Source organism: Amycolatopsis eburnea, assembly GCF_003937945.1.
GTDB lineage: Bacteria > Actinomycetota > Actinomycetes > Mycobacteriales > Pseudonocardiaceae > Amycolatopsis > Amycolatopsis eburnea.
In genome coordinates, this window is record NZ_RSEC01000036.1 from 616,154 (window position 1) to 670,467 (window position 54,314).

59 protein-coding genes and 2 tRNA genes (2 of these 61 running past the window's edge) are annotated in these 54,314 nt (G+C 70.6%); 21 read left to right on the top strand and 40 right to left on the bottom strand.

The window, feature by feature from the left end; genetic code table 11:
• The 7 genes from EIY87_RS15505 to EIY87_RS15535 form a co-directional block, all read right to left on the bottom strand.
• Positions 1-1,311, bottom strand: the start of a protein-coding gene (locus EIY87_RS15505) for a sensor histidine kinase (RefSeq protein ID WP_125308405.1). Its footprint begins 1,440 nt before the window's first position; only the first 1,311 of its 2,751 coding nucleotides appear in the window; it begins with the start codon at positions 1,309-1,311; the stop codon falls past the left edge of the window.
• 25 nt (positions 1,312-1,336) lie between these two features.
• Positions 1,337-2,125 (bottom strand): ABC transporter ATP-binding protein, encoded by a 789-nt coding sequence (locus EIY87_RS15510; RefSeq protein WP_125308407.1) that lies wholly within the window; start codon positions 2,123-2,125, stop codon positions 1,337-1,339.
• Entirely contained in the window at positions 2,122-3,060 is a 939-nt protein-coding gene (locus EIY87_RS15515; protein ID WP_125308409.1) for an ABC transporter permease, read from the bottom strand. Before EIY87_RS15515 ends, EIY87_RS15510 begins: the two co-directional genes overlap by 4 nt.
• On the bottom strand, positions 3,057-4,025 hold the full coding sequence (locus EIY87_RS15520; RefSeq protein WP_125308412.1) for an ABC transporter substrate-binding protein: 969 nt from the start codon (positions 4,023-4,025) through the stop codon (positions 3,057-3,059). Before EIY87_RS15520 ends, EIY87_RS15515 begins: the two co-directional genes overlap by 4 nt.
• 621 nt (positions 4,026-4,646) lie before the next feature.
• Positions 4,647-6,539, bottom strand: coding sequence for a glycosyltransferase family 39 protein (locus tag EIY87_RS15525; RefSeq protein WP_225439885.1), 1,893 nt, complete (start codon positions 6,537-6,539; stop codon positions 4,647-4,649).
• 101 nt (positions 6,540-6,640) lie between these two features.
• The gene (locus EIY87_RS15530) at positions 6,641-8,146 is read right to left on the bottom strand and encodes a sensor histidine kinase (protein ID WP_125308414.1); all 1,506 of its coding nucleotides are present in this window, start codon (positions 8,144-8,146) and stop codon (positions 6,641-6,643) included.
• Entirely contained in the window at positions 8,124-8,873 is a 750-nt protein-coding gene (locus EIY87_RS15535) for a response regulator transcription factor (protein ID WP_125308417.1), read from the bottom strand. The genes EIY87_RS15530 and EIY87_RS15535 overlap by 23 nt, the downstream gene beginning before the upstream one ends.
• A gap of 168 nt (positions 8,874-9,041) precedes the next feature.
• Here EIY87_RS15535 and EIY87_RS15540 point away from each other — a divergent pair, with 168 nt between their 5' ends.
• The 4 genes from EIY87_RS15540 (at position 9,042) to EIY87_RS15555 (ending at position 11,771) form a co-directional block, all read left to right on the top strand.
• Entirely contained in the window at positions 9,042-9,647 is a 606-nt protein-coding gene (locus EIY87_RS15540) for a hypothetical protein (protein ID WP_125308419.1), read from the top strand.
• Between the two features lie 100 nt (positions 9,648-9,747).
• Positions 9,748-10,902 carry a sensor histidine kinase gene (locus EIY87_RS15545; RefSeq protein WP_125308421.1) on the top strand — a complete coding sequence of 385 codons (1,155 nt, stop codon included), beginning with the start codon at positions 9,748-9,750 and terminating at the stop codon, positions 10,900-10,902.
• The gene (locus EIY87_RS15550) at positions 10,899-11,564 is read left to right on the top strand and encodes a response regulator (protein WP_125308423.1); all 666 of its coding nucleotides are present in this window, start codon (positions 10,899-10,901) and stop codon (positions 11,562-11,564) included. Before EIY87_RS15545 ends, EIY87_RS15550 begins: the two co-directional genes overlap by 4 nt.
• A 9-nt stretch (positions 11,565-11,573) precedes the next feature.
• Positions 11,574-11,771, top strand: coding sequence for a hypothetical protein (locus tag EIY87_RS15555; RefSeq protein WP_125308425.1), 198 nt, complete (start codon positions 11,574-11,576; stop codon positions 11,769-11,771).
• Here the strand turns inward: EIY87_RS15555 and EIY87_RS15560 are convergent.
• Positions 11,761-12,207 (bottom strand): nitroreductase family deazaflavin-dependent oxidoreductase, encoded by a 447-nt coding sequence (locus EIY87_RS15560; protein ID WP_125308427.1) that lies wholly within the window; start codon positions 12,205-12,207, stop codon positions 11,761-11,763. The two genes, EIY87_RS15555 and EIY87_RS15560, sit on opposite strands and share 11 nt — an antisense overlap.
• Positions 12,208-13,244: 1,037 nt before the next feature.
• Here EIY87_RS15560 and EIY87_RS15570 point away from each other — a divergent pair.
• Complete coding sequence (locus EIY87_RS15570) at positions 13,245-13,913, top strand: TetR/AcrR family transcriptional regulator (RefSeq protein WP_125308429.1); 669 nt, start codon at positions 13,245-13,247, stop codon at positions 13,911-13,913.
• Between the two features lie 41 nt (positions 13,914-13,954).
• On the top strand, positions 13,955-15,472 hold the full coding sequence (locus tag EIY87_RS15575) for a 3-hydroxyacyl-CoA dehydrogenase (protein WP_125308431.1): 1,518 nt from the start codon (positions 13,955-13,957) through the stop codon (positions 15,470-15,472).
• 50 nt (positions 15,473-15,522) lie between these two features.
• On the opposite strand, the gene EIY87_RS15580 is transcribed toward EIY87_RS15575, so the two are convergent.
• Together EIY87_RS15580 and EIY87_RS15585 are read right to left on the bottom strand one after the other, a co-directional pair.
• Complete coding sequence (locus tag EIY87_RS15580; protein WP_125308434.1) at positions 15,523-18,357, bottom strand: PQQ-dependent sugar dehydrogenase; 2,835 nt, start codon at positions 18,355-18,357, stop codon at positions 15,523-15,525.
• A 111-nt stretch (positions 18,358-18,468) separates the two neighbouring features.
• Positions 18,469-19,107, bottom strand: coding sequence for a L,D-transpeptidase (locus EIY87_RS15585; protein ID WP_125308437.1), 639 nt, complete (start codon positions 19,105-19,107; stop codon positions 18,469-18,471).
• 207 nt (positions 19,108-19,314) lie between these two features.
• On the opposite strand from EIY87_RS15585, the gene EIY87_RS15590 reads away from it, so the two are divergent.
• Positions 19,315-19,824 (top strand): hypothetical protein, encoded by a 510-nt coding sequence (locus EIY87_RS15590; RefSeq protein WP_125308439.1) that lies wholly within the window; start codon positions 19,315-19,317, stop codon positions 19,822-19,824.
• Here the strand turns inward: EIY87_RS15590 and EIY87_RS15595 are convergent.
• Positions 19,814-20,704 carry a serine/threonine-protein kinase gene (locus tag EIY87_RS15595; RefSeq protein WP_125308441.1) on the bottom strand — a complete coding sequence of 297 codons (891 nt, stop codon included), beginning with the start codon at positions 20,702-20,704 and terminating at the stop codon, positions 19,814-19,816. The genes EIY87_RS15590 and EIY87_RS15595 overlap by 11 nt on opposite strands.
• 8 nt (positions 20,705-20,712) lie before the next feature.
• Positions 20,713-22,407, bottom strand: coding sequence for an HsdM family class I SAM-dependent methyltransferase (locus tag EIY87_RS15600; protein ID WP_125308443.1), 1,695 nt, complete (start codon positions 22,405-22,407; stop codon positions 20,713-20,715).
• A 78-nt stretch (positions 22,408-22,485) separates the two neighbouring features.
• Here EIY87_RS15600 and EIY87_RS15605 point away from each other — a divergent pair, with 78 nt between their 5' ends.
• From EIY87_RS15605 to EIY87_RS15635, 7 genes are all read left to right on the top strand, one after another.
• Entirely contained in the window at positions 22,486-23,229 is a 744-nt protein-coding gene (locus EIY87_RS15605; protein ID WP_191984107.1) for a PP2C family protein-serine/threonine phosphatase, read from the top strand.
• A gap of 44 nt (positions 23,230-23,273) precedes the next feature.
• Positions 23,274-23,358: transfer RNA gene (locus EIY87_RS15610), tRNA-Ser, on the top strand.
• Between the two features lie 103 nt (positions 23,359-23,461).
• Positions 23,462-24,331 carry a class I SAM-dependent methyltransferase gene (locus EIY87_RS15615; RefSeq protein WP_125308447.1) on the top strand — a complete coding sequence of 290 codons (870 nt, stop codon included), beginning with the start codon at positions 23,462-23,464 and terminating at the stop codon, positions 24,329-24,331.
• Between the two features lie 373 nt (positions 24,332-24,704).
• Positions 24,705-24,965, top strand: coding sequence for a hypothetical protein (locus EIY87_RS15620; protein ID WP_003056176.1), 261 nt, complete (start codon positions 24,705-24,707; stop codon positions 24,963-24,965).
• A gap of 4 nt (positions 24,966-24,969) precedes the next feature.
• Positions 24,970-25,215: a hypothetical protein gene (locus tag EIY87_RS15625; protein WP_125308449.1), complete on the top strand. Its 246-nt coding sequence runs from the start codon at positions 24,970-24,972 to the stop codon at positions 25,213-25,215.
• A 34-nt stretch (positions 25,216-25,249) separates the two neighbouring features.
• Entirely contained in the window at positions 25,250-27,979 is a 2,730-nt protein-coding gene (locus EIY87_RS15630) for an FtsK/SpoIIIE domain-containing protein (protein ID WP_125308451.1), read from the top strand.
• Positions 27,976-28,383, top strand: a complete 408-nt coding sequence (locus EIY87_RS15635) for a hypothetical protein (RefSeq protein WP_125308455.1) — start codon at positions 27,976-27,978, stop codon at positions 28,381-28,383. Before EIY87_RS15630 ends, EIY87_RS15635 begins: the two co-directional genes overlap by 4 nt.
• Here the strand turns inward: EIY87_RS15635 and EIY87_RS15640 are convergent.
• The 8 genes from EIY87_RS15640 to EIY87_RS15675 form a co-directional block, all read right to left on the bottom strand.
• Positions 28,380-28,751, bottom strand: coding sequence for a YbaB/EbfC family nucleoid-associated protein (locus tag EIY87_RS15640; protein ID WP_125308459.1), 372 nt, complete (start codon positions 28,749-28,751; stop codon positions 28,380-28,382). The genes EIY87_RS15635 and EIY87_RS15640 overlap by 4 nt on opposite strands.
• Positions 28,748-29,080, bottom strand: a complete 333-nt coding sequence (locus tag EIY87_RS15645) for a hypothetical protein (RefSeq protein WP_225439886.1) — start codon at positions 29,078-29,080, stop codon at positions 28,748-28,750. The genes EIY87_RS15640 and EIY87_RS15645 overlap by 4 nt, the downstream gene beginning before the upstream one ends.
• Positions 29,068-29,406: a hypothetical protein gene (locus tag EIY87_RS15650; RefSeq protein WP_125308462.1), complete on the bottom strand. Its 339-nt coding sequence runs from the start codon at positions 29,404-29,406 to the stop codon at positions 29,068-29,070. The genes EIY87_RS15645 and EIY87_RS15650 overlap by 13 nt, the downstream gene beginning before the upstream one ends.
• Entirely contained in the window at positions 29,394-29,744 is a 351-nt protein-coding gene (locus EIY87_RS15655; protein ID WP_225439887.1) for a hypothetical protein, read from the bottom strand. The genes EIY87_RS15650 and EIY87_RS15655 overlap by 13 nt, the downstream gene beginning before the upstream one ends.
• A complete protein-coding gene (locus EIY87_RS15660; protein WP_225439888.1) occupies positions 29,741-30,319 on the bottom strand; it encodes a hypothetical protein in 579 nt (192 codons plus the stop codon). The genes EIY87_RS15655 and EIY87_RS15660 overlap by 4 nt, the downstream gene beginning before the upstream one ends.
• The gene (locus tag EIY87_RS15665; RefSeq protein ID WP_125308469.1) at positions 30,319-31,530 is read right to left on the bottom strand and encodes a WXG100 family type VII secretion target; all 1,212 of its coding nucleotides are present in this window, start codon (positions 31,528-31,530) and stop codon (positions 30,319-30,321) included. Before EIY87_RS15665 ends, EIY87_RS15660 begins: the two co-directional genes overlap by 1 nt.
• The gene (locus EIY87_RS15670) at positions 31,527-32,156 is read right to left on the bottom strand and encodes a hypothetical protein (protein WP_125308473.1); all 630 of its coding nucleotides are present in this window, start codon (positions 32,154-32,156) and stop codon (positions 31,527-31,529) included. Before EIY87_RS15670 ends, EIY87_RS15665 begins: the two co-directional genes overlap by 4 nt.
• A 129-nt stretch (positions 32,157-32,285) precedes the next feature.
• Positions 32,286-34,751: an endonuclease/exonuclease/phosphatase family protein gene (locus tag EIY87_RS15675; RefSeq protein WP_125308477.1), complete on the bottom strand. Its 2,466-nt coding sequence runs from the start codon at positions 34,749-34,751 to the stop codon at positions 32,286-32,288.
• 126 nt (positions 34,752-34,877) lie between these two features.
• On the opposite strand from EIY87_RS15675, the gene EIY87_RS15680 reads away from it, so the two are divergent.
• Positions 34,878-35,831 (top strand): CapA family protein, encoded by a 954-nt coding sequence (locus EIY87_RS15680; protein WP_125308482.1) that lies wholly within the window; start codon positions 34,878-34,880, stop codon positions 35,829-35,831.
• Positions 35,832-36,122: 291 nt separating this feature from the next.
• Here EIY87_RS15680 and EIY87_RS15685 read toward each other — a convergent pair whose 3' ends face one another.
• The 3 genes from EIY87_RS15685 to EIY87_RS48915 are packed head-to-tail and all read right to left on the bottom strand — an operon-like array spanning position 36,123 to position 37,673.
• A complete protein-coding gene (locus tag EIY87_RS15685; protein WP_166640483.1) occupies positions 36,123-36,569 on the bottom strand; it encodes a limonene-1,2-epoxide hydrolase family protein in 447 nt (148 codons plus the stop codon).
• A 16-nt stretch (positions 36,570-36,585) separates the two neighbouring features.
• On the bottom strand, positions 36,586-37,503 hold the full coding sequence (locus EIY87_RS15690) for a TauD/TfdA dioxygenase family protein (RefSeq protein ID WP_125308485.1): 918 nt from the start codon (positions 37,501-37,503) through the stop codon (positions 36,586-36,588).
• 47 nt (positions 37,504-37,550) lie between these two features.
• Entirely contained in the window at positions 37,551-37,673 is a 123-nt protein-coding gene (locus EIY87_RS48915; RefSeq protein ID WP_263855611.1) for a hypothetical protein, read from the bottom strand.
• A gap of 152 nt (positions 37,674-37,825) precedes the next feature.
• Between EIY87_RS48915 and EIY87_RS15695 the strand changes: the two genes are divergently transcribed.
• On the top strand, positions 37,826-38,137 hold the full coding sequence (locus EIY87_RS15695; RefSeq protein ID WP_225439889.1) for a hypothetical protein: 312 nt from the start codon (positions 37,826-37,828) through the stop codon (positions 38,135-38,137).
• Positions 38,134-38,712: a hypothetical protein gene (locus EIY87_RS15700; protein WP_125308491.1), complete on the top strand. Its 579-nt coding sequence runs from the start codon at positions 38,134-38,136 to the stop codon at positions 38,710-38,712. The genes EIY87_RS15695 and EIY87_RS15700 overlap by 4 nt, the downstream gene beginning before the upstream one ends.
• Before the next feature lie 16 nt (positions 38,713-38,728).
• Here EIY87_RS15700 and EIY87_RS15705 read toward each other — a convergent pair whose 3' ends face one another.
• The 8 genes from EIY87_RS15705 to EIY87_RS15740 all read right to left on the bottom strand — a co-directional run bounded on the left by EIY87_RS15705 (position 38,729) and on the right by EIY87_RS15740 (position 44,770).
• Entirely contained in the window at positions 38,729-39,649 is a 921-nt protein-coding gene (locus EIY87_RS15705; protein ID WP_158641305.1) for a PfkB family carbohydrate kinase, read from the bottom strand.
• Positions 39,646-40,248 (bottom strand): histidine phosphatase family protein, encoded by a 603-nt coding sequence (locus EIY87_RS15710; protein ID WP_125308497.1) that lies wholly within the window; start codon positions 40,246-40,248, stop codon positions 39,646-39,648. The genes EIY87_RS15705 and EIY87_RS15710 overlap by 4 nt, the downstream gene beginning before the upstream one ends.
• Before the next feature lie 19 nt (positions 40,249-40,267).
• Complete coding sequence (locus EIY87_RS15715; RefSeq protein ID WP_125308501.1) at positions 40,268-42,196, bottom strand: carbamoyltransferase C-terminal domain-containing protein; 1,929 nt, start codon at positions 42,194-42,196, stop codon at positions 40,268-40,270.
• Positions 42,197-42,390: 194 nt separating this feature from the next.
• Entirely contained in the window at positions 42,391-42,714 is a 324-nt protein-coding gene (locus EIY87_RS15720) for a CU044_2847 family protein (protein ID WP_125308506.1), read from the bottom strand.
• A gap of 60 nt (positions 42,715-42,774) precedes the next feature.
• Positions 42,775-43,515 carry a tyrosine-protein phosphatase gene (locus EIY87_RS15725; RefSeq protein ID WP_125308509.1) on the bottom strand — a complete coding sequence of 247 codons (741 nt, stop codon included), beginning with the start codon at positions 43,513-43,515 and terminating at the stop codon, positions 42,775-42,777.
• Between the two features lie 142 nt (positions 43,516-43,657).
• A tRNA-Ser gene (locus EIY87_RS15730) sits at positions 43,658-43,744 on the bottom strand.
• Between the two features lie 91 nt (positions 43,745-43,835).
• Positions 43,836-44,264, bottom strand: a complete 429-nt coding sequence (locus tag EIY87_RS15735; protein ID WP_125308512.1) for a nucleoside deaminase — start codon at positions 44,262-44,264, stop codon at positions 43,836-43,838.
• 23 nt (positions 44,265-44,287) lie between these two features.
• Entirely contained in the window at positions 44,288-44,770 is a 483-nt protein-coding gene (locus EIY87_RS15740; RefSeq protein ID WP_203612659.1) for a tRNA adenosine deaminase-associated protein, read from the bottom strand.
• A gap of 77 nt (positions 44,771-44,847) precedes the next feature.
• Here EIY87_RS15740 and EIY87_RS15745 point away from each other — a divergent pair, with 77 nt between their 5' ends.
• Positions 44,848-46,077: a M20 metallopeptidase family protein gene (locus EIY87_RS15745; RefSeq protein ID WP_125308515.1), complete on the top strand. Its 1,230-nt coding sequence runs from the start codon at positions 44,848-44,850 to the stop codon at positions 46,075-46,077.
• On the opposite strand, the gene EIY87_RS15750 is transcribed toward EIY87_RS15745, so the two are convergent.
• Entirely contained in the window at positions 46,074-48,020 is a 1,947-nt protein-coding gene (locus EIY87_RS15750) for a phosphocholine-specific phospholipase C (protein ID WP_125308520.1), read from the bottom strand. The genes EIY87_RS15745 and EIY87_RS15750 overlap by 4 nt on opposite strands.
• Before the next feature lie 65 nt (positions 48,021-48,085).
• On the opposite strand from EIY87_RS15750, the gene EIY87_RS15755 reads away from it, so the two are divergent.
• Positions 48,086-48,466 (top strand): VOC family protein, encoded by a 381-nt coding sequence (locus EIY87_RS15755; RefSeq protein ID WP_125308525.1) that lies wholly within the window; start codon positions 48,086-48,088, stop codon positions 48,464-48,466.
• Between the two features lie 25 nt (positions 48,467-48,491).
• Positions 48,492-48,959, top strand: coding sequence for a heme-degrading domain-containing protein (locus EIY87_RS15760; protein WP_125308528.1), 468 nt, complete (start codon positions 48,492-48,494; stop codon positions 48,957-48,959).
• On the opposite strand, the gene EIY87_RS15765 is transcribed toward EIY87_RS15760, so the two are convergent.
• Genes EIY87_RS15765 through EIY87_RS15785 form a run of 5 tightly spaced genes read right to left on the bottom strand, consistent with a single transcriptional unit; the run spans position 48,960 to position 51,391 of the window.
• Complete coding sequence (locus tag EIY87_RS15765) at positions 48,960-49,559, bottom strand: DUF3558 domain-containing protein (RefSeq protein ID WP_125308531.1); 600 nt, start codon at positions 49,557-49,559, stop codon at positions 48,960-48,962.
• A complete protein-coding gene (locus tag EIY87_RS15770) occupies positions 49,556-50,284 on the bottom strand; it encodes a WXG100 family type VII secretion target (protein WP_125308534.1) in 729 nt (242 codons plus the stop codon). Before EIY87_RS15770 ends, EIY87_RS15765 begins: the two co-directional genes overlap by 4 nt.
• A 2-nt stretch (positions 50,285-50,286) precedes the next feature.
• Positions 50,287-50,652, bottom strand: coding sequence for a hypothetical protein (locus tag EIY87_RS15775; RefSeq protein ID WP_125308537.1), 366 nt, complete (start codon positions 50,650-50,652; stop codon positions 50,287-50,289).
• On the bottom strand, positions 50,649-50,954 hold the full coding sequence (locus EIY87_RS15780) for a hypothetical protein (protein WP_125308540.1): 306 nt from the start codon (positions 50,952-50,954) through the stop codon (positions 50,649-50,651). The genes EIY87_RS15775 and EIY87_RS15780 overlap by 4 nt, the downstream gene beginning before the upstream one ends.
• A complete protein-coding gene (locus EIY87_RS15785; RefSeq protein WP_125308542.1) occupies positions 50,951-51,391 on the bottom strand; it encodes a YbaB/EbfC family nucleoid-associated protein in 441 nt (146 codons plus the stop codon). The genes EIY87_RS15780 and EIY87_RS15785 overlap by 4 nt, the downstream gene beginning before the upstream one ends.
• A gap of 287 nt (positions 51,392-51,678) precedes the next feature.
• On the opposite strand from EIY87_RS15785, the gene thrS reads away from it, so the two are divergent.
• Positions 51,679-52,905 (top strand): threonine--tRNA ligase, encoded by a 1,227-nt coding sequence (gene thrS / locus EIY87_RS15790; RefSeq protein WP_125308545.1) that lies wholly within the window; start codon positions 51,679-51,681, stop codon positions 52,903-52,905.
• Here the strand turns inward: thrS and EIY87_RS48355 are convergent.
• The 3 genes from EIY87_RS48355 to EIY87_RS15800 all read right to left on the bottom strand — a co-directional run.
• The gene (locus EIY87_RS48355; RefSeq protein ID WP_225439890.1) at positions 52,832-53,155 is read right to left on the bottom strand and encodes a hypothetical protein; all 324 of its coding nucleotides are present in this window, start codon (positions 53,153-53,155) and stop codon (positions 52,832-52,834) included. The genes thrS and EIY87_RS48355 overlap by 74 nt on opposite strands.
• Positions 53,156-53,220: 65 nt before the next feature.
• Positions 53,221-53,676, bottom strand: a complete 456-nt coding sequence (locus EIY87_RS48360) for a MerR family transcriptional regulator (RefSeq protein ID WP_225439891.1) — start codon at positions 53,674-53,676, stop codon at positions 53,221-53,223.
• 123 nt (positions 53,677-53,799) lie between these two features.
• On the bottom strand, positions 53,800-54,314 hold the 3' portion of the coding sequence (locus tag EIY87_RS15800) for an ABC transporter permease (protein ID WP_125308549.1). 313 nt of this gene lie beyond the right edge of the window; the window shows 515 of its 828 coding nt (coding positions 314-828); its start codon lies off the right edge, out of view — the gene reads right to left on this strand; its stop codon occupies positions 53,800-53,802.

Genomic DNA, 54,314 nt, shown 5'->3' on the forward strand with positions numbered 1-54,314 from the left:
CAGCTGGCGACCGACGAGGTTCTGCGTGCGCTTGGCGACGTTCGCGAACATCAGGCTGGTGTTGCGCCGGGTGAGCGCCTGCCGCTCGACCAGCTCGGCCGCGGTGGTCTGGACCCGGTTGAACGCGGCCGCCAGCTTGCCCAGCTCGTCGCTCGAGACGACGTCGATGGTGGCCAGCCGCGGGATCTGCTCCTCGGCTTCCTCGGTGTCGGTCACGCGGACGAGCTCGGTGCCCGCCAGGTCGGCGACCGACGTCGCCGCCGTGGTCAGCCGCCGCAGCGGTTGCGCGATCGAGCGGGCGACCGCGACGGCGAGGAACGCGACCAGCAGGAACAGCGCGGCCGCGCCGATACCGACGATCCAGGCCAGCCGGGTGCCGGCGTCGGCGCGGCCGGTCGCCGCCTCGGCGATCTCGCCGGTGACCCGCTCCTGCACCAGTTTCCGCTGCCCCGCCTGGGTTTCCGACGCGCTGAGGACGTCGGCGACGTACTGGGTGGTCCCGGCCGAGTCGCGGGGGTTGTCGATCTGGGCGGCGAGGTCGTTGATCCGGCGGCCCGCTTCGCTCTGCTCGACGTTGACGACCAGCGCGGACTGCTCGCGGTCCTCCTCGTCGTCGGCCTGCTGGACGAACCGGTCGGTGAAGATCGGCGCCTGCTGGGTCGCGTCGTCCAGGATGGACCGGCCGGCCTCGGGCGCCACCGCCGTCACGATCAACGCCATGCCGCGCAACGAGTTCTCCTCGTTCGCGCGCAGCAGCGCCTCCAGCGCGGTCAGCTCCCGGGTGCCCTCGGCGTCGCTGGTCAGCTGCGGGACGAGCCGCAGGGAGTCGATCACCGCGCCGATCACCGCGTGGTAGGTCCGGGCGACGCTGTCGAGCGCGACGCCGCGGCGCTCCGCGTTCTGCCGGAGCTCGTTCAGCGAGCCGACCCGGGTCAGTGCGGCGGCCAGCTCGTCCGGCGCGTCGGACCCCAGCGACGACCGCACGCTCTCGACCGCCGCGTTCACGACCTTCTGCTGCTGCAGCATCTGGTCGGCGGCCAGCGACGGGGTGGCGACGTAGGCACCGGTCAGCAGCCGCTCGCGTTGCAGCTGCCAGACCAGGCCGCCGAGCTGCTGGGTGTGCCGCGCGACCGTCGCCGACTGCGTCGCGGCCACGGCGCTGTTCGCCTGCGTCAGCACGAACGGCACCGACACCAGCAGCACCGCGGCCAGCGGTGGCAGGAGCAGCAGGTTCAGCTTGCCGCGAATGCCGAGCCGGGCGAGGAAACCCCCGCCTGCCGTGCGTTCCGCGGTCGCCCCGCCGTGCTTCATCCCGCCACCTTCCCGTCTTCCGTTCTCACTCGACCGCGGCCACCCGGCTCACGTGGCCCCGGTGCTGCTCCCGGACCAGGTCCTCGATCCGGGCGCGCAGCGCGAGGAACCGCGGTTCGCGCTTCACCGCCAGGTCGCGCTCGGCGGGCAGCTCCACCTCGACGTCGGCGGCGATCCGCCCCGGGTCGGAGGCGAGCACGACCACCCGGCCGCCGAGGAACACCGCTTCCTCGACATCGTGGGTGACCATCAGCACCGTCGTGCCGGTGTCGGCCCACACCTGGCGGATCAGCACCTGCATGTCCTCTTTGGTCTGGACGTCCAAGGCCCCGAAGGGTTCGTCCAGCAGCAGCACGTCCGGTTCGCAGGCCAGGGCGCGCGCGATCGCGACCCGCTGCTTCTGGCCGCCGGAAAGCTGCTTGGGCAACGACTTCCGGACGCCGTCGAGCCCGGTTTCGGCGAGGTACCAGTCGACGCGCTCGGCGCGCTCGGCCGCGTCGAGCGCCAGCAGCTCGAGTCCGAACGCGACGTTCTTCTCGACGGTGCGCCACGGGTAGAGCGCGCCGGACTGGAAGACGAGCCCGCGGTCCGGGCCGGGGCCGGTCACCGGGACGCCGTCGAGCACGATTTCGCCGTCGGTCGGCCGGTCGAGCCCGGCGACCAGCGAAAGCAGCGTCGACTTGCCGGAGCCGCTCGCGCCGACGACGCACACGAACTCGCCGCGCAGCACTTCGAGGTCCACGCCGTCGAGCGCGCGGGTCACCCGGCCGCGGACGGCGTAGTCCTTGGCGACGTTCCGCAGTTCCAGCGTCATGCCGCCCACTTCCCGACCCGTGTGCGCAGCAGGCGCAGCAGGACGTCGATGAGGAGCCCGGCGATGCCGATGACCACCAGCACCGCGAAGATCTTGTCCGTCTGCAGGAACCGCTGCGCGCGGACGATCCGGTAGCCGAGGCCCGCCGAGGAGTTGATCAGCTCGGCGACGACCACGAAGTTCCACGCCGCGGCGGCGTTGACCCGGATCGCGTCGATCATGCCCGGCAGCGAATGCGGCACGACGACCTTGCGCAGCACCTCGCCCCGGCGCGCGCCGAGGGTGGAGGAGACGTCGAGGAGCGCGCGCGGCACGCCGCGGACGACGTCGGCGGTCATCAGCGTGTTGAAGAAGACCGTCCCGATGAAGAGGATGGCGATCTTCGACGGCTCGCCGAGGCCGAGCCAGATGATCAGCAGCGGGATGAACGCGCTCGCCGGCAGGTACCGCAGCAGCCCGATCAGCGGCTCGAAGAACGCCTGCCCGGCGGCGAAGGTGCCCATCAGGATGCCGAGCGGCACCGAGACGACGACGGCGAGGCCGAAGCCTTCGAGGACGCGCTGGGTGGTCGCCCAGAGGTCGTCGAAGAGCTCGCCGCTGCCCGCCATGTCGGCCCCGGCCTTGAGCACGGCGGCCGGGGACGGCAGGAACGTCGAGTCGACGGCGCCGCTGACGCTCAGCACGACCCAGGCGAGGAACGGGATCGCGAACGACAGCGCCGCCAGCGTCCAGCGGGCGCCCGCGGGAATGGGCGTGCGCAGGGAAAACAACGCCGAGGCCCGCTTCGGCGGGGTCCGGCGCGGCAGCGGGGTCCAGGCGGGACGGCCCCGCCTGGACTCCTGCGCTTCGGCGAGCCGCTGCTCGGCTTCCAGTGCCTCGGCGGCCCGCTCGTCCGCGGGGCTCGCCGAGGTGGTGCGCTGGGTCGGACCGGTCACTGCGGCGCGGCCTTCACGAACTGGTCGTCGAACAACCCCTCGAGCGTCGGGCGCTGCTGGGCCAGCCCGGTGTTCACGATGAAGTCGATGATCTTGTTCGCCTGGAAGTCCAGGTGCTGCGCGGTGACGCCCGGGGTGAACGCGTCGAGGTTCTGCTGGCGCGTGAAGATCGTGGTGCCGGCGTCGTAGGTCTTGTAGTCCGCGTCGGAGACGCCGCCGCGCTTGGCCATGATCCCGACGGCCGCGTCCTTGTTGTTCTTGATCCAGGTCAGCGTCTCGAACCAGGTGTTGACCAGCGCCTGCACGTCCTTCGGGTGGTCCTTGACCAGCTTCTGCGACGTGACCAGGTGGTCCGGGATGGCGCCGGGGAACTCCGCCGAGGTCGAGATCGCGCGGCTGCCGGGGCGCTCGAGCGCCTTCGACGTGAACGGCGCGAACGCGGCGACCGCGTCGACCTGGCCGCCGGCGAACGCGGCCGCCGCGGCGTCGGTCGGGAGGTTGACGAGCTGGATGTCCTTTTCGGTCAGTTTCGCCGACTGCAGCGCGAGCAGCAGCAGGTAGTGGTCGACCGCGCCCTGCTCGACGGCGACCTTCTTGCCCTTGAGGTCGGCGACGCTGGTGATGCCGTCGCGCGCGATGATCTTGTCGTTGCCGGTGGAGTTGTCGTTCACCAGCACGATCGACAGCTTGGCGCCGCCGGAGAGCGACGACAGCGTGTCGTTGAGGGTCTGGCTGTTGGCGTCGATGGCACCACTGGAGAGCGCGTTGATGCTGTCGGTGTAGTTGTCGAAGTACTTGAGGTCGACGTTCACGCCGTTCTTGGCGAATAGGCCCTGCTCCTGCGCCACCTGCCAGGGGAACCACCCCGGCCAGGCGCTGAACCCGAGCGTGATCTTGCCGCCGCTGCCCGAGGCGGAGCTGTCGCTGCAGCCGGAAAGCGCGGTGACACCCACGAGGGCGAGCAAGGTGAGGAGCACCGTCAGCGGACGAGGTCGAGGACGGGAAATCACAACGAACTCCAGAGTGCGGGGGAAGTGGAGTGGTGCCGTACCTAAAGGGGGAATTGCGGTGCTCGGAGCTACGGGTCGTGACGAAGAGGGGGCGGATAAGGCTGAGCTGCGCCACCGCGCACGGTCATCGCTGCTCTCTTCCAGCCGCACCTGATCGGGTCAAAGCAAGAGAAGGCGAGACAAGGATTACCCACCACGTTGTGAACTCGGCACTGAGCGTGCCGAGTTAGCCACCCCTTGTCCCTCTCCCGGCGGACACCCTAGCGAGTAGCACAAGATCCCCACAACGCCCCAGTTGTGCATCCGAACGAGTGACCATCGACCGTGTCAACCAGCAACATCAGTGCAGGCGGGGACCGATTCGGCGCCGGCAGCGGCGACCGGAGCGTGCAGTTGCACGGGCTGTAGTCCCTGGGCGTTACCTCGCGGGACCTTGATCACCGAGCGCTACTTCACGCCGTCGAACGATCGCCGGGAGTCGAACAGGTGTGCGGCCGCTCCGATACCGCATCGGTCTCGGATCCGCGAATGTTTCTCCGGTCGTTAACACGAACGCAACACCGGATCGCATTTCGATCAATTGATAGATTTGGTCAGGTCGTAAACGGTCGCACTCCCGACACCCACCGGCGCGAAGTTCTGCTCGACCCAGGTCTGGATCTCCCCGGCGGTCCCGCGGCCGCCCCCGAAGCCGCCGCGCCCGCCCGCGACGTAGTAGTGGACGTCGCCGCTCGCGACGTACTGCTGGAACTGCGCGAGCGTCGGCGCCGGGTCACTGCCGCTGAAGCCGCCGATCGCGAGCACCGGGCGGCCGCTCGCGAGCGCCAGCCCGGCCGACTCCATCGCGCCGCTCTGCGCCGCCGCCCACTTCGTCGTCGTGCCCTTCAGCAGGTCGATCACCGCGGTGTCGGCCTGGCTGCCGCCGAAACCCCGCGCGCCGCCGCCGAAACCGCGTCCGCTCGCGGTCGCCGGGCCGGACGACGGCGTCCCGCCCGAGTGCGCGGTCGCCGCCGTGGCCAGCGTGAACGCCGTCGTCCCGAGCAGCGCGCCGCACAGGCCGAGCACGGCCACGACCGGGCCGAGCCGCCGGAGCCGGTCGGCGCCGAAGAGCAGCGCGAACACGGCGGCCGCGCTCAGCACGAGCAGCGTGTAGCGCACCCAGGGCTGCCAGTCGGGCGTGCGCGCGAGGAGCACGAAACCCCACACCGCGGTCACCGCGAGCATGACCGCGAGCACCGCCCGAGCCGTGAAGTTCGCCCGGCCGCGCCACAGCTCCCGCGCGGAAATCCCCAGCGTGGCGGCGATCCCCGGCGCCAGCGCGACCGTGTAGTACGGGTGGATGATCCCGCTCATGTAGCTGAACACCAGCGCGGTGACGACCAGCCAGCCACCCCACAGCAGCAGCGCCGCCCGCGTCCGGTCGGTGCGCGGTGCGCGGCGCGTGAACCACAGGCCGGCGACCAGCCCGATGACCGCGGCGGGCAGCAGCCACGACGCTTCGCCGCCGAACTCGCCACCGAACAACCGCGTCAACCCGGTCTCGCCGCCGAACCCACCACCGAAGCCGCGGCCACCGGCGGGCAGCTCCACGCCGGCGGGCGGCGTGAACGTCCCGCCACCACCGCCACCGCGGCCTTCGCCGAAGATCCGGCCGAGCCCGTTGTAGCCGAACGCCAGCTCCAGCACGGTGTTGTCGGTCGAGCCGCTGATGTAGGGCCGGTCGGCGGCCGGCCACAGCGCGACGACCGCGATCCACCACCCGGCGGAGACGAGCACCGCACCCGCCGCGGCGCCCAGCTGCCAGACCCGCTTCCCCAACGACGTCGGCGCCGCGACGGCGTAGGCGAGCACGAACGCAGGCAGCACGAGGAACGCCTGCAGCATCTTGTCCAGGAAGCCGAACCCGATCGCCACCCCGGCGAGCAGCAGCCACACCGTGCTCCCGCGTTCGAGCGCGCGCACCACGCAGTACGCGCCGGCGACGAGCAGCAGCACGAGGAAGGCGTCCGGGTTGTCGTAGCGGAACATGAGCGCGGCGACCGGCGTCAGCGCGAGCGCGGCCCCGGCCAGCAACCCGGCGCCCGGCCCGGAAAGCCGCCGCACGGCGAGGTACAGCAGCCCCACCGACGCGACGCCGGCGAGCGCGTTCGGGACCAGCAGGCTCCAGCTGGAGAAGCCGAACAGCCGCCCGGACAACCCCATGATCCACAGGGAGAACGGCGGCTTGTCCACGGTGACGACGTTGCCGGGGTCGAGCGAACCGAAGAACAGCGCCTTCCAGCTCCACGTGCCGGCCTGCGCGGCCATCGCGTAGAAGTCGTTGGCCCAGCCCGTTTTCGCCAGGTCCCACAGGTACAGCAGCCCGGTCCCGAGCAGCAGCGCGGCAACGGACGGCCGGACCCACCGCGCTTCCCGCGCGGTTTCCGGAGCGGGCTGGGCGGCCGCGGGCGCCGGCAGCGTGGTCGTCATGGTCCTCACGTTGTCGGCGCCGCATGTGGTGAACTTGTGCCGAAGCTGTGCGCGCGCTGTGGATCCGCCCCGGCCCAGGTCCGCCACGGTCGTGGCCCGGCTCACGCGGGCGCCGGCGCCACCGGGAACGTGATCTCGAACTCCGTGCGCCCCGGCCGGCTCCGCACCCCGACCCGGCCGCCGTGCGCGCCGGCCACCGCGGCCACGATCGCCAGCCCGAGCCCCGTGCTCCCCGCGGCCCGCGAGCGCGAATTGTCACCGCGGGCGAAGCGCTCGAAGACGTTCGGGAGGATGTCCGGCGGGATGCCGGGGCCGTCGTCGGCCACGAGGAGCCGGACCGCTCCGTCCGAAGTGGACAAAGTGGTCGTCACCGTCGTACCCGCGGGGGTGTGCGTGCGCGCGTTGGCCAGCACGTTGATCACCACCTGGTGCAGCTGGCCCGCGTCGCCGAGCACGCCGATCGGCTCGCCGGGGACGTCCATCAGCCACTTGTGCTCCGGCCCCGCGACGTGCGCGTCCGCGACCGCGTCGGCGACCAGCCGGCAGAGGTCCACCCACTCGTGCACCACCGGGCGGCCGGAATCGAGGCGCGCGAGCAGCAGCAGGTCCTCGACCAGCGTCGTCATCCGGCGCGACTCCGACTCGACGCGGCTCATCGCGAACGCGACGTCCGGCGGCACCTGCTCGCCGCCGCGGCGGGTCAGCTCGGCGTAGCCGCGGATCGCCGCCAGCGGCGTGCGCAGCTCGTGGCTCGCGTCCGCGACGAACTGGCGGACCCGGTTCTCGCTCGCGTGCCGCGCGGTGAGCGCGTTCGCGACGTGCTGCAGCATCCGGTTCAGCGCCGAGCCGACCTTGCCGACCTCGGTGTTCGGATCGGTGTCGCTTTCCGGAACGCGTTCCGACAGCGCGACTTCGCCGCGGTCCAGCGGCAGCTCGGACACGCGCGTCGCGGTCGCGGCCAGCCGGTCGAGCGGCTTCATCGTGCGCCGGATCGTCGCCGCGCCGACCGCGCCCGCCACCAGGATCCCGGCGAGCGCGACGCCGCCGAGGATCAACCCGAGCCGCCACAGCGTTTCGTTGACGTCCTTGAGCGGCAGGCCGATGACCGTCTTCTCGCCGCCGGGCGAAACCGTGGAGACGACCCGGTACTCGCCGAGGCTGCCGCCGAGGTCGACGCTGTGCTGCTTCCCGTCGGACGGCACCTTCAGCAGGGTCAGCACCTGCTCCGCCGGGATGGCCTTCAGCGGCGGCCGGCGCTTCGACGGCGTGCCCGCGCTGAAGTCGAGCACCCCCGCTTGCGCCCGGTTGCCGGTCAGGACGACCGCGAGCGTGCCGTCGCCCTGGCCGAGCACGCGCAACGGGTCCGGCGGCGGCGCTTCGCCGTACGGCCACGGCGGCCGTTCCCCGCCGTGCGCGGCGCGGTCGCTGGCCGCCTTGAGCCGGTCGTCCTGCTGGCGCACCAGGAACTCGCTCAGCGCGAACTCCGTGACCACGCCGACGACCACGCACACGAGCGCGAGGAGCGCGGCGAGCTGGACGATCAGCCGCCGCCGCAGCGACCACGGCCGCCGGAACCGCCCGGGTTCAGCCCGCCGGCTTGAGGACATACCCGGCGCCCCGCATGGTGTGGATCATCGGCTCGCGGTCGGCGTCGATCTTCTTGCGCAGGTAGGAGATGTAGAGCTCGACGATGTTGGCCTGGCCGCCGAAGTCGTAGCTCCAGACGCGGTCCAGGATCTGGGCCTTCGACAGCACGCGCTTCGGGTTGCGCATCAGGTAGCGCAGCAGCTCGAACTCGGTCGCGGTCAGCGGCACCAGGTCGCCGCCGCGGTGCACCTCGCGGCTGTCCTCGTCCAGGGTGAGGTCGCCGACCACCAGCTGCGACCCGCTCGCGCCGGTGACCCCGCCCGCGCGGCGCAGCAACGCGCGCAGCCGCAGGGCGACCTCTTCGAGGCTGAAGGGCTTGGTGACGTAGTCGTCGCCGCCCGCGGTCAGCCCGGCGATGCGGTCCTCGACCGCGTCCTTCGCCGTCAGGAACAGCACCGGCAGGTTCGGCGCCTCGGACCGCATGCGCCGCAGGACTTCGAGACCGCTGAAGTCGGGGAGCATCACGTCCAGGACGACGGCGTCGGGGCGGAAGTCGCGCGCGATCCGGACGGCCTCCGTACCGTCGCCCGCGCTGCGCACCTCCCAGCCCTCCATGCGCAGGGCCATCGACACCAGTTCGGCCAGCGTCGCCTCGTCGTCGACCACGAGCACCCGCACGGGGCTGCCGTCGGCGCGGCGCAGGTCGGCCTTGCCGGGTCCGGGTGAGGTGGCGTTCACAGCGGTCATGGTGCCACCTTCCCGGCCCACCGTCAGTGTTCGCTGTGCGCTCGCTGTGCGTTCCCTGTGAGAGTTCGCCCGGTCGAGGCACAGCACCCGCTGACGCCCCGCACAGCTCAAACACAGCCTCGGCGGCGAACCTGACCGGGACCAGTGTGGGCACCACCGGAGGACACGATGACGACCGAGCCGACGCCGACCACGCCACCCCAGGGCGAGCCGGCCCCAGCCAACTGGGGCGACCCGGCACCAGCCGCGCCGAAGAAGGGCTGGTCCGGCAAGAAGACAGCGATCGCGGCCGGCATCGCGGTGGTCATCGCGGCCGGCGGCGGCGCGGCGATCTGGGCGGGCACCAGCAGCGCCGACAACACCGCACAGGGCCCCGGCGGCTTCGGCGGCCCGGGCGGCAACGGCCAGTTCCGCGGCCAGGGCATGCCGGGCGGCGGCTTCGGCGGCGGCCTGGCGGCGATGCGCGACGCCCTCCACGGCGACTTCGTCGTGGCGGACCCGAACGGCGGCTACACGACCGAGCGCCTGCAGACCGGCGACGTGACCGAGCTGAGCGCCACGTCCGTGACGCTGACCAGCAAGGACGGCTACAAGCAGACGTACACGATCGATTCGTCGACCCAGAAGACGGGCGACGTCAAGCAGGGCGACGCGAACGTGACGGTGGTGGCGAAGGTCGACGGCACGACCGCGACGGCGACGTCACTCGGCCAGGGCTTCGAAGGCCAGCGCGGCCAGCGCCGCGGCGACTACTCGGCCCGCCCCACGAACTGACGGCCCTCCTTCCAGGGAACGTCCCGGTGCCGCGTACCCCTCCCGCCGCATCGGGGCGTTCCCGCCCACGTCGGCCTCGCCGTAGGGCACAGTTGCGGGTGTGCCGGACATCAGGGGGTCGCTGAGGCGCCAGTCGCTGCTGGTGGCGCTCGTCTGCGTGGTCTGCGACGCCGCCCTGTTCGCCCTCCGCGGCCCGCTCGGCGAAGCGGGCTGGCGGGCCTGGGCGGTGCTGCTCGGCGGCATCGCGGTCAACGTCGCGCTCGCCGGCGCCGCCCGCCACTCCGGCTGGGTCGCGCTCGCGCACGCCGTGCTCTTCGCCGCGTCGCCGCTCCTGCTCTGCACCTGCGTCGGCTACGTCGTCGGGAACAACTCGGGCATCCTGATCGCCGGCTACCGGGCGGGTGCCTGGCTGCGGCCGAAACCCGCCGTCCTCGCGCTCCTGGCCCTGCTCCTCGGGGTCACCGCGGGGTGCATCGAAGGCGGCGGGCGGACCGCGTCCGACTGGCGGCTGACCGCCATCAGCGTCAGCGTCAGCGCGCTCCTGCCGTGGCTGGTCGGCCGGTACACGACGGCCCGCCGCGCCTACATCGCTGACCTCGAACGCGCGGCGGACGAACGCCGCCAGCACGAGGAGGAGGCCGTGCGGCGCGCCGTGCTCGAGGAGCGCACGACGATCGCGCGCGACCTCCACGACGTCATCTCCCACCACGTCAGCGCCATCGGCGTGCACGCCGGCGCGGCCCGGCTCGGCCTCCCCGAGGGCGACTCGCCGGTGCGGAAGTCCCTCGGCGCCGTCGAGTCCGCGAGCCGTTCGGCGATGGCCGACCTCCGGCGGCTCCTCGACCTCCTGCACGCGGACACCAACGCCGGCCAGCCCGGCCTGGACAACCTCGACGAGCTGGTCGAGACCGTCCGCTCGGCCGGCCTCCCGACCCGCCTGACCCTGCGCGGCGAGCCGCGTGAGCTTCCGGGCTCCCTCGACGTCGCCCTGTACCGGATCGCGCAGGAGGCGCTGACCAACGCGTTGCGCCACGGCGAGGGTCCGGTCGAGGTGGAGCTGAACCACGGCCGCACGGAAGTCGTGCTCACGGTGACCAACGGCCTCCGCCCCGACCGCCCGCGCCGCAACGAGCACGCGCACCGCGGCCTGGCGGGGATCCGGCAGCGCGTCACCCTGTTCGGCGGCCAGGTCTCCTACGGCGAGAACGGCGAACACTGGCAGCTGCGCACGACCTTCCCGGTGGAGAGCACATGATCCGCGTCCTGCTGGCCGACGACCACGCGATGTTCCGCTCCGGGATGCGCGCGCTGCTCGACACCCAGCCCGACTTCACGTGCGTCGGCGAAGCGTCCGACGGCCGCGAAGCGGTCGCCGAGACCGCGCGGCTGCGCCCGGACGTCGCGGTCCTCGACGTCCGCATGCCCCGCCTCGACGGCCTCGCCGCGACCGAAGCGATCCTCGCCGCGCCGGGCAACGACACGCGCGTCCTGGTGCTCACGACCTACGACGCCGACGAGTACGTCTACCGCGCGCTGCGCGCCGGGGCGAGCGGGTTCCTGCTCAAGAGCCTGGCCCCGGAGGAGCTGGTCGCGGCGATGCGGGTGGCCGCGCGCGGCGACGCGCTGATCGACCCGTCGGTGACGCGGCGCCTGGTCGCGAAGTTCACGTCGGTCCTCGAGCCCGCGGCCGCCGAACCACCCGAGCTGGCCAGGCTGACGTCCCGCGAGCGCGAAGTGCTGCTGTTGCTGGCCAACGCCTGCAGCAACGCCGAGATAGCGCGACGGCTGCACGTCGGCGAGGAGACGGTGAAGACCCACGTGTCGCGCGTGCTGAGCAAGCTCGGCCTGCCCGACCGCGTGCACGCCGTCGTCTACGCCTACCGCCACAAACTCGTGCCGGCCGAGCCGCCCGCCTAAGCTGGGCCGATGAGGCGGTGGATCACGCTCGCGGTCGGGGTCGTGCTCGTACTGGTCGGCGCCGTGTGGGTGCTGCAAGGAGTCGGGGTCATCACCGGCAGCTTCATGACGGGCCAGAAGCTGTGGTTCCTGATCGGGCTCGTCGCGTTCCTGGTCGGCGTGGTCCTGGTCGCGGCCAACCTGACGCGGCGCAAACCTACTTCGTGAAGATCTCGAAGATCGGGTAGCCCGGCGCGATCTCGCGCAGCTTCTCGTCCGAGGCCTTGGCGTCGACGCCGTCGAAGAACACGCCGACCTCGAACTTCCAGCGCTTGAGGTAGGCGCGGAGAATTCCCGGCTTCTCGTCGTCGGCCAGCTCCCGGAACGTGAAGCCCTCGACGCGCTTGCCGACCCGGAGCGTCCCTTCCCCGGCGACGCGCAGGTTCCGCACCCACTGCGTCTCCCCCCGCGGCGCGACGAGGTACCGGACCCCGTCGACGGTCAGCAGGTTGACGGGCACCGACCGCGGCTCCCCGCTCTTCCGCCCGACGACGGTCAGCACCCGGCTGCCCCAGACGCTGAACCCCATCCGGGTCAGCTTGGCAACGACCTCGTTGAAGGCGTTGGTGGACTTCTTCGGCTCGATGTAGCGGGCGGCGGTCATGATGTCCTCCGAGGTTGGGAGAGCAGTGCTCTCGGTTGAGAGCAGTTAACACTGAGCGGCGCTCACTGTCAAGAGCACTGCTCTCTGTTTTGTGCGGCGCTCTCTTCATGGCGCACTGATCACCGCGCTCGCGGTGAGCGCCCACGCGCACCCCACGCCCCGCGCTCGCACCCCTCACCTGCGCTCTCGCCTACACCTTGGCTCCGGCTCCGGCCCCAACGCCGACCCGGACTGCGGGCTGCGGCCACGGCCACGGCTGCGGCCGCAGCTCCGGCTCCGGCCCTGCCCCGCCCTGCCCCGCCCTGCCCCGCCCTGCCCTGCCCTGCCCTGGCCTGCCCTGACCTGACCTGCCCTGACCCTGTCCCTGACCATGGCTCCGGCTCCGGCTCCGGCTCCGGCTCCGGCTCCGGAAGCTTTGACTCCGATCCCGACCCGCCCCCAACCCCGCCCCCCGCTCTGACTCTGGCCCTGACTCCGGCTCCCAGCCCCAGCCCCGAGCACGGACACGGGCACGACTCTGATCTGGCCCTGACCTCGTCGACCACAACCAGCCGAACCTCTCGCGTTCGCCGGAACAAGCGCGTTCGGCTCGGCGCGGAGAGTGCACCCGAGACCGTTGATCACCTCGGAGAGCGGTGCTCTCGATTGGGAGCATCGAGCGCGAGGACACCGCCCACTCCCCGGAGCACTGCTTTCTACTTTGTGCACCACTCTCGCCTTGGTGCACCCTTGGGCCCCTGGCCGCACCTCCGCCGACCGCAAGCATCGTCGCGGCACGCCTTCACCACGACCTCGCCGAACTGAAGCTGCTCGTGCGGCCAGCCAGAAGGGCGACCACCGTGTTCGGCGCGAGCATCCGCGACCTCACCCTGGCGAGTCGCCACGACTCGGCGCGGCAAGCGGCGACACGGCATCCCCCCGAGCAGACCCGAGAGCAGTGCTCTCTATTCGGGACAACGCTCACCAACTAGCCGCTCACCGACCAGAGCAGTGCTCTCTACTTTGTGCGCCGCTCTCACCGTGGCACACTGATCACCATGACCGCGACCCGCACCGCCCGCGAACGCGCCCGTGCCGAACTGACCCAGGAGATCAAGGACGAAGCCCGCCGCCAGCTTGCCGACGTCGGCGCGCACGGGCTGTCGCTGCGTGCGGTCGCCCGTGAGCTGGGCATGGTCTCCTCCGCGCTGTACCGCTACTTCCCGAGCCGCGACCGGCTGCTGACCGACCTGATCGTCGACGCGTACAACGCGATCGGCGAGGCCGCCGAGAACGCCGACCCCGGCGAAGGCGAGCCCCGCGACCGCTGGCTGGCGATCTGGCACGGGACGCGCGACTGGGCCCGCGCCCACCCGCACGAGTACGCGCTGATCTACGGCTCACCGATCCCCGGGTACGAAGCGCCGCAGGACACCGTCGCGCCGGCGTCGCGGGTCGCGCTCGCGCTGGTCAAGGTGCTCACGAACACCACGGTGCGGGCGGCCGACGAGGTTCCGCCCGAGCTGCGTGCCCAGGCCGAGACGCTCACCAAGGCCCTCGGGATCATCGCCGGGCCCGAGACCGTGGCCCGCCTGCTGATGGCGTGGACGCAGCTGTTCGGCGCGATCAGCTTCGACCTCTTCGGCCAGTACGTCGGCAGCGTCGACCCGGCGGACGCGTTCTTCGCCCACTCGGCGAAGCGGATGGCCGAGTTCGTCGGCCTTTAGGCGGTACCGTCACGCCAGAGGCCAACGGAAAGGCGGGCGACGTGACGGGGTGGGCCGGGAAGGTCGGCAGGATCCGGGTGATCGGCACCGGGGTGATGGGACGCGGGATCGTCCAGCTGGCCGCGACCGCGGGCGTGACCGTCGAGCTGGCCGACGTGCGCCGCGAGGCCGTCGACGACGCGATCGCGTACGTCGGCGCGATGGTCGACAAGCTGGCCGCGAAGGGCAAGCTCGACGATCCACAGACGGTGAAGGCCCGGCTGGTCGCCGTGGCCGCGCCCGACGCGCCGGCGGACGGGGTCGATCTCGTCGTCGAGGCCGTGCGGGAAGACCTCGAGACCAAGCGGGCGCTGTTCGCCGGCCTCGAACGTGTCTGTCCACAGGAGACGGTGTTCGCGACCAACACCAGTTCGCTGTCGGTCACCGAGATCGCCGCCGGGCTGGCCGAGCCCGGGCGGGTCGTCGGGCTGCACTTCTTCAACCCCGTGCCGCTGATGCGGCTGGTCGAGGTCGTGCCCGGCGCGCGCACGCACGACTGGCTGCCCGGCCAGGCGCTCGAGCTGGTCCGGAGCTGGGGACATGAGCCGGTGCTGGCGAAGGACGCGCCCGGCTTCCTGGTCAACCACGCCGGTCGCGGGCTGAACACCGAAGCGCTGCAGATCCTGGCCGAGGCGCTGGCCGAGCCCGCCGACGTGGACCGCGTCGCCCGGGACGTGCTCGGGCTGAAGCTGGGTCCGTTCGAACTGCTCGACCTCACCGGGCTCGACGTCTCCCACGCCGTCCTGGAAAGCATCTGGAGCGGCTTCCACGGCGACCCGCGGCTGCGCCCGTCGTGGCTGACCCGCCCGCGGGTCGCCGCCGGGCTGTTCGGGCGGAAGAACGGCGAAGGCTTCTACTCCTACGTCGACGGCAAGCAGCAGGTCACCGAGGAGCCTGCCGCGCCGCCGAAGCCGTCGAGCCCGGTGTTCACCGCGGACGAGCACCTCGCCCGCGCGCTCTCGGCGGCCGGCGTGCAGGTGGTGTCCGACGCCTACCCGGACGCGGTCCTGCTCGTGCCGCTCTACGGGGAGTCCACAGTGGACGCGGCGGCCCGCGCCGGGCTGCCGCTGGACCGGGTCGCCGGCGTCGACCCGCTCGGCGGCTACGAACGCCGGCTGACGATGTCCGTCCACCCCGGACTCGACCCGGCGGCGGGCCGCGCCGCCTGGGGCGCGCTGGCGGCGACCGGCCACCCGGTGACCGTCGTGCGCGACGGGCCCGCCCCGATCGCCCAGCGCCTGCTGGCCTCGATCGTCAACACGGCGTGCTTCATCGCGGGCCAGCACCTCGCGACGCCGGCGGACATCGACACGGCGGTCCGCCTCGGCCTCGGCTACCCGCGCGGGCCGCTGGCCTGGGGCGACCTCGTCGGCGGCGACGTCGTGCTGCGCATCCTGCGCGGCCTCGCCGCGGCCACCGGCGACCCGCGCTACCGGCCGAGCCCGTGGCTCACCGAGCGCGTCGCACTCGGCCTCCCGCTGACGACGACCGGCACGACACCGGCGAACCTCTTGTCCTGAAACGAAAAGCGGGCCGCCCCGAGGGACGGCCCGCTTCTTCACCGATCAGTTCACCAAGGACGGTCGACGGCCCCGCCCGCGAGGGTGAAGGTGATGTAGCCGCCCTGGAAGTCGCTGCGGTACACCCCGTTCACCACGTACTCGTCCGACGTCGGGTAGCGCAGGTACGACCGCTCCCACCCGAGCGCCGCCCAGCGCTTGCGGATCTCGCCCTTCACCGCGTGCGCGCCGGTCGCCACCGTGTAGTAGATCGAGTGGCCGAGGCTGAAGTGGTTGTACCGGCCGATGCCGTCCGGCGTCACGCCTTCGTCGGTCGTCGGGTAGCCGAGCCCGCGCTCGTACCCGTACTCCGCCCACTTCTTCCGGATCTCACCGAAGATCGCGTGCGCGCCGGTCGCGTTCGTGTAGTAGATCGAACCGACGTTGCCACCCTTGATGAAGTGGTTGTAGCGACCCACACCATCCGGTGTACCGGATTCGTCGGTCGTCGGGTAACCGAGACCGCGCTCGTAGTCCAGCGCCGCCCACTTCTTCCGGATCTCACCGTAGAGCGCGTGCGCGCCCGTCGCGGCCGTGTAGTAGATCGAGCCCACGTTCCCGTTGTTGACGAAGTGGTTGTACTGCGCGACACCGTCCGGAGTGGACGCGGTGTCCGACGTCGGCGGGCCGAGGACGCTGTGGCCGCCGAACGCGACGTACTTGTCGAGCACCGGGCCGGTCACGAACTTCGTGCCGCCCACCGCGCTCCAGTACAGCCGCCCGTTCGCGTAGACCCGGTAGTGGACCGGACCATCGGTGACCTCGGGCGCCGTCGGCGCGCCCAGCTTCGCCTGCAGCGCCGGGTCGGCGTTGTAGCGCTGGTCGATCGGCGTGGCGTAGTTCGCCGTCAGGGTCATGTCGGTCGTGCCGACGGTGATGATCCACTTCTGGTCCGTCGGACCGCCCTGCCAGCCGGTGAACGTCGAGACGCCGTCGATGGCCAGCTTGCTCGCCTCGACGTCGAACGTGGCGCCCTCGGCGACCATCGCCGTGCTGACGCCGCCCTCGACCGGGATGCCGAGCGCCGCGGGCTGCGTGCTGACCAGGGTGAGGCGGTGTTCGCGCGGCCACGCCGTGTACGTCTTGGACGTCGTGACGCCCGCGCTGTCGGTCACCGACGCGGTGAACTCCATCCGCGAGTCCGGGTGCTCGGTGAACGGCGCCGCGAAGCTCGCCCCGGTCCCGCCGTCGCCCGGGTGGGAGTGGCAGGTCGCCTCGCTCGGGCAGTGCCGCACCGTGGTGGACCAGGTGATCGGCAGGGCGCCGTCCTCGGCGTCGGTCGCGGTGGCACTGAGCGAAACCTGCTGGTTGACCGCGAACGTCGCGGTGTCACCCGGCGTGGTGAGGGTGATCTCCGGGGTGTGGTTGCCCGGCGCGACCGCGATGCTGGTCGTGTCGGTGGCGCCCAGCGGGTCCCGGACGGTCAGCTTCGCGGTGAACGCCTCGGTGCCCGCCGCGTAGGCGTGCGACACCTTCGGGCCCGCGTCGAGGGCAGTGTTGCCGTCGCCGAAGTCCCAGTCGTACTTCAGCGTGTCGTTGTCGTAGTCGACCGAAGCGGAGCCGTCGAACGAAACGGTGCGGGTGTCCGGGTCGGTCACCGAGGTGGCCTTGGCGACCGGCACGGTGTTGTTGGCCGAGTAGGTCAGCCGGCGCAGGTTGCCGGACAGGATGTCGGCGTAGACGATGTCGCCGTTCGGGGCCGCCGCGAACTTGACGGGGCCGCCGATGTCGGTGAAGACCGGCGGGTTCTCCGGGGCCTGCGTGAGCTGACCCTGCTTGTCGTACTTCATCGTCCAGATCTTGTGCGTCACGTAGTCGCCGAAGAAGTACGAGCCGCGGTACGCCGCCGGGTAGCTCGATCCGTTGTAGACGATCCCGCCGCTGACGCTGTTGCCCTGCATCACGCCGTTGCCGTGCTGGTACTCGAACACCGGCGGCTGGTTCGCCACGCCGGCGCATTCCGCGAGACCGCTGTAGCCCGGCGTCGGGTGGTTGCCCTCCCAGCACGGCCAGCCCTGGTTCGCGCCGCGCTGCACGACGTCGACCTCTTCCCAGGTGCTCCAGCCGACGTCACCGGCGACCGGGAGGCCGAGGTTCGGGTCGATGCTGAAGCGGAACGGGTTGCGGAAGCCGCGCGCGAACACCTTGCTGGCGGTCGAGCCCGGGTTGGCCGCGTCGTAGTACGGGTTGGTCGCCACGCCCTTGCCGTCGGCGGCCAGGTGGAAGATCTTGCCGTAGGGCTGGTTGATGTCCTGGGCGCGCAGCGACGCCGGGTCCATCTTGGTGAAGTCGCCGTTGTCGCCGATGGACAGCCAGAGCGTCCCGTCGGTGGCCGCGACGACCTCGTCGATGCCGTGGACGTTGAAGATGCCCGGCACCTCGAACAGCGACTGCTCGCCGCCCAGGCCGGTCGGCGCGCCCGCCGCGTCCACGGTGACCGTGAACCGCGCCAGGCGCATCACGAAACCGCTGGTCTGGTTGATCGACCGCGTCAGGTAGATGGCGTGCGAGGTGGCGTAGTCCGGCGCGACGGCGAGCCCGACCAGACCCAGGTCCTCATTGGTCCGGACCGGCAGCTTCGTCAGCGACCGGCCCGCCGACCCGTCGGCCGACAGCCAGCGGACGGTGCCGTTCTTGCCGGTGACCAGCATCGAGTTGTCCGGCAGGTACGCGAAGTCGGTGAGTGGTTCTTGCCCCAGCCCGGCGCTGGTGTCCCGCAGCACGAACCCCTGCGGGAGCGCTGTCGCCGCCGTCGCCACCCCCGTGGCCACGACGGGCAGCATCGCCCCGGTCAAAACTGCCGCCACGAAGGCGTGACGGAGTGCGCGAAGTTTTCGCAAGGCCATTTGGCCCCCCTTCCCAAGCGATCACTTATCGCCCGAGCAGGGGGGCCAGTTGCACTCGGCGGAGTGAATTTATCGGACTGTGACCTACTGTCCGTATCTGCCGCTAACGCGTTACGGGACCACCTGCACGACGTCACCGACGTGCAACGTGTTGAAGAACTTCAGGGACGCGGCGGGCGACAGGTGGATGCAGCCGTGCGAGTACACCGAGAGGCTGCCGGTGTGGAAGGCGTCGCCCGGGTAGAAGAACACGGAGTTCGGCATCTCCGCGTTGTCGAACTCCTTCGACAGGTGCATCTTTTCCTTCGACAGCACGTGGAACGTGCCGGTCGGGGTCGGGTAGCCCTTGCGGCCCGGCAGCATCTTCACCGGCCCGTAGACGACCTTGCCGCCCTGCAGCAGCCACGCCTGGTGCGCCGAGATGTCGACGCAGGCGGCGGTGCCCGGCGCCGCGGCCGCCGCCGCGCACGGCACGCCCGGGTTCGCCGCGGGCGCCGGCTTCGGCTTGGGCTTCGGCTTGGTCGTCGTGGTCGGGGCCGCCTTCGACGTGGTGGGCGTCGGCGTCGCGCTCGACGTCGTGGGCGTGGGGGTCGGGGTGGCGCTCGACGTCGTCGGCGCCCCGCCGCCGGCACCGGCCGCGACGGCCCCGCCGCCCGCGTTCGGCCCGCCGGCCGCGGCCCCGCCACCGGAGCAGGCGGCCAGCACGAAGGCGGTGGCCAGCGCGGCCGCTCCCGCCAGAAGCCTCTTCACGATCCGGTACCCCCAGCTGTCTCGATCATCGCGTTTGGACATCGGTAAAGACGACGGTCACCCGGTAGAGGTTCGTCGGCGAAGGTCACGATTTGGGTCAACCCGTGGGTTGACGCCGGAATCCACCCGGGACCGGCCTCCGCGCCGACGAAACCGGGCCGCCGCCGGCCGAAGCTGGGAGCACCCGACGAACCGAGGAGCCCGGCCATGCCGACCGCCGCCCACGTCCTGCTCTACGCCGCCATCGCCCTGCTCGTGCTCTACCGGGTCGTCTACCGGCAGGTCCGCGGCACGCTGCTCGACCGCAAGTCGCTGGTCACGCTGCCGCTCGTCCTCGTCGCGGTCGGCGGCTACTTAACGCTGCAGGCGCTGCCCGGCACGTCCGCCGGCGAGCTCGGCCTGCTCGCCGTCGACCTGGTGGTGCTCGCCGGCCTCGGCGTCCTGCGCAGCACGACCACGACGCTCACCGAGCGCGACGGCACGACGTTCCAGAAGGGCTCGGCGATCACGATCGGGTTGTGGGCGCTGACCGTCGCGGTCCGGCTCGGCCTGGTGGCGCTCGGCACCGCGCTGGGTGTCGCGGGCCCGCTGACCTCGGCGTCGATCGCGCTCACCCTCGGCGTCAGCATCGCGGTGCAGAACGCGACGACCTACCTCCGCGTCCAGCGCCGCGGCCTGCCGCTGGCCGACCGGCGCCCGACCGCGCTCAGCCGCTGACGCGTCCCAGCATCCGCGCGTACATCCGGCCCGGGCTCGGCACCGACGGCGGCACCAGGAACCCGGGCAGCGGCGGCAGCCCGCCGACGAACCCGCCGAGCCGCTCGTACAGCTCGGCCGCGCCGGACGGCCGGGCGTCGGGCTCCTTCGCCAGCACCTCGGCGAGCAGCGCGTTCAGCGGGTTCGGGACGCCCCGGACCGGCGGCGGCAGCTCCTTGACCTGCCGCTCGAACACCGCGTACGCGGTCGGCCCGTCGAAGAGCCGCCGCCCGGTGAGCATCTCGTGCAGCACGCAGCCGAGCGCGTAGAGGTCGCTGCGCGGTTCGGCACCGCCCCGCTGGATCTGCTCGGGTGCCATGTACGACGGCGTGCCCAGCAGCTGCCCGGCCCGCGTGAACTGCGCGGCGTCGGCTTCCCGCAGCACGGCGAGCCCGAAGTCCATCACCTTCACGCCGCCGTCGGGCCCGAGCATCAGGTTGGACGGCTTGAGGTCGCGGTGGCAGACGGCGAGCGCGTGCGCGGCGGTCAGCACCGCGCACGTCTGCGCCGCGATCGCCGCGGCCCACGGCACCGGCAGCGGCCCGTGCTCGGCGAGCAGGTCGGCCACGGTGACGCCGTCGACGAACTGCATGACCTGGAACAACCGGTCGTCGTGGGTGCCGTAGTCGTACAGCGTCGGCACGCCGGGGTGGTCGAGCGTCGCCAGGATCCGCGCCTCGCGGGCGAACCGGGCTTCCAGCTCTTCGTCGCGGCCCGGCAGCCGGAGCAGCTTGATCGCCACGCGCCGGCCCAGCCTGCGGTCGAACCCGCCGTGCACCGCGCCCATCCCGCCGCGGCCGAGCGGCAGCTCGTCGAGCTCGTAGCGGTCGGCGATCAGCATCCGTTCCCCTATCGGCCCGGGCGGAGCCGTCCTTCGACAAGTCCCGCGAAGCCTAGCCGGACCAGCTCACGGCCCGTTTCGGCCGCCTGGCGCAGGACGGTGTCGAACTCGGCGAGGCTCCGGAAGACCCGGCCGTACTCCCGCTGGACGGCGATCGGGACCCGCGGGATCCGCACGCGCCTGCCGTCGATCCGGGTCGACGCGGACGCGGCGGGCAGGTCGGCCGCGCGCAAGCAGCCGGCCAGGAATTCGGCGTCCAGCCGCGCGGCGTCGACGCGGTACACCGTGAGCCCGGCACCCACCGGCCGACGCGGTCCACTGTGGACGTACGCGATCCCGGTCACCGACGCCACGACGTCGCCCGCCTCGGCGAGCGGGTGCTCGGCGTCCGCGCGGGGCGCCGCGTGCCGGACCTCGACGACACCGGCCTTGACCAGCTCGCCGATCGTCGTGAACGCCGGCTCGCCGTCCGCCGCGGCCAACGGCGGCAGGTGCGGGACCAGCTCGGCGAACCGGCTCCGCACGGCTTCGAAGGCCTGCCCGGGATCCTCGTCGCTGGTGCGGCGGCGGGCCGGGGTCAGGTCGACGTCGTCGTCGAGCAGGTCGATGATCCGGACGCCGGATTCGGGGTGCGCGCGGAACTCCCGCCACATCTTGTCCACTGTGGACAGCTCGTCGCCCGCCTCGCCGAGCAGCACCGTGGACGGCGGGCGCTCGCCGGGAACCGGCCGCCGCAGCAGCCAGAGGTCGGGACCGGCCGGCGTCAGCGTGACGACGGCGCGGACCGCGCCCGCGCGCAGGAGGTTGCCGCGGATGCGCTTGCCGCTGCGCCGACCGGCCGCCGCGCCCGGCATCAGGATCGCCACCGCACCACCGGGTTCGACGTGGGCGAGGCAGTGCTGCACCCAGGCGAGCTCGGGCTCGCCTCGCGGCGGCAGGCCGTACTCCCAGCGTTCGTCGCCGACGAGTTCGTCGTGACCCCAGGCGCGTTCGTTGAACGGCGGGTCGCACAGCACGGCTTCCGCGGTCCGGCCGGCGAAGGCGTCCTCGCGCAGCGCGTCGACCGGGTGGACCTCGGCTTCGAGACCGCGCAGCCGCAGCCGCAGCGCCGCGATCGACGCCGTCATCGGGTCGCTGTCCTGCCCCAGCACGGTTTTCGCGCCGCTCGCCAGCGCGAGCGCGCCGAAGCCGCACGCGGGATCGAGGATCGTCGAGACCGGGCCGACGAGCCGCGCCATCAGTTCGGCGATCGGCTCCGGCGTGGCCGACAACCGCCGCGAATGCGCCTCGAAGTACCGGCGGCAGAGCAGTTCGAACGCTTCGACCGGGCCCGCGCGGTGCGTCATCTCACTGAGCAGCGTGAGCAGTTCGGGGTCGTCGAGCTCGCTGTCGAAGGTGTTGAAGATCCCGGCCTGGAAAGCGAAGAAGACGCCCGCGCGGTTGACGCGCTCGGCGAGGTCGAGGTCGTCGCCGAGGGCGCGCAGGCGCTGCCAGGCGCGTTCGCCCTCGCTCAGCTCGAACGGCTTGCCGCGGGCGGCGAACCAGCCGGCGACGGCGGACAGGCCGAACAACGGGCTCGAAGCCGTGCCGCCGACCGGCTGCGGGAAGTCCGGGTAGCGACGGCGCCAGTTGCTCACCGCGGCCCGGCCGACCCCGGCGAGCCGCGCGATGTCGGCCGCGCTGACCGTGGCGTCGTCGTCCATGGCGGGAACTCTATCGGAGGATGCTCCATTCAGCCGACATGGTTGTGAACTCAGTCAACCAATGCTTTCATGGGGAACATGACACACGATCGGTACGTCCTGCGGTACGCCGCGGGGTCGGACGTCGGGCAGCGTCGCCAGGTCAACGAAGACGCGGTGTACGCGAGTTCCCGCCTGCTGGCCGTCGCCGACGGCATCGGCGGCCAGCCGTACGGCGAGGTCGCCAGCGCGACCGCGGTGGACGTGCTGCGCGAGCTCGACGTCGACCTCCGGCGGCTCGACCTCACCGGGGTCGACCTGGCCGCGACGCTGACCGGCGTGGTCAAGTCGATCGACGAGCGCCTGCACGAAGTGGCCGCGCAGGAGCCGGAAACGACGGGCATGGGCACGACCCTGACGGCCCTGATCTTCGACGGCATCGACTTCGCGGCCGCCCACATCGGCGACTCCCGCGGCTACCTCCTGCGCGACGGCGAACTGCGCCGGCTGACCCGCGACCACACGCTCGTCCAGGCCCTGGTCGAAGACGGCCGGGTCGCGGCCGAGGACGCGGAGTCCCACCCGCGGCGGTCACTGCTGATGAAGGCGTTGCAGACGGCGGGTTCCGGCGCCCCGGACATCTGGACGTTCCCGGCCGCCGAGGGCGACCGCTACCTGCTCTGCTCGGACGGCCTGAGCGGCCCGGTCAGCGAGCCGCGCCTGCGCGAAGTCCTGTCGTCGGTGAGCGACCCGGCGGAGGCGATCCCGGAGCTGATCCGCCTGGCCAACGAAGGCGGCGGCCCGGACAACATCACCTGCGTGGTGGCCGACGTCACGCGCTGACCCACCTTCGAGCCACGGGATGGGCATCCGGTATCGTCTCCTGCGGAGGATTGGCCGAGCGGCCTAAGGCGCACGCTTGGAAAGCGTGTTGGGTTCACGCCCTCGCAGGTTCGAATCCTGTATCCTCCGCCGTTTGATCAGGCGAAACGCCGGGCCTCGTGCCCGGCGTTTCGTCGTTTCGGGGCCGAAAACCGCTGGCCCGCCCCGGATCGACACCCCTAACGTCCCTCGGGTGAGCTACGAACACCCGTTGGCCTACCTGATCGGCATCGAAGGCCTCGCCCTGCTGCGCGGCTTCACCGGCGAGTTCGACCGCGAGTTCACCGAAGCCCGCATCGCCGAAGTCCGCCGGCTCCTCGACGACGAAGCGCTCGCCGACGGCGTCGAAGTCGAACGGCTCGACACCGTCACGGGCTACGACCGCTGGGCCGCGACCTACGACAACCCCGCGAACGCCGCCTTCGCCCTCGATGAGCCGATCCTCGAAGAAATCCTGGAAGCGCTGCCACCCGGCGACGCCCTCGACGCGGCCTGCGGGACCGGCCGCTACTCGCGCATCCTCGCGCGGCGCGGGCATCGCGTGATCGGTGTCGACAGCTCGCCGGCGATGCTCGCCCAGGCGCGTGGCGGCGACTTCCGGCTCGGCGACCTCACCGCGCTGCCCGTCGCCGACGCCTCGGTCGACCTCGTCACCTGCGGCCTCGCGCTGACCCACGTCGCCGACCTCGGTCCCGTGCTCGCGGAGTTCGCGCGCGTGCTGCGGCCGGGCGGGCATGCCGTGCTCTGCGACGTCCACCCCGAGGCCGTCGCCCGCGGCTCGATCCCTTCGCTGCGCGGGCCCGATGGGCAGCCCGGGCGGCTCGCCTCGCACCGGCACCTCGTCGGCGACTACCTGCGGGCCGCGCTCGCGGCCGGGCTCACCGCGCTCCGCTGCGAAGAACCGTGCCCGCCGCCGAAGGACGCCGCGCCCGCGACGACCGAGCCCGGGCCGTGGGAGCTGTGGCCGTGGAGCCTCGCCGCCCTCGTGCCCGACGCGGCCCGGGCGGCCGGACGGAGCACGCCGGCACTGCTCGTCTGGGATTTTCAGCTGCCCGAAATGTGAAACCTCTTCGGTGCTGCGCTTTTCTCCACGGGCACGGCGAGTCACGAACAGGGCTGGGCGAAACGGGTTACTCCGGTCGCGCTACTCTCAGCCCCACCTCGCCCGCCCCTTGTCGAGAAAGGCCAGCAGTGGCACGAAAACCGCTCTGACCTGGGGTGGCGTTGGTCAGCGACTTCAGTGTGCGGTACTGGTGCCGGGACGACCCCCGCACAGACCGTGATCGGCCCGGCCCCGGACGTTCCCACGTCCGGGGCCTTGCTGATTCCGGGCCCGCGATCACTCGGCAAAGTCAGATGATCACGCTGAGTCGTTGGATCTGTTTCAATAGAACCGTCCCGCAAGACACCAGTGATTTTCGAGGAGTAGAGGCCCGATGGCCGGAGTCGAAGAGATCCGCGCTGGCATCGCGCTCGCCAACGAAAAGGCGTCCGCGAGCATCGCCGCTCTGCAACAGGCAGCGCAGTCTCTCGAAGAAGCCCAGCAGTCGCTCGCACAAGCGACTCAGGGCAGCAGCCAGCACGAAGTGAGCCAGGCGCACGGACTGCTGGCCGAAGCCCTGCAAGGCATCAATGGTCTGCAGAGCACCGTCCAAGCAAGCATTTCCTCAGCTGACTCCTACTCGGCGCGTCTCTAGCCGGATGACGCTCGCCGAACTCCACCAGCTGCTGACCGCGGTCGTGGCTGGGCTCGCCGATGCGCGCGCCCACTCCGAGCGGGCCACGAGCCTGCTCGGGGAAGCCCGGCAGGCGCTCGTGGACGCCCAGGCCAAGGCCGATCCCTGGCTCCCTTCGCAGTACGCGCAGGCCGGCGAGGGGCTGGACCAGCTCCTCGTCCGCCTGGCCGCTGCCGAAGACCTGGTGAGCGGATACCGGTCGCGCCTGTAATCCTGCTAGGGACACCTTTTTCTTGGGGACGCCGATGGCCAACAAGTCAGCCGAGCAACGCAACCGCGTCGAGACCGCACTCGACCGGGTCCGCCATCAGATCGGGCTGGTGCTGGGCGCGGCGGCCGGGGCGCGTCAAGCCGCCGAAGCCGACCTCGCCAAGCTCGAGCTGGAGCGGGACATCGTCCGCGTCGGCATGAACCACGCCGCCGCCGAGCAGCAGAGCGAGTGGTCCCGCCACCCCGCCGCGCACGAAGTGTTCGGCGCGCTCGGCACCGTGCGAAGCGCTTTCTACACCGACTGGAGCCAGGGGCCCGCGACGCTGCGGGACCTCGTCTCGCACAACGCGCCCGGCCCGGCCGGGCTGCCGCCGGGCGACTGGCTCGGCACCGTCGGGCACAACCTCGGTCTCACGTCACCGGGTCTGTGGCGCGTCGGCTCCGCGACGGCCGCCGGCAACGACCCGACCCGCGTGTTCGACGTCGCCGTCCCGCTGCTCGACGAGTCGCACCTGGCGATCTCGTCGGCGCCCAAGACCCGGCCGGTGATCGACGGCATCGTGCAGAACCTGCTGGTCCGCGTGCTTTCCACGTTCGAGCCCGGCTCCGTCCGCGTGCACCTGTGGGACATCGGGCAGCTCACCGCGATCCTGCCCGACCTCTACCCGCTCAGCCACACCAGCGCGCTTTCGCTGTACGACCCGGGCCGGCTGGAGGACCTCCTCGACGAGCTGGCCGGGCACATCCGCCGCATCCACGCCAGCTGCATGTCCGCCGGGTTCACGTCGCTGCGGGAAATGCGGAAGGAGACCGAGCAGCGGGGCGAGCCGTTCCGCATCGTCGTGCTGTACGGCAACGGCGAAACCCTCGAACCCGAACGCGCCCGCGACCTCAAGCGCGTCGCGAGCGGTGCGCTGGCCGCCGGGATCTGCCTGATCATGGTCGACGTGCCGACCGCGGTGAGCGCGCCGGTCGAGACGCTGAGCCTGCTCGACGAGCGGCACGCGATCAGCAGCATGACCGGCACCGACCTGGTCGTCGACCTCGATCCGCCGATGCCGTCCGCGCAGGTCATCCGCGCCGTCGACAAGATCGCGAAGGCGTTGATCGCCAAGCAGGGCGGCCCGCGCTCGTTCGACGACCTGCTGCCCGCGGAGCTGGGCCACGAAAGCTCGGCGCGGGAACTGCGTGCCCCGGTCGGGTTCTTCGAAGGCGAGCCGGTCGAGGTCGTGATCGGCGACGCGAGCCCGCACGTCCTGATCGGCGGTCCGTCGGGTTCGGGCAAGACCAACTTCCTGTACGCGCTGATGGGCAGCATGGCGGCGCGGTACACCCCGGACGAGCTGGCGCTGTACCTGCTGGACTTCAAGGAAGGCGTCTCGTTCGCCGGGCTGGCCCCCGGCCGGAAGGACGCGAGCTGGCTGCCGCACGCGCGGCTCGTCGGCGTCAACGTCAACACCGACCGCGAGTTCGGCCTGGCGCTGCTGCGCTTCCTGGCCGACGAGCTGCGCCGCCGGTCCGCGGCCGCGAAGGAGCACGAGGTCACGAACCTCGCCGACCTGCGCGAAGCCGACCCGGGCGGGCACTGGCCGCGGATCGTCGCGGTGATCGACGAGTTCCAGTACCTGTTCGCCGGCCGCGACCAGGTGACGGCGGCGGCGACCCAGCTGCTGGAGGACATCGCGCGGCGCGGCCGGTCGCAGGGCATCCACCTGGTGCTGGCCAGCCAGGACGTCGCGGGCATCGAGGCGTTCTGGGGCAAGCCGGCGGTGTTCGAGCAGTGCACGCTGCGGATCGCGATGCCGAAGGCGCGGCGCGTGCTGGCCGAGACGAACAACGCGGCGGTGTCGGCGCCGAAGTGGCACGCGGTGATCAACCACGATTCCGGTGTCGCGCACGGCAACCAGCTGGCGCACGTGCCGGACGCGAGCAGCAAGAACGTGTTCGTCCGGCTCCAGCACCGGCTGTGGGAGGAGTACGCGGGCCGCTTCCCGCGCCCCCGCCTGTTCGACGGCGCGCACCAGCCCGTCCTCGAACAGTTCCCGGCGTACCTGGACCTCAAGCCGAACTCGAAGCCGCGCGCCCTGCTCGGCCAGTCGATCGACGTGACCGAGACGGCGTGCGGCGTCGACCTCCCACGCGCGCCGGGCCGCAACGTCGCGGTGCTCGGCTCGGCGACCGCGGAGGCACTGTCCATCATGGACTCCGCGGCGCGTTCGCTGTCCCGGCAGTACGAGCCCGGCGAGGTCGAGTTCGTACTGAGCTGCCCGATCGAGGCGTGCGGCCCGGCCGCGTGGGAGCTGACCGAGCGGCTGCGCGAAGACGGTCACGCGGCGTCGCTGGTCGAGGACCTGACCGGCGTGCTGGAAACGATGACCGGCTCGATGTCCGGCGGCCCGAAGGTGCTGCTCCTGTACGGAGTGGACGCGGCGCTGCCGGCGCTGGAGGCGAAAGCGGTGGGCCAGTTGAAGAGCGGGCTGGACCACCTGCGCGTGGTCCTGAAGCAGGGGCCGGGCCACGGCATCCACACGATCGGCTGGTGGCGCAGCATCGCCCGGCTCAAGGACACCCTCGGCTTCGCCGGCACCGACGACATCGGCACGTGGGCCGCGCTCGACGTCCAGGGCAACGAGCTGTCGCCGTTCGCGGCGGGCCAGGTCGTGCACTGGTCACCCCGTCCGGGCCGCGCGTTGTTCTTCGACCGCACGACCCACGGCGCCCCCGAAGTGATCATCCCGTTCCAGCGTCCGGAGAACGCGCAATGACCGACGACGGCGCCACCGCGGCCATGCGGTACAAGGAAATCATCGCCCTGTCCCGCGGCTCGGCGGAGAACCTGCGCGAGTGGGAGCTGCAGCGCGCCGAGACCCTGGAAGCGGAGATCGAAGCAGCCAAGGCCGCGATCGAGGTGGCGGCCGACCGCGAAAAGCGGGCCGCCGAGCGCGCGACGCGCTGGTGGAAGATGGCCCTGCACAACATCCAGGGCCTGCCGTGGCTGGACCCGGGCGACGAACCCCGCCCGGTCATGACGGCGCGTCCGGCTTACCTGGAGCGGTACCTCGAGGAGGTCAAGCCGAGCTACCAGGAGCTGGTGCAGGCGGTGTTGGGGTTGGGCTGGCGCGCGAAGCGGGCGGCGTCGAAGCGGGGCGAGCAGCCGCCACCGGCCTAGACGTCGAAGACGGTGTCGTAGAGCTCGTCGTCGTCGGCCGACGTTTGCCTGCGCGGCCGTTGTGGCGGTGCTTGCGGTGCCGGTGGCTGGGCGAGCGGCCTCCCGGCGGAGACCGCTTCCCGGATGGCGGCGGTGATGGTCCGGCTCAACGTGACGGCGTCGAACCGCATGGCTTCGGGCGCGAGCCGGACTTCGCTGACGACGCCGCCGGGCCCGGCGAGAACGGTGACGGACCGATCCGGCGAGGTGACGGTGGTGTGGTCACTCCCCGCGATGCCCGCGAGGAGGCGCTGGTTGTCGGCTTTGCGGTCTTCGATCTGCTTGAGCTGCCAGCGCATTTCCTCGATCAGCTGGGCGTTGTCGCTCATGCGATTCTCCCTGGCTGGTGCGGTGTGTACACGAACTCGTAGTACTTGAAGGCTCGATGGACGATCACGCTGTAGCCGCGGCTGCCGGCGACCCAGGCGAGGTCCTGCTCGGTAAGACCGTTCTCGATCATCCGGAGGTACACCTGAGCCCGGCCGTCCAGCTCCGCGGCCAGGAGCGCCATCTGCTTCTCGCGCGGCCTCATCGAACGCATCGTCCGGACGATGGTCAACGTCAGACCGCCGACGATCACCACGCCCCACAGCACGAGGAACATCACCCGCGCCGGGTCGCCATCCCCGGCCGAAGCCGCGAGAGTCAGATCGCCCACGGCCCCGGCCTTCCTGCCACGTAGGCGAACTCGTAGCGCAACGCCGTCGGGTTCGGGGTCATGGCGTAGCCCCGGGCGTAAGCCGTACTCGAAACCTGAGGAACGGGCAGCGGACAATCGGCGTACGGCACGTACACGATCGGGCGACCGTCGAGCTGCCGCGCCAGCTGCTGGACGGCGGTACGCCGGTTCTTCTCGAGCCGGCGTTTGACGACGAGGACCACCGCGAGGACCACGAGGACGATCCCCCCGACGACGACGAGAGTCCCGAAGTACTCGGCGTCACTGCCGTTGAACTTGGAGCCGGCGAGAGTCAGATCGCCCACGGCCCCGACCTCCCCGGCTGGTGCGGCGCGTAGACGAACTCGTAGTACTTGCCGACCTTGTGCTCGATCAGCCCGTACCCCCGGCTGTAACCCACACGAAGGAGATCCCCCTGGTCCAAGCCGGTTTCGTCGAACCGGAGGTAGAGCTGTCGACGGCCGTCGAGCCGGGCGGCCAGCAGTGCCATCTGGTGTTCCCGGGGTTTCCGGGATTTCCTGAACCGGATGACGTTGACCGTGACGCTGACGGCCAAGATCCCGCCGAACACGATGACGCCGAGTACGTAGGCCGCTGGAGAAGTCGGAGAATCCGTCGCAGCGGCGGCCACCACGCCCGTCATCCGCACTCCTGCTCGCTGCGGAGACTCCAAGCGACCTTTGCCGTGGCTTCGGCCACGGCGGGCCAGGCGTCCTCCGACTCGGCGACCACCGACAGGATCACCACGGACCGGCCGTCCGGCAGCGGGATCTGGTACTCCGCCCTGATCTGGGTGCGGACGTCGTGCTCGGGAAAGCGGAACTCGCCGCCGCTGAACGCCACGAGCGCCGGTCCGATCGGCAGCCGCACCGGTTGAACGACTGACTGCGGGTGGCGCGTGCGGTACTCGGCGGCCATCGCCGCGACGACGGCGTCCCGGTTGCCCGGCGCGGTCTCCGGCCACTGGACCACGCCCAGCGTCAGGGTCGCGACATCACCCTTTCGCCTGCCGACCGCGAACTTGCCGAACACGCGGATGCCGTTGGCCTGCATGGTCGGCACCAGCGCCATCAGGTAGCTGCCGAACTGCTCGATGCTCGTTCCGGCACCGGCCGCCAGGTTCTCGGCGACCGTCCAGGCGTGGCCACGGTTCATCTTGTCGTCGGTGCCCACCGGCATGCCCGCGAAGCCGGGAGGCAGGTCGATTTGCAGAGGCATCAGTTCCACACCTCGTCTTCCGCGCGCTCACGACGACGCTCCGGCGCGTTGTCCGCTTGGACGCCTGCCTCGGTCGCGTTCCCCAACGCCACCGCCGCCCACGGAGCAGGCCCGGCAACGATCGACGTGCCGGCCACGGCCCATTCGCCGGCGTCCTTGGGAACCCAGTAGTTCCTGAAGTCCCCCCACGGGCCTTCGAAGCTCTTGCCGGTGGCTCCCGCGGCCATCTCGCCCGTGAATTGCTCCGCCGGCAAGCCGTAGGTCCCCAGCTTGAGCGCCCAAGCCGGCACGCCTGGCACCATGCCCGCCAGCGAGGTGATCGCTCCGAGGGCATCGAAGGTCAGGGTCTCGGTGGCGACATCCGCTCCGGCGGCCTTCGCAAGCGCATGTCCGCCCAAAGCGCCCAGGCCCACGCCGGTCGCGAACGCGCCGACGACCTCGTCGGCCGGCTCGGGGAGCGAGTCGCTCAGCACTCCGAGAGCATTGCCGATGTCGCCCATCACGTCCGAGAGCTTCGACAGCAGCTCCGCGTGGTCCTGCACGAAGTCCCACGCGTCGTCCACGCCGTCCGCGATGGTGTTCGACAAGTCGACAAACGCTCCACCGACCGCGTCACCCAGCTTGTCGAGTACGTCCGGCTCGTCCGGAGCCAGCTCCTTCGCCTTCCGCAACGCCTCCGCGACCCGGCCCGCCGCCTCCCCATGCTCCTGCTGGAGCTGCTTCGCCGCGTCCTGGATGTTCTGGCAGCCGTCGATCGCGGACTGGAGCTGCCGGCCCGCGTTGTCCAACAGCCTCTGGGCGATCTGCAAGGACTGCTGATCCGGGAACGTCCGGTTCGCCAGCGCGAGGTCCGGGTTCGCCCGCGCCGCCTCCGCCGCCTGGGCCGCCGCCACCGCGCGAGTCTCCAGGTCCGCTGCGCGTTTCTGCAGGTCACCCAGCTGCTGAGCCCAGGCTTCGAGCGCGTCGGCCGCCTCGCCCATCGACCTGGCCGCGCCCTCGAGGTACTGCGGCAGCGGGCCGAGGCGCCGTGCGAAGGCGTCGCTCGCCTCGCCCTGCCAGATGCCCTGCTTCCGGACGATCCGGCGCAACGCGTCGTCGGCGTCGGTCAGGTCCTTGCTCACCGCCCGGTACTTGCCCGCCAGGTCGGTGATGCCGTCGAGGTCGCCGGGCGCCGGGTCGAAGCCCAGGGCCGGGAAGTCTCGCGTGCTCATCGGTCGAGCCCGTCCAGGATGCCGGTGATGCCGCCGGTCGCGCCGCCGCCGACCGGGCGGTCGTCACCGTCGGCCTGCTCGACGACGTCCGCCAGACCCTGGCGTTCGGCCAGCCGGTTGATCCCCGGCATCCCGCCGGTGATGCCACCGCCAACCATCCCGCCGTCCAGGTCCGCGCCCGGATCGGTCCGGTCGGCCAGGTCGTTGATGCCCGGCATCCCGCCGGTGACCCCACCGCCCACCGGGCCTCCGGCCGGCTGCCCCAGCCGAGGGTGGTTCCCCTTCACCCCGCCCGTGGGTTCGCCACCACCGGGACCGTCCCCCAGCACCGCCGTGCCGAACTTCCCCAGCTCACCGCTGAACTCGGCCTCGATCTGCTCGTACTTCTGCTTCGCCTGCTTCAACCGCTCCGTGATCCCCGAAGCCGCATCGCCGAGCCGCCCGATGCCGAACCGCCACGCCTCCTCGAACTCGACGCCCGCCTTGCCCAGATCGGCGTTCCCCAGCGAGCCGAACGCCCCGCCACCCCCGAGCCGCTGATTCGCGTCGGCCATCCGGCCCGCCGCCGTGTCCAGATCGCCGATGAGCTTGCCCAGCTCGTCGGCCTTCACCGCGTACCCGTCCACGCCACCCTCCCCTGTGGTCCTGTCCAACGTAGGACGGCAGTCCACCCTCCGCGGTTTCATCGTCACCCAAAGGAGCGAGCATGAGAAAGGCCCCCATCGGGTCAAACCCGATGGGGGCCCGGCCGAACCTCAGTGCCCGAAGACCTGCTCCAGGTAGTCGAGCAGGTCGTAAAGCCCGTCCTGCAGCGGGTTGCCCGCGCCCGGCCGGAACCGGATCACCTGCGGGTCGTGGTCGCTGGCTTGGTCGGCGAACTCCGCGTTGATGTGGACGACGTCGTAGTCCACCCCGCGCGGCGCATTCGACGCCAGGATGTGGTCCAGCACCTGCGACTGGCCCTCGAACACGTAGCTGTACCGCTCGGCTTCCGGCACCGACGCGATCAGGTCCTTCAGCGCGCCACCGGCGGTGAGCGTCTGGACCGCAGGCGAGAACGGGTAGTCGTTCAGGTCACCGGCCACCACGACGTTCGCGCTGCGGTCCGACGCCAGCAACGAATCCACGAACCCGCGCAGCACCGTGGCCTGCTTCGCGCGCTGCACCTCGGAACTGCGCGTCGGCGGCTGGAAGCGGCCGTGCGTCGGCTGGTCGCCGCCCTTGGAGTTGAAGTGGTTGGCGATGACGAAGACCGTGCGGCCCTTGAAGACGAACTCGCCGGCCAGCGGCTTGCGGCTCGACGTCCAGGCCTCGTTCGTCGGGTCGACGCGGCCCGGCGACGCCGTGAGGTGCGTCTTCCCGTGCTCGCGGACGACACCCACGGCCGACGTCGACGTCCCACCCGGACGGTCCACAAAGGACACGCGGGCCGGGTTGAACAGGAACGCCACGCGGATGTTGCCGCCCGGCTGGCCGCCGTCCTGGTCGTTGACCGGGTCGATCGAGCGCCACTGGTAGCGCGGCCCACCCTTGGCGACGATGGCGTCGGTGAACTTCTGCAGCGTCTGGTCCGCCGCGACGGTGCCGTCGTCGGTCGCGCCCGTGTTGTCCTGGATCTCTTCCAGGTTCACGATGTCCGGCGTCGCGAGGTGCGTCACGATCGCTTCGCCGAGCCGGTCGTACTTCGCCTGCGCGTCACCGGGCGCCAGGTTCTCGACGTTGTACGTCGCGACGGCCAGCTCACCGGTCCGCTGCTTGCGCGTGGTCTCGGCCTGCAGCCCATTGTCCTTTTCGGTCCCGAGCACGCTGGCGAACAGCGTGTAGCCGCCGAAGTTGCTGTACTCGACGGGACCCGAGGTGGTGCCGGTCAGCACGTCGCCGACGTTGAGCTTCGGGAACGGCCGCTGGTCGAACGGGATCAGCGACGACACCTTCATGACGCCGCTGTTGAGCTGGTCGTAGCCCAGGTAGACGCTGCCGCCGCGGACCGACTCGTGCTGGTCCGGCTTGGACGTCACGTACAGCTCGTTGAAGGAGTTCGACGGGCCGACGACGCGGGCGTCGGTGACCGAGACGATCTCGCTCTCGTGCGACTCCCAGAAGTCCAGCGCGTACTTGGCGGGCTCCAAGGTGAGCGGCTCGATGTTCCCGCCGGGCGACGGCGCGTACGTCGTCGGCACGGTGTCCGGGTTCAGCACGGTCGGCGCGGGCAGCGCGTTCCCGTGCGAGCCGACCGTCCACTGTGCACTGCTCAGCTCGGTGAGCGACTGGTAGTTCGACGTCGCCGGCGCGTCCGGGTAGAACTCGCGGACGGTGCCGGTCGCGGTCACCGCGTCGCCGACCGCGACGGCCGGGCTGGTCGAGCCGGTGAAGACGAACAGGCCCTCGCTGGTGCGCGGGTCGTTGTCCGGGTTCGGGTCGGTGAGCCAGAAGCCGCGCGACGAGCCGAACGTCCTGGTCGCCGTCACGACGCCGGTGACGTCGCTGACCTTCTTGTCCTTGAACGGCGAAATGCGCGTGGTGCCCTGGATTTCGTGGATCTTGGCCGGGGTGCCCGGTTCGGGGTTGCCGCCGCCGGTCGTCTCGCCCTTGGTGTTCGTCGGGGACGGGTCGCCGACGGTGAAGTCGGCCGCGTTGTCGTCCGTGTCGGCCAGCGACGCGGCGCGCGCGACGGACGTCGTGTTGGACGGCGCGGCCGTCGGAGAACCCTCGCGGACGGTCGCCGCGCCGAACCCGACGAGGTCCTTGACCCGGGTGTCGGCCGCGCAGTCCGCGGCGGTCTTGCAGGTCAGCGCGGTGGTGCCGGAGACGAGGGCGATCGTGCCCGCGGTCGCGGACATCGCGATCGCGCCGGTCGCGTCCGGGGCGGGCAGCGCGACCGTGCCGCCGCTGCCCTTGCCCTCGGCCACGAGGTAGCGCCCGCCCGGGGCGACGCTGCCGGTCAGCGGCGTGACCTGCCAGGTGCTCGACGGGCTGGCCGATCCGGGCAGGTACTGGACGCTGAAGCCGTCGACGCTCGTGGCCGCCGCGCCGTGGTTGGCGAGCTCGACGAAGTCGTTGGTCAACGTGGCGCCGGAGTTGCCACCGCCGCCGTAGACCTCGGCGATGACCGCGTCGGCGCTGGGTGCGGCGAGCGCGGCCGGCGCGGCCACGCCGCCGAGCACCAGGCCCGACGCGACGGCCACCGTGAAGGCGGCCTTGGATCTGTGGGTCTTGGTCACCCTGAGTCCCCTTTGTGCTTGAACAGTCGTGGCATAGTCCCCCGGGCAAGTGAGGAGGAGGAAGACAAAGATGCAACGATTCGTAACAACTACTTTCGTCGTCACTCGTTTGGCAGAGCAGGTTTTGTGATCACGCTGGTACTCGGCGGAGACGTCAACATCCAGGGCCGGGCCACCCCGGCGACGGCGTTCGAGCGGCTGAACCCGCTGCTCCAGGGCGCGGACCTCCGGTTCGTCAACCTCGAGGGCGCCGTCGACGCGCCGGTCGCCGAAGCCCTGACGGCGGCCGCCATCGACGTCGTCTCGTGCGCCAACGACCTCAGCTCGGTGGCGAGCCTCCCGGTCCTCGACCGCGCCGGGATCGCGCACTGCGGGGCCGGCGCGACCCCCGACGCCGCGCACGCCCCCGCCGTGCTCGACCGGTCGGGCGAGACGGTCGCGTTCCTCGCGTACACCGCGCTCCGGTCTCGCGGGCAAAGCGCGCTGCCGGACTTCCCCGGCGTCGCGCAAGCGTTTGCGACCACGGCGTACCAACCCGATCCGCGCGTCGCGGAGATCCCCGGCCGCCCGCCGCTCGTCCGCACGGCGCCGGTGCCCGAGCACCTCGACCGGCTCGTGTCCGACGTCCGGCAGGCGAAAGCGTCGAACGACCACGTCGTCGTCTCGATGCACTGGGGCCTGCCGGGGCCGGAACTGACCGAATACCAGGTCACCTACGGGCGCGCGGCGATCGACGCCGGCGCCGACCTGGTCGTCGGCCACGGGCCGCACACCATCCAGGCCGTCGAGGTCCACCGCGGCCGCCCGATCCTCTACAGCCTCGGCAACCTCGTCTTCGACTGGCCGGCGATGCGCGGCCGGCACGTCGACGGGCTGCTGGCGGGCTGCATGTTCGGCGCCGAACCTCGGCTCGAGCTGATCCCGGTGCGGCGGAACGCGGACAACGAGTGCGAGCCACTGGCCGGGGAGGACGCGAGCAAGGTGCTTCGGTACTTCGCGGACGTCTCGGCACTGCGTTCGACCAAGGTGTCCGTCCACGAAGGAATCGCCTCGGTGTCCGGATTAGGTGTTGGCGCGTAACGGAATGCGCGCGTTCCGTGACAGCCGCACACGGGTTTGTCACCCATCCGGCGCATCTGCCTTAAATGAAGCTCAAGGGCCGGAACAACCTGCGTGAAGCGGCGGTACGGTCTGCATGAGCCGCCGGAAAAGTGGCACAGACCACTCCCCGACAGCTCGCGGTCGGCACGACACGGGGGGAGGGAGAACGATCATGTGGGGGCTGATTGTTCTCAGCTGCGTGTTCGTGCTGGTGCTGGGGATAGCCGCGGTCGTGGACCTTCGGGACCACGACCGCGGCGAGCACCGGGTCTAGCGCACCGCCTGCCTCCCCTTGTAGCGGCCGAGCAGCGTGCGCGCGCCGGCCAGCGCGACCCGCCCGGCGCCCTTCGCGCTCGCGGCCAGGAAGGTCGTCCAGTCGAAGTAGTCGCGCCAGAGGACGATCCGGCCGCCTTCGACCTCGAACGTGCCGCACACCCAGAACTCCGCTTCCCACGCGCCGCGGCGCAGCACGTCGGTGCGCTCGGTGAGCACGACGTTGCCGTCCGCGGCGATGTGGTGCGTGCGCGCCTCGAAACCCGAGCCGTACTTGGCCATGAAACGCAGCTGTTTTTCGACCGCGGCGACGCCGCGAGCGGGCGGCAACGGCACGTTCTGGTACACGATGTCGCTCGCCGCGAACGTCAGCGCGCGGTCCACGTCGAGGTCTTCGAGGGCCTTGAGGAAACCGGTCACCACTGCTTGGGGTTCATCGGTCATGCCCCCAGGCTAAGGCTCAGAACGGCCGGTCGCCCGCGATGGCGACGCGCTCCGCGATCCGGACGTGCGGGTGGTAGTCGTTGACCGCGTAGTGCTGCGTCGCGCGGTTGTCCCAGAACGCCACCGAATTCGGCCGCCAGCTGAACCGGACCTGGAACTCGGGCGTGTGGGCCTGCAGGAACAGGTACCGCAGCAGCCGGTCGCTCTCGTCGCGGTCCAGGCCGACGATGTGCGTGGTGAAGGCCTGGTTGACGAACAGGGTGCGCCGCCCGGTCTCCGGGTGCGTCCGGACCACCGGGTGCTCGACCGGCGGGAAGCGGTCCTGCCAGCGCGCGAGGAGCGCCGGATCGGAGAAGCGGTCGAAGCCGGGGAGGTAGTCGTGGACGGCGGTGAGCCCGTCGATGCGCGCGCGGACGTCCGCGGGCAGGTTGTCGTAGGCGGCGGCCATGTCGGCCCACATCGTGTCCCCGCCGACCGGCGGCACCTCGATCAGCCGCAGCACCGAGCCGAGCGCCGGCTTCGGCCGCCAGGTGACGTCGACGTGCCAGATGTTCTCGTAGCCGGGCATGGCCGCGGTGCGCTCGAAGCGCGTGACGGCGTCGTCGTCGCCCTTCGGGATGAACGGGTTGGTCTCCAGCTCACCCCAGTTCGCGGCGAACGCGCGCTGCTGCGCCGACGTGATGTCCTGGTCGCGGAAGAAGAGCACCTTCCACTCGAGCAGGGCGCGGTTGAGCTCTTCGCGCAGCTCGGGCGTGAGCGGCTCGCGCAGGTCGACGCCGTCGACCTCGGCGCCGATCACCCGGCTCAGCGGCCGGAGGGTGAACAGCTCGAACCCCTCCCGCGGATCCCGCAGCAGACGCGGGCCTTCGACGATGCCACCGGTGGGCGTGACGGCCTCGCGCAGCTGAATCCGGGCAGGCAGATCTACGGACATGGTTGTGCTCCAAGGGTTTTCGGGAGTGTTCGGACGCCGGGCTCGCGTCAGGCAGGGGGCGAGCCCAGGCGGCCGCGGCGCAGCAGGAGCTCCACGACGCCCTCACCGATCGACCGCTGCACGGCGCGGCCGAGCCACCGGACGGGGGTGCGTTCCGAGGTGGCAGGCATGAACCCATGGTCCGCGCCGTCCCGCCTCGCGGTCAAGACGTCCACTTGTTGGAACGTGCCGAACGGCGCAGGTCACCGCGATGCGGGCGGCCCGGGCGCATGAGGCAAGATCTTCCACGATCGGGTGAGCGCCCTTGACGACGGAGGTCCCCATGCCGGAAGGCAGAGGCTCGCGGATCGACCCGGACCGGCTCCGCGCGGCGGCCGACCTGCTCGACCAGGCCACGGCCGCCGACGACAAAGCGGCAGGCCGGTTCGCCGAGGCCCGCGTCGACTCGACGCCGTTCGGCATCTCGCCGCAGGCCCGCGAGCTGGCGGCCCGCTGGGCGGCCGCGCTGGCCGCGCGCGAGGCCGACGCCCGCGTCCTCGGCGACGCGACGTCCGACCTGGCGGGCCGGCTGCGCATGGCGGCGGAGAGCACCCGGAGCACCGGCTTCCGGGGCCGGATCGCGGTGGCGCCGTGACCTCCCTCGCCGAGGTCTTCGAACACCCGGCCCTGACGACGGCGGCGGCCGAGCTGTCGTCGCTCCGCTCGGCGGCCGGCCGCCTCGGCGTCCCGGACCCGGTGGCGGCGCTGCGGCGCCTGGACTGCGCCCCGTCCGCGATCCGCACGTCGGCGTCGACGGTCGACGCGGGCTCGCTGGTGGTGACGTCGGCCCAGGAGGAGTTCCGCGCCGGCGTCGACCGCGCGGAAACCGGCGGCAGCACGGAAACGTTCGGCACCTGGGCGGACACAGTGGACGGTCAGTACGGCGCGGCCGTCCGCGCCGCCGCGGCCACGGCCGCACTGGGCGCCCGGATCGCGACGCACCTGGACGAACTGGCGGAGTCGGCGGCGACGGAGGTGCGCGCCATCGCGTCCGCCGCTTCCGCGTCGGTGGCGGCGGTGCTGACTGGCGACCGCTCGGCCGAGGTGGTCAGCGACGTCAGCACCGCGTGCACCGCCGTGCTGCGAACGGTCTCCGCGAAGGTGGCGTCGTTGTCTTCGCTGGCGGAGGAGCTGGAGCCGTTGACGAGCCCCGCGGTCGAGCTCGGCTGAAGTGTCACCTTCGCGTTCACAACTCCGCGACGTGCCGCCAGTCCGCGCCCTGAGCTGACGCCCCGGCCTCCGCTTTGAGCATTCCTTCGCGCAGAACAGCGGTCAGCCGTTCGGTCGTCGCGATGACCGAAGTGAGTCCTTCGCGACTGACCGCGCTGGCCAACACGCCGACCAAGGCATCTCCGGTTCCGACCAGACCGTTGCCGGAGAGCTGCCGGGTGACCTTCAGGTCGACGCTGGTGTTGCCGGCGTATGCCACGAGGCCGGCTGAGCCGGCCGTGACGACGACCAGCCTCGGCCCGAGGTCGCTCAGCAGCGCGGCCAGCCGGGCAGGTGGTTCCACCGAGCCGACGATCAACTCCGCTTCCACGACGTTCGCTTTGACGATGTCGGCTCGAGCGACTTCGGGTCTGAGCAGGCCGGCGAACTGGGCTTCACTTTCCCAGAGCGACTCCCGGTAGTTCACGTCGCACATGATCAAGCCGCCGGAACTGCGGACCTGATCCTTGATGATCTTCAACGAAGATGTCATCGGCGATTCGCCGACGAGCGAAAGGGAGCCGTAGACGAGCACGCCGATTTCGGCGGGATCGAGCGCAAGCACCTGTTCATCGGTGATCTGCAGGTCCGCATCCCGGATGAATTCGAACTTTTCGTTGGTTCCGCGATCCGGATAACCGAAGGCAATCGAGGTGGCCGCGTTTTCCACCACGCTGATCGCCCGGGTGTCGATACCTTCGGCTTCGGCACAAGAAAGCAGCCACTTTCCCAACCCGTCGGCCCCGACCGAGGAGATCAGCAGCGGCCGCGCCCCGGAACCCGCCGCACTCGCCGCCGAGTTCGCCGGCGCACCCCCGGGGTGGTACGACGCCGACCGCGCCTTTCCCAGCAGGACGTCGACGAGGAACTCGCCGTAGAAGGCCGGCTGCCGGTTCACACCCCTGCCTCCGCATTGACCATCGAGACGACCCATTGGCCTGCTTCGACGTCGAGACACGAAACGCCGCAGTTGACGATCTTCAGCGCCCGATAGCTCTCCGGCCCGAGGCCAAGCGCCTTCAGCACCAAGAGCCGGATGACCGCGTCGTGGGTGTACACCGCACAAGGCGAGTCGAGCGCTTGATCAGCGAGCGCGTTGATCGCGTCGACCGCGCGCGCCTGCACCTCGGACAGCGGCTCTTGTCCAGCCAGCTCAACCTGGTGCGGCGCGGTTCGCCACAGCTGGTAAACGTCCGGGTAAGCCTGTTCCACTTCACTCTTGAGCCGCCCGTCCCAAAGCGGGCTCGTCCGGATTTCATTGAACCCCTCGACCACCTGCAGTCTGTTTCCGGAAATCCGGGCGAGCGGTTCGGCCGTCTCGCGCGCCCGCCGGAGAGGACTGCAGTAGATCCGGGTGACCCCCTTGCCCGTCAGGTACTTCGCCGTGGCCTCGATCAAATCGGCTTGCCCCGGGACGATCGGCTCGTCGGTGCGCCCGGCGAACCTTCCCTCCTGGTTCGAGCGGGTCCGCGCATGCCTGACCAGAAAGATCTTCAAGGATCATCCCCCTCCTTCTTCACCCTCGATCATAAGCGCCGGGGTACTTCGCCATGTATTCCGCGGTGTTTCGTCTTATTTCATCGGCGTGCCGAGCGTCACGAATATCCAGCTCGCCAAAGATTTCGGTGTTGTCATAGTAATGCGCGAGTTCGACGCGGCTCAGCTCGTGCGGGTTGTTGAGCCGCACCAGCTGATCGCGGTCGACTCCAGGCGGCGGTGCGAAGTAGTCTCGTCCAGCCCGTTTCAACGGGCCATTGTAGCTTCCGCGGGCATCTCGCAGGCGTACAATTTTCGAAGCGTTCACGACGAGTGACCGGATTCCCTTTCCCGCGGCGAAGTGGATCGCCTCGGAAAGGCGGTTGACGATGGGTTCACCAGCGTCGTTGAGAGATGTGTTGCCCAGGACCGGAACGCCCGTGCTCTGAGCAAACCCGGTCAGCACCGCGAAAAGCGCCGGATTGGCACGCTCGGTCACCGACTGCACCCTCGCCGTACCGTCGAGGTGCAGCACGCCCGGCACTTCCCGTTTCGCGGTCTCGGTTGCCGCAAAATTCAACAGCATGAAGGGAGAGGGCCGGTAGTCCTCGAAGTACTTCGCTCCTTCGCTGTCGAGTACAACCGGTGCCACCGGGCGCCACCATTGCCGCTTCTTGATGGCGTTCAACCGATCCTTCACCGCGCTCGACCTGGGGTCCGCCAGAAGCGACCGGTTTCCCAACGCACGTGGACCCATCTCGGCCGCACCGTTGACCCACGCAACAATTCCCTCATCTTCGATCAGCGAAACAATCTCGTCGATCGACACCTCTGCTACTTCGTCTACCAGTGACGTGACGAGCGCGATCTCATCGTCGATCTCACCCGGCCCCTGGCCGTAGTAGGCGGAATCCAGCTCTACGGTCACCTGACCACTCCGCAAAGCGGGGAAGAACGCTGCCAGGCCGACACCGAGCGCGATGCCGCTATCACTGGCACACGGGGGAATCTGATGTCCGGCAAAAGAAAATTCGCTGATCAGGCTCGAGTTGGTCGGGCAGTTGAGCGCAAACCCGCCGGCCAGGCCGAGTCGAAACCGGCTCAGGTCGACACCGAAGTCCCGCTCGACTTCATGCAAGTTTCTCCGGACGATGCGCAGGGACAATTCGGCCACCTGCTTCATGACCGCGCTCACCCGATGCTCGAGCGCGGTGAAACGATCGTCATCGGGTGGCGAAGACCAGTCGCCTCGGCGTTCCGCGGCGTCGACGTGCGCTGTCAAAGAATCGAACACCTGAGGTACGGATATCCGGGCGGCCATATCGCGAAAGTCAAGCTCGTCGAACTGCGCCAGGTCGAAATCAACCGCAGCAGAGCTCGCCGACGCCAGCGCCATGAGCGTTCCCTCACGCAGACCGAACTTCGTCTTCGCGAAAGACCAGAGCCGACCAGGCGACGCGCAATCGAAGAAGTGCATTTCAGTGCCGTCGATCAGGCATCCAGGGTAGTAGTGCCGCTTCCTCGCGTCGGACTCGAAAAGCGTATCCGGTCCACCGTCCAGCGACATCACCACCGTTGGCTCACTCCACGGGGACGGCCGCTGGTGGAAGATCGCCGTCATGACATGCGCGATCCCGTGAAAGGAGTAGCGCTGATCGAAAGGCTTCAGATAATCTCTGCTCGTCTCGATTCCCGGAGTTCCCCAAATTTCGACGACTTCACTCGGGTCAACCCCTTCCTCGGCCAGCAAGTCACGAATGAGCCGCTCGAAGGCGGCTGCGTCGTGGATCGCCAGCTGATGCTGCTTGATCCCGCTGATGCGTTCGAATTCCCAGTAGCGCCGCAGGTTGAGCCGTCCGGCGTCGAGCCGCCAGAGAGCGACACTGTGGTCGTGCCGCAACCTGACATCCAACATGTTCTTCAACGGCCCGACATCGATGTACGAGGAGAGGTAGTAGCCGTCGATCATCGATGTCGGTTCCCCTCAGCTCAGAGCGGAGCAGCAGGCCACTGGGACGATCAGTTCGAGGGTAGTCACGGGATCTCCGGTTGGCTACCTCCCGTTCCGCCGCGGCCCCGACGACACTCATCCGGCCTAATCCGGCAGCACCCCGCACGGTCGCGAACCCCGCACAGCCGCTGATATCTACGCCGGCATCGAACTCACGCAGAACCCTTGTCGGCGGAAGCGGAGTCGGCTTTCCAAGTCACCGTGATTTCAAAGTTCGCCTCTGCCGAAGTCTTGGCGACAAACCAGTCCGAACCGCCACTCACCTTGACGCCGAACTTTACCTTCGCCTCAGTCGGCTTCGCTTTCTTGACTTTTTCGATGATAACTCGAGCCGCTTCGATGGCCGGCTCGGCAGCGCGTGCCACATGGCCGACGATCTGCCCCGGCGAGGCCGGTCGAAACCCGGCGGTGGGCTCGATCTCGACCCTGACCACCGTTTCACCGTCTACCCCGTACGACACGACCTCGGAAGCCACAGCGAAAATCCTTCCTGGAGCAGTCTGAGTTCCAGCCTTACCGCACTGAACAATACCCGACTAGTCGCCCGAAAGAACAAAATCCGCCGTAAATTTCCTGATCGTCTCGGCCGAGACGCCGGCACTCCGCAAGAAATTGACGGACCCGCCCAGTTCCACGTCAACCAGACCCAAGAAGCTTTCGATGGTCTCCGCCTGCAGCGGCGGCACGTCGTCAGCCGTATGATTCTCGTTGTGGTAAATCGGGTTCTCGGCAAGCCGCTTCGAGACCTGACTGAGGTGATGATTGCTGGCGGTGTAGTCGACAGCGATTTCACGCCGGTCCACATCGACGGCGTCGAGCAGGATCGCCGCGGTGACCCCCGTACGGTCGCGACCCGCCGCGCAGTGGAACAGCGCACCGGCACCACCAGCGACTTCCGCAGCGATCGCCTCGAAGGTCTGCGCCACGGCAGCAGCTCCTTCGGTGAGGTTCTTCACGTAAACACGCGCGAGATCGCTGGGGAAAGCAACCGGAAACGGCTCCCGGCCGATCTTGCCTTCGGGAAGAATCGAGAAGTTCAGCGTCTGGACACCGGGAATGCTCACCGGCGGGTGGATGAGCTGTTCTTCCTGTGTGCGCAGGTCGATCACCAGGCGGATTCCGAGTTGCCCGAAGAGCAGATCACGATCCCTTGGTGACAGCCTGTGCAAGGCGTCTCCACGCCAGACGAGCCCTTCGCGGGTGCGACCGCCGGTTCCGGTCGGCAAGCCTCCCAGGTCACGCACATTCCAAGCTCCGTCAAGCTCCAGGATCCTCATCTTGCTCCAGTTCTGACGTCGAAGATCCGACTACTCTACGCCACCAAGCTTCGATGAGGACCCGAGAACATCCGCGTGGGCGACCACTCCGGTACAAGCCGGACCCCCGGCCAGCTGGGCTGACCGGGGGTCCGGATGAGAGCGGTGGCGGTGGGATTTGAACCCACGGACGGGATTAACCGTCACACGATTTCGAGTCGTGCTCCTTCGGCCGCTCGGACACGCCACCGCCGAGAACAATACCGGAGGGTCCGGCGGCCGCTCACGAGGGGTCGCCTCCGCCGTCCGAACACCACCTGACCTGGGCTCCGGGCGACAACTCAGCGCCGCGTCGCGAAGTACGTCTCGAGCAACCCCGCGCACCGGTCCACCAGCACTCCGCCGTGGACCTCCGGGCGGTGGTTGAGACGTCGGTCACGCACGACGTCCCACAGCGACCCCACCGCGCCCGTCTTCGGCTCCCACGCGCCGAACACCAGGCGTGAGATGCGGGCCAGCACCAGGGCGCCCGCGCACATCGTGCACGGCTCCAGCGTCACCGCCAGGGTGCAGCCCTCCAGGCGCCAGCCGTCGCCGACCACGCCCGCCGCCGCGCGCAGCGCCAGGATCTCCGCGTGGGCCGTCGGGTCGCCGAGCTCCGTGCGGGCGTTGCGGGCCGCCGCCAGCGGGCGGCCGTCGGGGCCGAACACGACCGCCCCGATCGGGACGTCCGTGCCGGGGGCGCGCGCCGCTTCCAGCGCCGCCTCCACGGCCTCGGTGTCGGACGGGCGTCTCAGAGCTCGTCCAGGAGCTTGGCGAACTCGCTGCCGAACCCGCAGCGCTGCGCGACCATCTGCAGCTGCTCGTCCGGGTAGAGGTCGACCTCGCCGACGATGACCTCCAGCTCCGGCGCCGGCAGGCCGAGGTCCGCCAGGAGCCCCAGGTCGCCCTCGGGCCAGACGGAGTCGTCCTCCTCGTCCGGCGGGTCGACGCGCAGGACGTCGAGGACGTCCGCCGCGATGTCGTAGTCCAGCGCCGCCGCCGCGTCCGAAAGCAGCAACGACGGCCCACGCGGGCTCGGCCGGACGATCACGAAGAACTCGTCGTCGACCGCCAAGAGCCCGAAGGCCGCACCGGTGGAACGTAGTTTGCCCAGCTCCGTGATCGCCGCGTCCAGTTCGGTCAACGCCCCCGGGTCGAGCGCACTGCACCGCCACCGACCGTCTTCCCGGACCACGGCCACCGCGAAGCCCGTGACCGGCTCATCCACCGCCATGCGCACACCGTATTCCGCTGCCCGACCGAACGCACGCACGGTGCGCCCGAAGCGCCGCATGGGGCACTATCGGGACCATGACCGGCCCCACTGACCTGCCCACCCTCCCCGGCACCCCGTTCGCCGGGCTGCTCGACGACGCGCGGGCGCTGCAAGACCGCACGATCGCGCTCCGCCGCGCCGTCCACCGCCGGCCGGAGCAGGGCCTCCACCTGCCGCGCACCCAGGCGGCGATCCGGGACGCGCTCGCCGACCTGCCGCTGGAGATCACCGAGGGCAAGGCCACGACGTCGCTGACGGCCGTGCTGCGCGGCGCCCGGCCCGGTCCGGCCGTGCTGCTGCGCGGCGACATGGACGCGCTGCCGCTGACGGAGGAGACCGGGCTCGACTTCGCGTCGGAGGACGAGGAATCGATGCACGCGTGCGGGCACGACACGCACGTCGCGATGCTGGCCTCCGCGGCCCGGCTGCTCGCCGGGCGCACGGACCAGCTGGCCGGCTCGGTCGTGTTCATGTTCCAGCCGGGCGAAGAGGGCCACCACGGCGCCCGGTTCATGATCCACGAAGGCGTGCTGGACGCCGCCGGGACGCGGGTCGAGCGCGCGTTCGGCGTGCACATCCTCGCCAACGCGCCCAGCGGGCTGCTGCAGCTGCGGCCCGGCCCGCTGATGGCGTCGGCGGACTCGTTCACCGTGCGCGTCACCGGCAAGGGCGGCCACGGCTCCGCGCCGCAGCACACGATCGACCCGGTGCCGGCGGCCGCGGCGATGGTCGGCGCGCTGCACACGATGATCACGCGCCGGGTCAGCGTGTTCGACCCCGCGGTGCTCTCGGTGACCCGGATCCAAGCCGGCACGACGTCCAACATCATCCCGGAGACCGCCGAGCTCGAAGGCACCATCCGCACGCTGTCCGAGCAGACGCGCGCGCTGGTCCGCGCCGAGCTGCCCAAGGTGTGCGAGCAGGTCGGCGCCGCGTACGGCTGCCGCGTGGTCGCCGACGTCGAGCCGGGCTACCCGGTCACCGTCAACGACGACCGGATCGCCGCCGAGGTGCTGCGCCTGGGCGCGACCGTGCTGGGTCCGGAGAACGTCGAGCTGCTCCCCGACCCGCTGATGGGCGCCGAGGACTTTTCCTACGTCCTGCAACGCGTTCCGGGCGCGTACGCGTTCCTCGGCGCGTGCCCGCCCGGCGTCGACCCGGCCGAAGCGGCGGCGAACCACTCCAACCGCGTCGTCTTCGACGAGGACGCCATGCCGAGTGGCGTCGCGATGCTGGCTGCTTTCGCGCTGGACTCCCTCCGTTAAGGCCCGGTGCGCGACGGGCGGCCGTCTTCCAGGTGGCCCGCGAAGCGGCGGCGCCACCCCGGGACCTCGAACGCGACGTCGTACCAGCCGTTGCGCGTCGGCACGGGGAAGTCGCGCGAGCCGCCCGGCGGGACCACGACGTCGTTCAGCGTGACCGGGGACGGCCCGCTGTTGGTCACCGTCACCCGCAGCGCGGGCGTGCTCACGAAGGTGACGGCGGCGTCGAGACCGGGCCCGCCGGAGGCTTCGGCGACGAAGCCGTTCGGGCCGTGGATCGCCACGTCGTACGAGCCGCCGTGCGCGATCCGGCCGGTGACCTCCCCGTTCGGCGGGACGTCGAAGCGCTGCGGCGGGCCGCCGGCGTGGTAGGCGTACGCGGCCAGCTGCAGCGCCTGCGTCCCGTGGTTGGCCAGGTGCAACGTCAGCTCGCTCGGCTCGGCCGACGCCCACGCGACCGGCTGGTACGGCAGCGGGCGCGCCTTGGCCGTGCCGGGTTCCTGCGCGAGCGCGCCCGGCCGGACCCGGGGCTTCGGCAGCTTCGCCTGCGTCCGGTCGGCCTCGGCGCGCAACACGTCGGCGTCCGGCAGCAGCGGGATCGTCGTGTCGTGCGTGCGGAAGTCGAAGCAGCTGGTCAGGTCGCCGCAGATGGCGCGGCGCCACGCCGAGATGTTCGGCTCGCGCACCCCGGTCCACGTCTCGAGGAAGCGCAGCACCGACGTGTGGTCGAAGACCTGCGAGTTCACCCAGCCACCGCGGCTCCACGGCGAAACGACGGTCATCGGCACGCGCGGCCCCAGCCCGATCGGCGCGGGCGCCCCGGACGGCTCGCCCCGCTCCGGCCGGTTTCCCGGCAGGTACTCGCCGGGGGTGCCGGGTGGCGGCACCGGCGGGACGACGTGGTCGAAGAAGCCGTCGTTTTCGTCGTAGTTGATGAAGACGACGGTGGATTCCCAGAGCTCCGGCTTGTCCCACAACGCTTTCAGCATCCGCTGGACGTAGGCGGCACCGTCGACCGGGCGGGCAGCGGGGTGCTCGCAGTAGCCGTAGGGCGCCACGACCCAGGACACCGCGGGCAACGTGCCCGCCGCGCAGTCGGCGAGGAACTCCGCCAGCACGTGGTCGACGTCCTTCCCCCGGCCCGAGTCGGGCTTGAGCTCCTTGCGCAGGTTCGCGCGCTCGGCCAGCCGCCGCTTCACCGGGTCCATCGAGTACAGCGCGTCGTGGTAGTTCCGGAACAGCCACAACGGGTTGTCGCCGTAGTCGCCGACGAAGTGCTCGGGGACGCCGCGCTCTTCGTCGTTCGCGTAGATCCGCCACGAGACACCCGCCGACTCGAGCCGTTCGGGGTAGGTCGTCCAGCGGAACGAGGGCTCGTAGTCCGGCGCGTTGCGCGTCGCGGGGCCGCCCGCGACGCCGTCCGGGTCGATCGTGCCGGTCCAGTGGAAGAGCCGGTTCGGGTGGGTCGGGCCCTGGAGCGAGCAGAAGTAGTTGTCGCACAGCGTGAACGCGCTCGCCAGCGCGTGCTGGAACGGGATGTCGTCGCGCGTGAAGTACCCCATCGTCATGGGGCTCTTCGCCGCGATCCAGCCGTCGTACGCACCGCCGTTCCACGCGCGGTGCGTGCTGTTCCAGTCGTGCGGCAGCTCGCCGAGGTCCTGACCGTCCACAACGGACGTGTCGATCCGGAACGGCAGCACCGGGTCGCCGTCGCCGCGCTGGCGGAAGACGTCGCGAAGCGCCGCGCGGTCACCGAAGCCGCGTACGCCCGCCATGGTGCCGTAGTAGTGGTCGAACGACCGGTTCTCCTGCATCAGCACCACGACGTGGCGGACGTCGTCGATCGTGCCCTTCCGCGACGCCGGGGCGCACGCGGCGGACAGCGCGCCGGCCACGGTGACCGCGGCCGCGCCGCCCAGCACCGTGCGCCGCCGGATCCGGCTCATGCCCACCTCCACTTCCCCGGGTCAGCGGCCTGACCGGAGTACCTTTCCCACCGAGAGGTGAAGCCGTGCTCAACTCAGCGGAATTGGTCGCCTTCGCACCGTCGAGCGACCTCGAGCGCTCGCGCGCCTTCTACACGGATGTCGCCGGGCTCGAGTTCATCGAGCAAACCCCCTTCGCGGTCGTGTTCCGGAGTGGCCGGACGATGGTGCGCATCACCGCCGTGGCCGAGTTCACGCCGCAGCCGTTCACGGTGCTCGGCTGGGCGGTCGCCGACATCCGGGCGGCCGTCACCGAGCTGCGTGGCCGCGGTGTCGAGTTCCTCACGTTCGACACGCTGCCACAGGACACCGACAAAATCTGGACCACGCTGCCATCTGCGAGTATCGCGTGGTTCCGCGATCCGGACGGCAACGTGCTGTCGCTGACGGAGTTCACTGGCAATTAAACAACAGTGTTGATTTAATGGCGGGATGACCGACGCCGACGCCCTCGCCCAGCTCGCCGAGCAGGAGGAACGCCTCCAGTTCACGAAGTTCGACAACGAGACCGCGCTCGCGCTCGGCCAGCAGCTCCTGGCCGCCGCGCGCGACCGCGGGCTGCCGGTGACGATCTCCGTCCGCCGCAACGGCCAGCGCCTCTTCCACGCGGCGCTGCCCGGCACGTCGGCCGACAACGACGCCTGGATCGACCGCAAGAGCCGGGTGGTGGACCGCTACGGCCACAGCTCCTTCCTGGTCGGCACCCAGTTCCGCGCGAAGGGCGGCTCGTTCGAGGAGGACAGCCGCCTGGACCCGGACCGCTACGCCGCGCACGGCGGGGTGTTCCCGGTACTCGTGCGCGGCGTCGGCCCGGTCGGGACGGTCGGCGTGTCCGGGCTGCCGCAGGCCGAGGACCACGCGTTCGTGGTCGAGCAGCTGGAACGGTTCCTGGCCTCCTGATCAGCCTTGGCGCAGCTTGCCGAGCACGGACTCGGCCAGCTTCGCGGCGCCGCCGCAGCGGTCTTTGTCCCAGTAGCTGTCGGGCAGGTCCTTGCCGAGGAGCCCGAAGGTGAGCATCTGGTCCGCGGTGACCTGGACGGAGACCGAGCACTCGTTCAGGTTGCCGAACTCGTGGTAGACGACCGCGGGAAGGCCGTCGATCGACGTCTCGGTCCACGGCTCCAGATCGCCGCTCTTCTTCAGGTTGGAGACCGCCAGCTCGGCGAGGGTCCGCGGCTCTTGCACCGGCTTCACCGCCGTGAAGTGCGCGGCGACGGGACGCCCCCAAGAGCAGCCGAACGCCGTCAGCCTGTTCGCGAAGACGCCGTCAGGCGGGTCGGCCACGACCGCGGCGACCTGGTCCTTGGTGAGCAGGCCGCACGGATCGGCGTCGAACTTCGCCAGGTCCACGGGCCGGTCGACCCGGTCGAGCGGCATCGCCGCACCCGTTTGCGCCGGCGCCGGCGGCTGGGAGAGCACGCGTTCCGGCCCCGACCGCCCGCACCCGGTGACCAGGCTCGCCGCTACGGCCACCACACCGGCCAGGACCAGCCCCCTCATTCGGGAGCCGCCGTCGGATCGATGCGCCACTGCTTCTCGTTGTCCATTCCGGAGTTGCCCGGCATCTCGGGGATGTCCGGGAAATCGGTGTTGCTCTGCACGAGGTCGGTGGCTTGCTTGCGGAAGTCACCCAGAGTGGTGACGGCCTGGGCGAACAAGCCGTTGATTGCGGTGACGAGGTTGGCGAACGCGTCCACGACCGCGTCGATGACGTCCTTGGACGTGAAGATGTCCACGATCGGGATCGCCGCGGTGATGGCCGCGATGATCGTCTTGTAGCCCAGCTTGCCGAGTTCGACCGCACACGTGCCGATGAACTCGATGGCCTTGCTGTAGGTCTGGATCACGCAGCCGGCGATCTCGGAGAGGATCCCGGACATCCGCCCGACGACGTCCTGCTGATCGCCCAGCGCTTTCCCGACGTGGTCCGAGTAGGTGGTGAACTGCGCGGCCGCGCGGCCGCCCCAGGTGCCGCTCACGGCCTGGACCGCGTTGTCGATGTCGTCGCTCGCATCGGAAAGGGTGTGGTTCTTCGCGAACTCCATCGCCATGTCCTGGACGTGGAACGCGTTGCCCAGCAGCTTGTTCCGGACATCGTCCAGCAGCTGGAGGATGTCGCCCCGGCCGATCAGGTGCGCGATCTTGGCGATCTTCCCGGCGGATTCCTCCGGGAAGGGTTGCGGGGGCGCGGCGGGTGGCGGTGGCGTGGCCGTCGGTGTGCTCATGGTCAGTTCAGTCCCTTCGCCAGGTCACGCAACCGCTTGAAGTCCTCTTCGTCCTGGGTTTCGTAGTAGTCGGCGGCTTTGTCCAGGGCCGTGGCGAACTTCTCGAGCTGTGCCGCGCCCTTGTCGGTCTTCTGCCGGATTCCCGTGATCGCCTCGTTGAACATGCGGACGACGTCCGCCTGGGCACCCAGCATGCCGACGTCGCCGTCGCTCAGGGCCACCTGAGCCAGGTCCTCGCTGCCGAACTTCACGACCTTGTCCCGTGCCGCGAAGACGTCGTCGGTCGCGGCACGCAGCGATTCGGGGTAGACCTCGAAGCCGGACCCGGCCGCAGCGTTGCCGAACGGGTTGAAGTTCCCGGAACTCATCGAACCTCCCGCGAGGCTTCGTCGATCATGGTCTTGCGGCGGGTCTTCGCCGCCGACTCGGCGTTGGTGATCGCGCGCAGGACGTGGCCGGCCAGGCTTGTACCCGACTGCCCGGCGAGCGCTTCGCGGGCGAGGTCGACCGAGACGAGGCCGCCCGAACCGTCCACCGTCACGGTGCCGAGACCCGCACCGATGTTCAGCAGCGTCGGCGTGCTGTCGCCGAGCGCCGCCGCTTTCTCGACGGCGGCGACCCGCGCGTCGATCTCCTTCGCGAGGTGGTAAAGCTGCTCTTCGCCGGTCACCAGCGCCCACCCCCGGATCGCGGGTCCTCGTCGGTCAGGAAGTCGAACTCCTCGAAGCTGCCCTGGTCGTCCGGCTCGGCCGGACGCCGGACGGGTTCCGGCGCGGGCGCCGGGCGCGGCGGCCCGGGCGCGGCGCCCGCCGGAGGCGGCGGTGGTTGCTTGCCGAACAGCGCGTTCAGCTCGGGCAGCGAAACGGCTTTGGCCGTGTTTCGCGCGTTGCGTACCGCCTCGACGATGCTGAGGCCCAGCTTCTGCGCGTGCGCTCCGTACAACGCCCGGTCGTCGATCCTCAGGTCGACGAGCTTCGCTTGGCCGGTCACGACCGCGGTGACCAGCTGATCGGCCGACCTGGCCGTGTGCCGCGCGGCGGCCAGCCGCGCGTCCAGCTCACCGGCTTCCCGTTGCAGCACCCTGAGATCCCGGCGCGGTCCACTCATGACCGCATCACGACGTCGAACATCCTCATTCCCCCTACTCCAGGTTCCGTCCAGGTGACGGAACGTGCCCAGGCCGCACCTTAACGCGACCCTCCGACAATTTCGCGGAGTCCGAAAAAAAGACGGCGGAGATCACAAGTCCTGCTACCGTCGGATCCATGCAGCGCGCAGCGAACACGACGACGCCGGAGAGTGTCCCGGCGCGCTGAACCACGCATTCCAGCCCGGGGCGGTCGCCCCGGGCTTCGTCTTGTGGTGCGCCGCCTCGCTTTCCCGAGGAGCCCACCATGCACGACCACCGCAAGCTCGGCCGCGAACTCGGCCTGTTCGGTTCCGACCCGCTGATCGGCGCGGGCCTGCCCTACTGGCTGCCCGACGGCGCGGTCGTCCGGCACAGCCTGGAGGAATACGTCCGCGGCCTCGAACGGCGAGCCGGGTACCGGCACGTCCATTCGCCCGTGCTCGGCAAACGCGAGCTGTACGAGATTTCCGGGCACTGGGCGCACTACCGCGACGACATGTACCCGCCCATGGATGTCGGCGGCGAGCAACTCGTGCTGCGGCCGAGCCTGTGCCCGCACCACGCACTGATCTACCGGTCACGCGGCCGCAGCCACCGCGAGCTGCCGCTGCGGATCGCCGAGCTGGGCGGGATGTACCGCAGTGAGCTGTCCGGTGTCCTCGGCGGACTGGGCCGGGTCCGCGCGATCCAGCTCAACGACGCGCACATCTTCTGCGCGCTCGACCAGGTCGAAGCCGAGGTCGACGCGGCGCTCGCGCTGATCCGCCAGGCGTACGACGCGCTCGGCATCAGCCCGGCGCGCTACCGGCTTTCACTTCCCGGCGACGGCGGCAAATACGTGGCGGGGAATGGGGACCGCGCCGCGGAAATGCTGCGTTCCGTGCTCGACCGGAGCGGGCTCGCGTACGACGCCGTCGAAGGCGAAGCCGCTTTCTACGGGCCCAAGATCGACGTCCAGGTCGCCGACGGCGCGGGCCGCGAATCGACCCTGTCCACCGTCCAGGTCGACTTCCACCAGCCCGCGCGGTTCGGCCTCGAATACGTGGGCGCGGACGCGGCGAAACACCGGCCGGTCATGGTGCACCGCAGCATCATCGGCAGCGTCGAACGCGCGGTGGCGCAGCTGATCGAAGTGCACGGCGGCGCGTTCCCGGCTTGGCTCGCGCCGGTGCAGCTGCGGCTGCTCCCGCTTTCCGACGCGGAATTGCCGTACGCGCGCGAAGTCCTCGATCGCTGCGGTGACCTGCGGGCCGAGATCGCCGCCGAGGGCAGCCTCGGCGCCCGGATCCGGGACGGGCGGCTGGCGCCGTTCCAGGCCGTGCTCGGACCGGAGGAGGCCGCTTCGGAGCGGCTTTCCCTGCGGTTGCGCGACGGCAGCAGGCTCGACGGGCGGCCGTTGGCCGACGCGCTCGCGTGGGTCAGGGCCGAGAGCTCGCCGCCGTCAGCCAGTCGAGGGCCGGGGTCATGCTTTCCGGCCGCGCCCAGCCGTTGATCACCGCGAGCAGTTCGAGGTAGCGCTCGCGGCGTGGGTCGTTGACGGCTTCGAGCCAGTCCCGCAGCTCACGCGGGTCGCGGCCGAGACCGTCGACGATCGACGCCGCTTCCGGGGTGTCCGGGGCGATCCCCGCGTCGAGCGCCGGCGTGACCGCGGCGCGGACCTCGGCGGCCAGGTCGCGGCGCAGACCGCCCTCGTGCTGGTCGACGAGCCGGCGCAGGACGGCGCGAAATTCCGCGTCCCGCATCAGCTCGGCGAGCGCGATCCAAGCGTCGAGCTGCTCTGGGCTCGGGTTTTCCGGTAGTTCCGGGGTCAGCGTCCGGGCGACCCGGCCAGGCCGGGACGGTCGCCCAGCGCTTCGGCGAGGAACTCGCCGATCAGGTGCTGACGCTCCACTTCGGACAGCTGGGCCAGTTCGTGCACGAGTCTCGTCTCCTCCGTCGTCGAACCGCGGCCGGCGATCGCCGTCAGCACCGCTTGGCGCAGGCGCAGCACGCGGATTTCCGCTTCCAGCGCCGCCGCGTGCCGGGCCGCGATGTCGGCGATCTCGACTTCGCCGTCGGTGATCCGGCGGATCGTGGCGAGGTCGAGGCCGAGCTCGCGCAGGGTGCGGACGAGGCCGAGCCGGGCGAGGGCGGCGTCGTCGTACCGGCGCTGACCTGCGGTGTTGCGTCCGGACGGCGGCACGAGACCGCGGTCCGAGTAGAACCGGACGGCCTTGATCGTCAGTCCCGTCCGCCTCGCCAGCTCGCCGATCGAATACCGCATGCCGACCAGCCTGGCAGCTCCCCTCGGGGGAGCCGCAAGCCTGGTTTCACCCCATCGTGTCGATCACGTGTTCGACAATTCGCGGTAACGTGGATCACATGGCAGAACGAGCACCGCCGGCCTTCAGGTCTCTTCCCGGATCCGGGTGACCAGCTGGGTCGGGTTCACGAACCGCAACGCGACGAGGAGGAGCAGGAGCATGGAACCCGTGTAGATGGTCGCCATCGCGTCCACGGACTGGTTCGCGCGGATGCCCGCGGCGAACACGGAGTTGTACAGCGCCACCACGAGCGTCGTCGAATCCGGGCCGGCGGTGAGGAACGTCAGCTCGAACATCCCGACCGTGCGCACCAGCACCAGGATCGACGCGGCCAGGATGCCCGGCAGCAGCAGCGGACCCAGGATCTGGGTGAACACCGACGCCGTCCGCGCGCCGGACATGCGTGCCGCGGCTTCGATCTTCGGGTCGATCTGCTCGATGAACGGCGTCATGGTCAGCACGACGAACGGCACCGACGGCACCAGGTTCGCCAGGATGACGCCGGTCGTCGTGCCGGCGAGGTGGACCTTGTACAGCACCGTGGCGAGCGGGATGCCGTAGGTGATCGGCGGGATGAGGATCGGCAGCACGAACAGCA

Excerpts from the sequence above, each read along its gene's own strand:
- EIY87_RS15685 (WP_166640483.1), bottom strand. The coding sequence starts at position 36,569 with ATGACCGATGAACCCCAAGCAGTGGTGACCGGTTTCCTCAAGGCCCTC.
- EIY87_RS15715 (WP_125308501.1), bottom strand. The coding sequence starts at position 42,196 with ATGATCGACGGCTACTACCTCTCCTCGTACATCGATGTCGGGCCGTTG.
- EIY87_RS15560 (WP_125308427.1), bottom strand. The coding sequence starts at position 12,207 with ATGACCGCCGCCCGCTACATCGAGCCGAAGAAGTCCACCAACGCCTTC.
- EIY87_RS15590 (WP_125308439.1), top strand. The coding sequence starts at position 19,315 with ATGCCGACCGCCGCCCACGTCCTGCTCTACGCCGCCATCGCCCTGCTC.
- EIY87_RS15760 (WP_125308528.1), top strand. The coding sequence starts at position 48,492 with ATGACCGACGCCGACGCCCTCGCCCAGCTCGCCGAGCAGGAGGAACGC.
- EIY87_RS15550 (WP_125308423.1), top strand. The coding sequence starts at position 10,899 with ATGATCCGCGTCCTGCTGGCCGACGACCACGCGATGTTCCGCTCCGGG.
- EIY87_RS15510 (WP_125308407.1), bottom strand. The coding sequence starts at position 2,125 with ATGACGCTGGAACTGCGGAACGTCGCCAAGGACTACGCCGTCCGCGGC.
- EIY87_RS15600 (WP_125308443.1), bottom strand. The coding sequence starts at position 22,407 with ATGGACGACGACGCCACGGTCAGCGCGGCCGACATCGCGCGGCTCGCC.
- EIY87_RS15695 (WP_225439889.1), top strand. The coding sequence starts at position 37,826 with ATGCCGGAAGGCAGAGGCTCGCGGATCGACCCGGACCGGCTCCGCGCG.
- EIY87_RS15690 (WP_125308485.1), bottom strand. The coding sequence starts at position 37,503 with ATGTCCGTAGATCTGCCTGCCCGGATTCAGCTGCGCGAGGCCGTCACG.
- EIY87_RS15665 (WP_125308469.1), bottom strand. The coding sequence starts at position 31,530 with ATGAGCACGCGAGACTTCCCGGCCCTGGGCTTCGACCCGGCGCCCGGC.
- EIY87_RS48915 (WP_263855611.1), bottom strand. The coding sequence starts at position 37,673 with ATGCCTGCCACCTCGGAACGCACCCCCGTCCGGTGGCTCGGCCGCGCC.
- EIY87_RS15570 (WP_125308429.1), top strand. The coding sequence starts at position 13,245 with ATGACCGCGACCCGCACCGCCCGCGAACGCGCCCGTGCCGAACTGACC.
- EIY87_RS48360 (WP_225439891.1), bottom strand. The coding sequence starts at position 53,676 with ATGCGGTATTCGATCGGCGAGCTGGCGAGGCGGACGGGACTGACGATC.
- EIY87_RS15740 (WP_203612659.1), bottom strand. The coding sequence starts at position 44,770 with ATGGCGGTGGATGAGCCGGTCACGGGCTTCGCGGTGGCCGTGGTCCGG.
- EIY87_RS15750 (WP_125308520.1), bottom strand. The coding sequence starts at position 48,020 with ATGAGCCGGATCCGGCGGCGCACGGTGCTGGGCGGCGCGGCCGCGGTC.
- EIY87_RS15785 (WP_125308542.1), bottom strand. The coding sequence starts at position 51,391 with ATGAGTGGACCGCGCCGGGATCTCAGGGTGCTGCAACGGGAAGCCGGT.
- EIY87_RS15605 (WP_191984107.1), top strand. The coding sequence starts at position 22,486 with ATGACACACGATCGGTACGTCCTGCGGTACGCCGCGGGGTCGGACGTC.
- EIY87_RS15635 (WP_125308455.1), top strand. The coding sequence starts at position 27,976 with ATGACCGACGACGGCGCCACCGCGGCCATGCGGTACAAGGAAATCATC.
- EIY87_RS15535 (WP_125308417.1), bottom strand. The coding sequence starts at position 8,873 with ATGACCGCTGTGAACGCCACCTCACCCGGACCCGGCAAGGCCGACCTG.
- EIY87_RS15775 (WP_125308537.1), bottom strand. The coding sequence starts at position 50,652 with ATGAGTTCCGGGAACTTCAACCCGTTCGGCAACGCTGCGGCCGGGTCC.
- EIY87_RS15525 (WP_225439885.1), bottom strand. The coding sequence starts at position 6,539 with ATGACGACCACGCTGCCGGCGCCCGCGGCCGCCCAGCCCGCTCCGGAA.
- EIY87_RS15530 (WP_125308414.1), bottom strand. The coding sequence starts at position 8,146 with ATGTCCTCAAGCCGGCGGGCTGAACCCGGGCGGTTCCGGCGGCCGTGG.
- EIY87_RS15770 (WP_125308534.1), bottom strand. The coding sequence starts at position 50,284 with ATGAGCACACCGACGGCCACGCCACCGCCACCCGCCGCGCCCCCGCAA.
- EIY87_RS48355 (WP_225439890.1), bottom strand. The coding sequence starts at position 53,155 with ATGCGGGACGCGGAATTTCGCGCCGTCCTGCGCCGGCTCGTCGACCAG.
- thrS (WP_125308545.1), top strand. The coding sequence starts at position 51,679 with ATGCACGACCACCGCAAGCTCGGCCGCGAACTCGGCCTGTTCGGTTCC.
- EIY87_RS15765 (WP_125308531.1), bottom strand. The coding sequence starts at position 49,559 with ATGAGGGGGCTGGTCCTGGCCGGTGTGGTGGCCGTAGCGGCGAGCCTG.
- EIY87_RS15745 (WP_125308515.1), top strand. The coding sequence starts at position 44,848 with ATGACCGGCCCCACTGACCTGCCCACCCTCCCCGGCACCCCGTTCGCC.
- EIY87_RS15725 (WP_125308509.1), bottom strand. The coding sequence starts at position 43,515 with ATGAGGATCCTGGAGCTTGACGGAGCTTGGAATGTGCGTGACCTGGGA.
- EIY87_RS15540 (WP_125308419.1), top strand. The coding sequence starts at position 9,042 with ATGACGACCGAGCCGACGCCGACCACGCCACCCCAGGGCGAGCCGGCC.
- EIY87_RS15555 (WP_125308425.1), top strand. The coding sequence starts at position 11,574 with ATGAGGCGGTGGATCACGCTCGCGGTCGGGGTCGTGCTCGTACTGGTC.
- EIY87_RS15655 (WP_225439887.1), bottom strand. The coding sequence starts at position 29,744 with ATGACGGGCGTGGTGGCCGCCGCTGCGACGGATTCTCCGACTTCTCCA.
- EIY87_RS15630 (WP_125308451.1), top strand. The coding sequence starts at position 25,250 with ATGGCCAACAAGTCAGCCGAGCAACGCAACCGCGTCGAGACCGCACTC.
- EIY87_RS15660 (WP_225439888.1), bottom strand. The coding sequence starts at position 30,319 with ATGCCTCTGCAAATCGACCTGCCTCCCGGCTTCGCGGGCATGCCGGTG.
- EIY87_RS15625 (WP_125308449.1), top strand. The coding sequence starts at position 24,970 with ATGACGCTCGCCGAACTCCACCAGCTGCTGACCGCGGTCGTGGCTGGG.
- EIY87_RS15640 (WP_125308459.1), bottom strand. The coding sequence starts at position 28,751 with ATGAGCGACAACGCCCAGCTGATCGAGGAAATGCGCTGGCAGCTCAAG.
- EIY87_RS15595 (WP_125308441.1), bottom strand. The coding sequence starts at position 20,704 with ATGCTGATCGCCGACCGCTACGAGCTCGACGAGCTGCCGCTCGGCCGC.
- EIY87_RS15620 (WP_003056176.1), top strand. The coding sequence starts at position 24,705 with ATGGCCGGAGTCGAAGAGATCCGCGCTGGCATCGCGCTCGCCAACGAA.
- EIY87_RS15580 (WP_125308434.1), bottom strand. The coding sequence starts at position 18,357 with ATGGCCTTGCGAAAACTTCGCGCACTCCGTCACGCCTTCGTGGCGGCA.